Consider the following 55,801-nt stretch of genomic DNA (forward strand, 5'->3'; position numbering starts at 1 on the left):
CCAGGGCCTGGTAGAGAACCACGAGTTCTCCCAGACCTGGGCCCTTTTCTCATACCCGAAACCCGCCACACCCGTGATCCGACACGCAACACGCGTGATTGCAGAGCGAACACACGTGATCCCACGGACGACACCACCACCGGCCGAGTCGTCCGTCTGATCACGCGTGTCGTCCGTCTGATCACGCGAGATCCCTCCCCAAACACGCGAGATCCGCCTGCAATCACGCGAGTCACGGCCCCGATCACGCGAGTCACGGGGGGCAGGCACGTGAGGGGAGGCGGCGGCCCCGCATTTAGAGGACTAAATGCGCGACGGGGCCCGGGGCCGGGCGCATTTAGAGGACTAAATGCGGGAGGGGGCGAGGGCGGGGAGCGAGTCGGCGAGCGGGCCGCGGACGACGGCGGTGGCCATGTGGTCGTAGGGCGTTTCGGAGCCATTGCAGATGACCACCGCGGCGCCGGCGCGGGAAGCGACACTCACCAGTGAGGCGGCCGGCTGCACGCTCAGGGAGGACCCGGCCACCAGCAGGAGATCGCTGTCGGAGACGGCGGCACGCGCGGCGCGGAGCAGGTTCTGGTCCAGGTGCTGGCCGAAGGAGACCGTGGCCGACTTCAGGATGCCGCCACACACCAGGCAGGGCGGATCGGCCTCGCCTGCCCGGACGCGTTCCAGCGTCGCGCGCATGTCCCGGTGATCGTCACAGGACAGGCAGACGGACTCGAACATCGTCCCGTGCAGTTCCAGCACCCGCTCGGGCGGAGAGCCCGCCTTCTGGTGCAGCCGGTCGATGTTCTGAGTGATGATCCACGCCGGCGACAGGCGCTCGAGGGCGTAGTGCGCCGCGTTCGGCGCGGCGTCCCAGCCGGGATGCACCAGCCGCGCCTGCCAGGTCCGCTCCCGGACCTCGCGGCTGCCTTGGTACGCCTTGAGGTTCGACATCTTCTCCGCGCCAGGGTCGCGGGTCCACAGGCCCTGCGGGCCGCGGAAGTCGGGGATCCCCGAGTCCGTGGAGATCCCGGCGCCGGTCAGTGCGACGATCCGGCCGGCGCCGGCCACGAGGGCACGGGCGGTGCTCAGGGTGCTGGTCACCGCCCCATCATCCCTCTACTTGAGCGCGCTGCCCGCCTGCCAGTCCGCCCACGACTTCGACCAGTCGCCGTAGAGGTCCCACACCGGCAGCTGCGGGCCACCGGAGTTGGTCACCTCGACGACGTCGCCGAGCCCCATGTTCTGGTAGAACCACTGCGCGTTGGCGGCGTTGAGGTTGATGCAGCCGTGCGACACGTTCGAGCTGCCCTGCGCGCCGACACTGTTCGGGTTCTCGTGGACGAACTCGCCGTCGTTGGAGATGCGCAGCGACCACTTCTCGTTCGACTTGTAGTACCCCGGCTGGCCTTGGCAGACGCCGTACGTGCACGAGTCCATCGTGTAATTCTCGTGTTTGTCCGAAATGACGTGCGCGCCCAAATGGGTGGGCGTGGCGTCCTTGCCCATGGAAATGGGCATCGATTTCGCGAGCTGGCCGTTGTGGAAGATCTGCATCTGCTCGGTGTTGCCGTCGGCCTTCGCGACCCAGGAATCGTGCACTTTGTACTTTTCGGTGCGATCGGTCGCGCCGTACACGCCATTGCCGAAATCGACACCGTAGATCATCGCCGACACCTTGAGCGTCGTCCCCGGCTGCCAATACACCTTGGGGCGGTAATGGACGTTCTTGTCGTCGATCCAGTACCAGGAGCCCTCCTGCTTCGGCGTCGACTCCACGGACAGCTTCTTCTCCACGTCGGCCTTGTTCTTCACCGGCTGGCCGAAGGTGAACACGATCGGCTGCCCGACGCCGACACCGCCGGAAGCGACCGCCGAGGGAGCCGGGATCAGGTTCGGGTTCGCCTGCTGCTTCGGGCTCAGCGTGGAGAGCCTGCTCTGTTGCTCGACGGGCTTTCCGTCGCTGCCCTGGGCATGCGCCACGATCTTGTAGGTGCTGCCGTAGCCGAGCGGTTCGGTGGTCTTCCAGCTGAGCCCGTCGCTCGCCAGTTCGCCCTTCACCTGGTTGCCCTTGTCGGCGTTGCTGACGGTGACGTCGATCAGCTTGCCGTGCTCGGCCTTGACCACCACCGGGGTCGCCGGATTGACGTTCGTCCCGCCCGCCGGGTCGATGGTCACCGAAACCGCGCTTTCGTCCGATCCGGCGCTCGGGCCGGCTGAATTCGAAGTGCCGGTGCCGCCGGAGGACGAACAGGCCGAGATCAGCAGTGTCGCGGCGAGTATTCCGGCCGTCGAAAGTAATGTCTTCTTGGGAAACATATGGGTCTCTTTTAACGTCGCTCGTTCAGCGGAAAGGTCCTTTTTCAAAACTACGCGACGAAGAAGACGTGATCGCTGCTGGATGGTTGCTTCTCAGTCCACGACGAGACCGGGCGCACCATAAAGACCGGGGCCATCGACACTCAATTCACCCAAATAGGTCTTCGCGGCGTCGTAGGCCTCGGCGGTCAAAGCCGCGGTGTGGCTGAAGTCCAGCGGGCTGACCCGCACGGGCTTCGGCCCGGGCACGTAGACCACGGGCACCTCGGCCGCGGCGATCGGCGCCTCCAGGACCGCCTGGTTCCGCATGCTGATCATCGCGGTGAACATCATCACCTCGGCGAAGGTCTGCGGGGTGCCGGGCATCTTGCCGGGGAAGGCGCAGTCGAGGACGACGAGCGATTTCGCGCCCATGGCGAGCGCTTGGCGCATCGGCACGTTGGCGACCAGGCCGCCGTCGTAGAGCATGCGCTCTCCGAAGGGCACCGGCGGATAGATCCCCGGAATCGCGCAACTGGCCAGCAGCGGCGCCAGAACGGGCCCGGAACGGATCAGCAGCGGCTCGGCGGTGTCGACGTCCGTCGCGACGACACCCAGTGGCAGCGCGAGATCTTCGAAGCGGACGCCCTCGCCGATGTGCTCGTCGACGATCGCGGCGAGCCCGGTGTTGGGGAACAGGTTGGTCTTGCTGTGCCGCAGGGTCCGCACCTGGCTGAGCACACCGCCGGGGAACGCCTCGTGCCGCGTCATCCGCGACCAGATCCGGTCGAGCCTCCCGCTGGATTCACCCCCGAGGGCGAGCACGGCGGCGTTCAGCGAACCCACCGAGGTGCCGACGACGAGGTCTGGCGCGACGCCTGCTTCGGTGAGGGCACGCAGCATCCCGACCTGCATCGCCCCGAGACTGCCGCCGCCACCGAGGACGAAACCGATCGGCTGGGGCAGGTTCAGGGCGGTCATGCCCGGAATCTAGTCGTCCGCGCCGACCTTCGCCGGAGTGGCTTCTTCGGCTGTGACCGCGAGCGCTTTCTTCTTCTTGTAGCGCAGCAGGAAGAACACGGCGACACCCACGAGCACGCCGACGATGACCAGGCCGCCGGTGTTGAGCGCGCCTTCGACCTTCTTGGCGGCTTCGCCGAGGGCGGCACCGATACCGATGTGGATGGCCGACCAGCAGGCCGCACCGGCCGCGGCGGCGGGCAGGAACTTACGGAAGGGCAGGCCCGAGGTTCCGGAAGCGGCCGGGGTCAGCGTGCGGATCACCGGAAGGAACCGCGCGAAGAACACCGCCCAAGCGCCTCGCCGTTCGAGGACCCCCGTCGCCTTGTCCCAGGCGTCGAGGCCGTACTTGCGGATCAGCTTCGTCTCGCGCAGGCGCGGGCCGAAGCGTTTGCCGATCGCGTAGCCGAGCGAGTCGCCGAGTGCGGCGCAGACCGTCACGACCGCCCACAGGGTCAGGAAGCGCGAGACCGACGTCGCCGTCGTGGCCGCGACCAGCAGCCCCGATTCACCGGGAGCGATGAAGCCCAGCCCGATGGTGCATTCGGCGAACACCAGTCCGCCGGTCGCCGCGACCAGTCCCGGTTCCGGGAGTCCCTGCAGCCAGTTCAGAAGATCGGTTACCAACGCCACCAGGTCACTTTACTGATTCGTGACCTGGTGGGTGGCGATGTCGCGAAGAGGGTGACCGGAGTCACCGGGCCAGCAGTGAGCTGGCTTCCTGCGCGGCGGGACCTTCGGCGGCGAGGTGGGCCAGGTTCTCCGACAGCGGCTCGCCGCGGTGGGCCTTCGTCTGGGCGAAAAGGCGACCGGCGCGGTACGAGGAGCGTACGAGCGGCCCGGCCATGACGCCGGCGAAGCCCATGGCCTCGGCGGCGTTCGAGTGCTCGACGAACTCTTCGGGCTTGACCCAGCGGTCCACGGGGTGGTGACGCGGTGACGGGCGCAGGTACTGGGTGATCGTGAGGATCTCGCAGCCCGCGTCGACCAGATCCTTCATCGCGGGCGCGACCTCTTCGGGGGTCTCGCCCATGCCGAGGATCAGGTTCGACTTCGTCACCAGACCGGCCTCACGAGCCTTCGTGATGACCTCCAACGACCGCGCGTACCGGAAACCCGGCCGGATCCGCTTGAAGATCCGCGGCACCGTCTCCACGTTGTGCGCGAGCACCTCGGGACGCGAACCGAACACCTCCGCCAGCTGATCCGGATCCGCGTTGAAATCCGGAATCAACAGCTCCACACCGGTACCCGGGTTCAACGCGTGGATCTGACGGACGGTCTCCGCGTACAGCCACGCACCACCGTCCTCCAGATCGTCACGCGCGACACCGGTGACCGTCGAGTAGCGCAAGCCCATGGCCTGCACCGACTCCGCCACCTTGCGCGGCTCGGTCCGGTCCAGCGCCTCCGGCTTGCCCGTGTCGATCTGGCAGAAGTCACACCGGCGCGTGCACTGGTCGCCACCGATCAGGAACGTCGCTTCACGGTCTTCCCAGCACTCGTAGATGTTGGGACAGCCGGCTTCTTCACAGACGGTGTGGAGGCCTTCGCGGCGCACCAGGCCTTTGAGTTCGGTGAACTCCGGACCCATCCGGGCGCGCGTCTTGATCCACGACGGCTTCTTTTCGATGGGAGTCTGGGAATTCCGGACCTCGAGCCGCAACAGCTTGCGGCCATCTGGGGCAGCACTCACACCGTCACCCTACGCCCGCCGGAGCAGTGGTCGCCGCTCACGCGGGGTCGGGGGTGACGCCCGTCAACTTGGTGGTCAGATCCCACAACGCGGCGCCGAGCGATTCGCTCCTCGCGGCGGCCAGCGGGCGCACCTTGACCGGGGCGCCGCGAAGTCCGCCGAGCCCGCGAGGGCCGATGTAATCGCCGCCTTCGGCCTCCGGGGAGGTCGCCGCGAACAGCTGCGGGAGCGTGCCCTGGCGGGCGCTCTGCGCGATGAAGATCTCGCCGATCCGGTTGCCCCCGGCGACGAGCGCGCGCACCACCGGATTGCGGTAGGAACGGGCCATCCCCGAACCGAGTCCGGTCCAGGTGTAGCCGGGATGCGCCGCCACGCTGATGACGTTTTCTCCCGCGGCGCGCAGCCTGCGGTCGAGTTCGAGCGCGAACACCTGATTGGCGAGTTTCGACTGGCCGTAGGCCGAGCCGGGGTTGTACATCCGGCGTTCGAAGTTCGGGTCGGCGACGTCGATGCGCGCGCCTGTCGCCGCGATACTCGACAAGGTGACGATGCGCGCTCCCGAACCGTTGCGCAGTGACGGCATCAGCAGCCAGGTCAGCACCGCGTGCCCGAGATGGTTCGTGCCGAACTGGGTTTCGAAACCGTCCTTGGTGTGGCCGCGCGGGGTGGCCATCACGCCCGCGTTGTTGACCAGGACGTCGAGCTTGCCGCCCGTCAGCTCCTGGACCTTCTTCGCGGCTTCGCGGACCGAGTCGAGGTCGGCGAGATCCAGCCGGACGAGCTCGGGTGCGTCCCCGGTCGCGGCCGCGCGCACCTGCTCCAGCGCCTTGGCGCCACGCTCCGGCGACCGGCAGCCGAGCAGCACGCGGGCCCCCTTGCCCGCGAGCACCTCGGACATCCGCAACCCCAGCCCCGAATTCGCGCCGGTGACGAACACGGTCCGGCCGGTCTGATCCGGGATGTCGGCCTCGGTCCAGCGCGCGTGAGCAGCCATGTCGGTCACCTAACTACATCGTCGGCGGGGCCGCTACGCCGGATCAGGCGCTCGGCGCGAGCAACCGGAGCAGGTGACCCATGGGGCTGCGGCGGCGGGCGGGCTTCGCGTGCCGTCCGTGCCGGAGCAGGGTGGCGAACGCGCTGCCGACCTGGGTGATCTCGTCGACCGGTTCCTTGCCGTCGGCCAGCCCCGCCGTCAGCGCGAGCGTGCGCAGTTCGGCTTCGTGCGACGGGATCAGCGCGGGGCACCGCTCGAGGGCCGCGTCGAGAACGGCGCGGAGGGTCTCGTGTTCGGCGATGGCGCTGTTCCAGGCGCGGGTGACGGCTTCGACGCGGTCGAGCGCGAGGTCCTGGTCGGCGTAGTCCGGATCGGTCATCTCGGCGCGGAGGTGACCGGCGAACACCTGGTTCCACTTGTACCGGAGCGCGACCAGAAGTTCCTCTTCGGTCGCGAAGTACCTGGTGGCGCCGGGGATTTCTTCGAGTGAGATGGCGTCGGACGGGTGGTGACCCGCCTGGCGCAGTGCGGCTTCGAGGATGTCGCGCCGCTGGTAGAAGTCGTTCCAGCTCATGATGTGGGCTCCCCTCCGTGACCCGGTTCATACCGCAGGTTTGCGGCATACTCCCGGTACGGACCTGACAGCAGCCAACATACCATGAGTATGGAGCGGGACCGGCGGCGTAAAGTTGTGAAGGTGGCGACAATGAGGTCAAGGCGGCTGGACTATTCCGAGTCCACCCGGTCGGCGCTCGTCGAGAGTGCCGTCGAGCTGTTCACCAAACGCGGCTACGCCGGCACGTCTCTCGACGAGATCGCCAAGCGGGCCAGGGTGACGAAAGGCGCGCTGTACCACCATTTCAGTGGGAAGCAGGCGCTGTTCGAGGCCGCCTTCGACACGGTGGAGAGCCAGGTCTTCGACCGGCTCGAAAAGATCATGAACGGCCCGGCCTCGCCGTGGGAACGGGCGCTCGCGGGATTGCGCGGCTTCCTGCAGAGCTGCCTCGACCCGGCGTACCAGCGCATCGCGATCCACGAGGCGCCGGTGGTGATGGGCTGGGAACGCTGGCGCGAGGCGGAGGAGCGGTGCAGCTTCGGCCTGGTCCGCACCGGGATCCAGTCGCTCATCGAGGTCGGCGAGGTCGACGACGTCCCGGTGGACGTCACCGCGCGGCTGCTGTTCGGCGCGTTGTCGAGCGCGGCGATCGAGATCGCTTCGTCGCCCGAGCCGAAGAAGGTCAGTGCCCAGGTCGAGGAGGTACTGGTGCGGCTGCTCGTCGGCTTCCGCCGTGTCCCGCCCGCCGAGCACGGGAAAGCGAGCTGACCGAGCCCTGGCTAGGGTGGCGGCGTGGACCTCAGGATCTTTACCGAGCCCCAGCAGGGGGCCGCCTACGATGACCTGCTCCGGGTGGCGAAGGCCACCGAGGACGCGGGCTACGACGCCTTCTTCCGCAGCGATCACTACCTGAAAATGGGTTCGGCGACCGGGCTGCCGGGGCCGACCGACGCGTGGATCACCCTCGCGGGTCTCGCCCGTGAGACCAGCCGGGTGCGGCTGGGCACCCTCGTCACCGCCGCCACCTTCCGGCATCCGTCGGTGCTCGCGATCTCGGTCGCGCAGGTGGACCAGATGTCCGGCGGCCGCGTCGAACTCGGCCTGGGTTCGGGCTGGTACGACGACGAGCACACCGCCTACGGCCTCGACCTGCCGCCGATCAAGGAGCGCTTCGACCGCTACGCCGAGCAGCTGGCCGTCGTCACCGGGCTGTGGGAGACGCCGGAGGGGGAGACGTTCTCCTTCGACGGCGAGCACTACAAGCTCGTCGACTCGCCCGGCCTGCCCAAGCCGGCGCAGCGGCCCCGGCCGCCGGTGATCATCGGTGGCGGCGGCAAGAAGCGCACCCCGGCGCTCGCCGCCCGCTACGCGGACGAGTTCAACCTGCCGTTCGTCGGCCCGGACTTCGCCGCCGAGCAGTTCGGCCGCGTCGACGACGCCGCGCGCGAGATCGGCCGCGACCCCAAGGAGATCATCCGGTCGGCCGCGCTCGTCGTCGCCGTGGGGCGTGACGACGCCGAAGTCGCGAAGCGTGCTTCGGTGCTCGGGCGCGAGGTGTCCGAGCTGCGGGAGAACGGGCTCGCGGGGACCCCGTCGGAGGTCGTCGAGAAGGTCGGGCAGTGGCGCGAGAAGACCGGGATCACCCGGCTCTACCTGCAGCTGCTGGACCTTTCGGATCTGGACCAGGTCGAGCTGATCGCTTCCGAGGTCGCTCCTCAGCTGGACTGACGCTTTGCGCGTGAAGGCCCCCTTCCCTCGGCTCAGCCGAGGGAAGGGGGCCTTCACGCGCTTCTAGACGTATTCGACGTCCACACTGGCGATGGAGCCGCCGGGGCTGAACGAGACACCCGAAGGGTTGCCGTTCACCGCCGGGTAGCCCTCTTCCCGGGTGCAGTGCACCCGGCAGTACTGGACGACGACCTTGTAGGTCCCGCTCGGACAGAAGCCCGCGGCCCAGGTCGAGCCGTTGGTCTCGGTCCAGCAGCCCGGTGGCACCGCCGAGGCGACGCCGGGGGTGGCCAGCAGTCCGCCGACGGCGGCCACGACCGCCGCGGCATACGCGATTCTGCGCATGATTCCTCCCAGTGGGGCCGCGGCGCTTCCGCGGCCCCACTGGGAGCTTGGCACAGGAATCAGCTCTGCAGAGCGAAAGTGACGCCGGGTGCGGCCGGGGCTTCGGGGCGCGGCAGCCAGCGCTCGTCGCTCACCGCCAGCTCGCCTTCCAGTGCCGCGAGGACGGCTTCCCGCGCCATCGGCAGCACCGACGCGACAGTGACCTCACGGTCGAGCTCGTAGGAAAGCGACGTCACGCCCGCGTCCCGGATGCCGCACGGGACGATCTTGTCGAAGGCGCCGAGGTCGGCGTTGCAGTTCAGCTCGAAACCGTGCATGGTCACGCCGCGCTGGACGCGGATGCCGATCGCGGCGATCTTCCGCTCCGGGCCGCGGTCGTCGGCGGGGATCCAGACACCGCTGCGGCCCTCGACCCGGCCGGTGTGCACGCCGAGCTGGTCGCAAACGGTGATCAGGGCCTCTTCGAGACGGCGCACGTAGTGCACGACGTCGATCGGGTCGGCGAGTTTGACGATCGGGTACCCGACCAGCTGGCCGGGCCCGTGCCAGGTGATCTTGCCGCCGCGGTCGACGTCGATCACCGGGGTGCCGTCGGTCGGCCTGTCCTCGGCTTCGGTGCGCTTGCCCGCCGTGTACACCGACGGGTGTTCCAGCAGCAGCATGGTGTCGGGACCCTCGCCGTCGGCGCGGGCTGTCACGTGGCGGCGCTGGAGTTCCCAGGCTTCGGTGTAGTCGATCGTCCCGATCTCGCGGACGTCGACGGGCTCGGTGGCGGCACGGCATGACGTGGTCGAAGAGCTCACGTCAGCGACACTACGCCGGGTCTTTCGGCAGGGGGAGCAGGCCCAGCCAGGCCGCCGAAATCAGGCCGACGCCACCCACCGCGAGTACGGATCCCGCTGTGTCGGTCAGCCAGTGCACGCCCAGCACGATGCGGCAGAGGGCGCCGAGCACCGTCGCGGCGACGGCGATCGTGATCGCCAAGCGCGCGAGACGCGGCCGGGTCCACGCGCACAGCAGCACTGCGACGAAACCCGTGCACGCGACGGCGACCACGTGCCCGCTCGGGTAACTCAGATCGGGGAATTCGCGTGGCCGTTCCCGGTAGAAGGCCGGTTTCGCGATCAGGCTGGTCATGCGGCACGACAGCAGGACGACGGCCAGTTTGACGCACAGGACGGTCAAGTCCCGGCGGCGCCAGGCGATCACCACCAGCACGGCGCCCAGCGCGAACGGCAGCACCGGCCCGAGGACGTGCGTGACCAGGCCCGCCACCTGCCCGGCGGGCCGGGTGTACTGGTCGCGGAACGCGTCGGCGAGGGCGACGTCCACCGGCGGCGGCCGTTCGTCGACGGACAGCCCGAGTGTGACGAAGCCGACCAGCAGCAGGACTCCGGCGAGGGTGTACAGCCCGCGCTGCAAGGTCATGTCGCGGCGGCCAGCGCGTCCTCGAGGGTCGGATGGCGGAAGGCGTATCCCGCCTCCTCCAGCGCACGCGGCATGGCTCGCTGCCCGAACAGCGCCATCTCCTCCGCCGCCTGCCCGAGGGCGATCTTCATGGCGAACCCGGGAACCTGCCAGATCGCCGGCCGGTGCACGGCGCGGCCCAGTGCCTTCGTGAAGGCGGCGTTCGTGGCGGGCTGTGGCCCCGAGAGATTCACCGCGCCCGACAGCGATTCGTTCTCCAGCGCGAAAACGATCGCGCCGACCTCGTCGTCGAGCGAGATCCAGGGCATGTACTGCTTGCCGTCGCCGAGTTTCCCGCCGAGCCCCAACCGGAACAGCGGCCGCAGGACGTCGAGGAGCCCACCGTCGCGTGCGAGCACCAGCCCGGTGCGGATGCGCACGACGCGGGCTCCGGCGGTGGCCGCGGACTCGGTGGCGCCTTCCCACGCGGTGCAGAGCTCGGCGAGGAAACCGCGGCCCACCGGGCTCGTTTCGTCCACAAGGGACGGACCGGGATCGCCGTAGTAGCCCACGGCGGAAGCGTTGACCAGCACCGGGATCCCGTGTTCGGCGACGGCTTCCGCGAGGACCTCGGTCGGTTCGACCCGGCTGTCGAGGAGCACCTGCTTGCGGGCCGCGCTCCAGCGTCCGGGCAGCAGCGGCGCGCCCGCGAGGTTCACGACCGCGTCGACGCCGTCGAGCGCGCCGTCGGCGATCTCGCCAGCGGGGGGATCCCAGCGGCGCTCGTCGGCGGCCCGCTCCTCCCGGCGGACGAGGCGGACGACCTCGTGCCCGGAACGGCGTAACCGGGTCGTCAGGGCGCTGCCGATCAGTCCGCTCGCGCCCGCGATCAGAACTCGCATGATCCGATCGTGTCCTATCCGCGATCCGGTCGCACGCTCAGGTTCTTCAGCTGCCCGGCGACGTCCGACGCGGCGGTCAGCAGCACCAGCACCGGGATCGTCGCGGTGGGACGAAGCCGGTAACTGCCGCGCTTGTCCTGCTCGACGATCCCGGCGCCGGTCAGCGCCTTGAGATGGTGGTAAAGCTGGCCGGGCGACCCGAGATCGGCGGCCTCCTGCAGGGCGGGCGCGGTCTGCGCGCCCTTCTCGGCCAGCGTCCGCACCAGTGCCACCCGCGCCGTGCTGGACAGGGCCGCGAGCACCTCGACCCGCGGCCCGTCCTCGAATCCCAGCATCGGACCGGGTGTGATGGTGATCGCCCAGCTCAGCTCGAGGGGCTCGGTCAGCTCGCCGTGGTAGCCGACGATCCCGCCGGGACTCACCGCCTGCTCGGCCTCGTGCTCGCCGTGCCGTCCTTCGAGCGCGGCGACCCGGGCTTCGAGGGCGGCGATCCGGTCGGCGAGCTCAGCGTCCATACCGGCTATCTATACCTGCGCCTCAGCGGAGCGCTCGTTCCAGGGCGGCGAAGCGCGCCGGATCGGACAATGCCGCGAGCAAGACGTCGAGGAGCACGGGGGCGTTCGCGATGTCCTGATCGCTGACGCCGGTGAACAGGATGGCCGCGGTACCCGAACGCCCGCCGGGCCAGCGGACGGAAAGTCCCGTGGTCAGCGAGCGCGGCAGGCTTCCGCCCTTGAAGAGCACTTCGCTCGCTCCGGCGGGCACGCGGTCCGCGAGCGGTTTCGCGAGGATCTCGCGCGCGGTCGGGTACAGCCCGTTCGCGATAGCGCGGTGCAGCGCGAACAGATCCGCCGCCGAGCCCTGGCCGTGTCCCTTGATCCACGGCCATTGGGTGTCGGGGGTGCTCGGCATGTCCGGCCAGCGCCTGAGCGCTTCGGCGCGGAACGCCCGATCGCGGACGAAGCGGCGCGCGACCGCGTCACCCATCGCCCGGCGGACCGCGACGGGGCTACCGGGCGGGGGCGCGTACTCCGGCATGATCAGCATCAGGACCTCGCCGCCGAGCGAACGGGTGTCCGGCCGGAACCAGCCGCCCCGCGCCGCGGCGCGCTGGAGGGCCGGGTCGCCGAGGCGGGTGCGGAAATAGTCCGTGGCGGCGTTGTCGCTGAAGAAGATCATCGCTTCGGCGAGCCTGGCCAGGGGGACGCGTTGCTCGGGGTCCTTGGCGATGCCGTAGTCGTCGCAGGGAACACCCAGCCGGTTGAGCGCCAGGAAGTGCGCGCGGCCATCGCCTACGAACGGGTGGTGGGCGTCCCAGTCGCCCATCCGGATCTGTTCCTTCGGATCGAGCCTGCCCTCGGCGACCGCCACGGCGTACGCGCTGAGATGCACGACCTTGATCGACGAGGCCATGACGCGCCGGACGTCGGGGTTGCGCGCGGCCCGGCGGCCGGCGCCGTCGTCGATCAGGACGGAGACGTCGTGCCGGTGCGCGGCGATCCAGTCGAGCCAGCCCTGTCCGGTCGTCGTGTCCGGCTGGGCCGCGCTCGCGGTCCCCGGCAGCAGCAGCGCGGCCGATCCCGCGGCGGCACCCGCCAGCAGATGGCGTCTGGTCAGCATGGTCAACACCCTCCCTCTTGTTTTCCGTAATTCCGGAATACTAGAGTTCGCGGTGGCTGTCAAACTCCCGCATTTCGTCCTCTGGATGCGGTAGTTCGTCATGCCAACGACCGCATTCAGAGGACGAAATGCGGGAGGGGGAGGGGAGGGGAAAGGCGAAGGCCCCCGCCCCGCCGAAGCGGGACGAGGGCCTTCACGGACCACCGGAGGATCAGAGACCGAGCTCGTCCTCGAAGTTGCCCTCTTCCAGACGCTGCTTGATCGTCGTGACGAAGCGGCCCGCGTCGGCCCCGTCCACCAGGCGGTGGTCGTAGGTCAGCGGCAGGAACGCCATCGACCGGACGGCGATCGTGTCGTTGCCGTCGGCGTCCGCGATCACGACCGGGCGCTTCACGACCGCGCCGGTACCGAGCATGCCGGACTGCGGCTGCACGATGATCGGCGTGTCGAACAGGGCGCCGTTGGAGCCGATGTTCGTGATCGTGAAGGTGCCACCCGACAGCTCGTCCGGCTTGATCTGGCCCGAACGCGCGCGGCCCGCCAGGTCGGCGATGCGGTGCGCGAGACCGGCGAGGCTGAGCTCACCCGCGTCGTGGATGACCACCGACAGCAGACCCTTTTCGGTGTCCACCGCGATCCCCAGGTGCACCGCACCGTGGTAGGTGATCTCCTTCGTGTCCTCGTTGTAGGACGCGTTGACGTTCGGGTGCTGCTTGAGCGCCTCGACGGTGGCCTTCGCGAAGAACGGCAGGAACGTCAGGTTGACGCCCTCGCGCTCCTTGAAGGCCGCCTTCGCCCGCTGGCGGAGCTTGGCGATCTTCGTGACGTCCACCTCGTGGACCTGCGTGAGCTGCGCGGAAACCTGCAGCGATTCGCGGGTCTTCGTGGCGGTGATCTGGCGGATCCGGCTGGCCTTCTGCACGGTGCCGCGCAGAGCCGCGAGCTCCGGCGAAACCGCGGCCTTGCGCGGAGCCGACGGGGCGGCGGCGGCAGCGGGCTGCGCGGCCGGAGCCGGGGCGGCCTTCTGCTTGGCCTCGGCGGCCGCGAGCACGTCCTGCTTGCGGATGCGGCCACCGACGCCGCTGCCGGACAGCGACGACAGGTCGATGCCGTGCTCCGAAGCGAGCTTGCGGACCAGCGGCGTCACGTACGGCGCGTTGTCCGAACCGTTGTCGCTGCTCGCCGCCGGCTTCTGCGCCTCGGCCTTGGGGGCCGGAGCGGCCTGCGGAGCCGGGGCGGGCTTCGGCGCGGGAGCCGCTTCGGCCTTGGGCTCGGGCTTCGGCTCCGGCTTGGGCTCCGGCTTCGGCTCGGGCTTGGGTTCCGGCTTCGGCTCGGCCTTCGGGGCCGGGGCGGAACCGGCGGCACCGATCACCGCGAGCACCCCGCCGACCTCGACGGTCTCGTCCTCACCGGCGCGGATCTCCAGCACGGTGCCGGCGACCGGGGACGGGACCTCGGTGTCGACCTTGTCCGTGGAGATCTCGAGCAGCGGCTCGTCGACCTCGACGCTCTCGCCGACCTGCTTGAGCCACCGGGTGACGGTGCCCTCGGTGACGCTCTCGCCCAGCTCGGGCAGCTTCACCTCGGTGCCTTCGCCGCCCGAAGCCGGCGCGGTGTCCGGCTGGGACGGCGCGGAGGCATCTTCCTTCGCGGGCTCGGGTTCCGGCTCCGGCTGCGCCTCTTCGGCGGCCGGCTCGGCCGAACCGGAGGACTCCGGCACGCCGCCGGTCCCGTCGTCGATGACGGCGAGCTCGCCGCCGACCTCGACGGTCTCGTCTTCCTGAGCGCTGATCTTCACGACCTTGCCGGCGACCGGGGACGGGACCTCGGTGTCGACCTTGTCCGTGGAGATCTCGAGCAACGGCTCGTCGACCTCGACGGTGTCGCCCTCCTGCTTCAACCACCGGGTGACGGTGCCCTCGGTGACGCTCTCACCGAGCTCCGGCAACGTGACGGAGTAGGCCATCGTTCGCTGACTCCCTTGATATGTCTTGCTTGGTCTGGTTCTTCGACGGTGAGACGTCAGCTGTGGACGTGCAGCGGCTTGCCCGCCAGGGCGAGGAACGCTTCACCGAGGGCCTCGGTCTGCGTGGGGTGCGCGTGGATGAGCGGGGCGACGTCCTCGGGGAAGGCCTCCCAGCTGTAGATCAGCTGCGCTTCGCCGATCAGCTCGCCGACGCGGTCGCCCACCATGTGCACGCCGACGACCGGGCCGTCCGGAGCCTTGATCAGCTTGACCCCACCGGAGGTCTTGAGGATCTGGCTCTTGCCGTTGCCGCCGAGGTCGTAGGTGAAGGTGGTGACGTCGGAGCCGTACTTCTCCTTCGCCTGCGACTCGGTCAGACCGACCGAAGCGACCTCGGGGTGCGAGTAGGTGACGCGCGGGATGCCGCTCTCGTCGATCACGCGCGGCTCCTGGCCGGCGATCTCTTCCGCGACGAAGATGCCCTGCTGGAACCCGCGGTGCGCGAGCTGCAGACCGGGGACGATGTCACCGACGGCGTAGACGTTCGGCAGGTTGGTGCGCAGGCGGTCGTCGGTGAGGACGAAACCGCGCTCCATCTTCACGCCTGCCTCCTCGTACCCGTGCCCGGCCGAGTTCGGGCCGCGGCCCACGGCGACCAGGAGCAGGTCGGCTTCGAGCGTCTCGCCGGACTCCAGCGACACGCTGACGCCGTTGTCGTCCTGCTTGGCGCCGGTGAACCGCACGCCGGTCTTGAAGGCGATCTTGCGACGACGGAAAGCGCGCTCGAGCTGCTTGGACGCGTACTCGTCCTCGTTCGGGACCAGGCGGGGCAGCGCCTCCACGATGGTGACGTCGACGCCGAAGGACGCCCAGACGGACGCGAATTCGACACCGATGACACCACCGCCGAGGACGATGGCCTTCTTCGGGATGTAGTCCAGCGAAAGCGCCTGCTCGCTGGCGATGATGCGCCCGCCCAGCTCCAGGCCCGGCAGCGTCCTCGAGTACGAACCGGTGGCGAGGATGACGTTCTTGCCGGTGTAGCGGGTGCCGTCGACCTCGACGGTCGTGCCGCCGACGAACGTCCCGGTGCCCTCGACGAGGTTCACCTTGTGCGCCTTGGCCAGGCCCTGGAGGCCCTTGTACAGGCGCGAGATGATCCCGTCCTTGTACTTGTTGACGCCGGCGATGTCGATGCCTTCCAGCACGGCCTTCACACCGAAGGTCTCGGCGTCGCGGGTCTCGTCGGCGACCTCCGCCGCGTGCAGGAGGGCCTTGGTCGGGATGCAGCCTCGGTGGAGGCACGTCCCGCCAAGCTTGTCCTTTTCGATCAGGGTGACGGAAAGGCCCAGCTCGGCCGCGCGGAACGCGGCGGCGTAGCCGCCCGATCCGCCACCCAGGATCACAAGGTCGGCGGAGGTGTCGGTCACTTCAATAACTCCTCGGCAAGCGGTAGGGGTGGTGCTCTGGCGCCGCTCCGCGCGGTATACGCGCGCGCGGACACTTGCCATCTTGTCACTACGTGTGGAGAGGCTGCGACCTAGGCCGCGTGCTGTGACCCACGGGACACGGTCCACGCGGACCGCCACGCTGAGCACACGCCCGCGTCGGGATAATGGACATCGGACGCGAATGGGAAGTGAGGTGGTCGGAGTGGGTCTGTTCGACTCGCTGCGCCGGCGCTCTAAGGGCGGGCAAAAGCCCGGTACGCTGCGGAAAGCCTCTTCAAACGACTTCAAGCATCTTGAGGACTGGGCGTCGTCACGGACCGGTGTCGAGGCGTACGTGGAGCCGAAGACCAACGTCACCGAGACCACCGTCGTCCTGATCGCCCATGACGGTGAGTGGACCCGGCGCCGGATCGAGAGCCTGGACGCGGCGCAGCAGTTCGGTCACAAACGGTCGATCCCCGTGTACGAGGTGGCGCGGGTCGGCTACCCGAAGCGGATGCGGGAGTACACCGAGCGGAAGAAGCGCGGCGAAGCCTGACGCCTCACGCGGATTGCGCCAAAAGGAGCAAGTACCGCTCCAGCAGCGCCCGGAACGTCGGATGCACCGTCGTGCCCAGCGCCGGGTCGATCTCGACCGTCCGCCACTGCTCGCCGGCGGACGTCAGCAGCACGACGGCCGGTTCCGAGATCACCACGACACCGCCTTCGGCGCGCAGTTCCGCCGTCCCGAGCAGCCGGGGGAAGACGACGTCCGCGGGCAGGCCGTCGCAGGTCAGGAGGAATTCGCGGTAGTCGTCGGGCAGCCGGAGCCCGAGCCGCGCCTCGGCCGCGTCGATGGTGCGGAGCGACGCCGCCGGGGGAGCGGTGCCTCCACCGCGCAGCCGGAGGATGCCCCCGATCATTTCGCGCCACGAGCCGGTGTCGGGCGGGTAGCGCTCGTACAGGGCCGCGACCAGCGCCCCGGCGCAGAGTTCCGTCCAGTCGCCGAGCCCGAGCGGGTCCGCTCCTGCGGCGAGCCGCGGCGCGAGACGTCGGGTCGCGGCGAGCACGGCGACGTCGGGGCGGCCCTGTCGCGACGCGATCTCGGCCCAGCCGTCCAGGTCGCCTCGCGCGACGGCCTCACGCAACCGATCCGGCCGCGACGGCCCGAGATGCGACACGGCCTCGCCGATCGGGGAGCCGCCGAGCAGACCGTCGAGATCGGACACGCGCCGGGCGAGGTAGTCGTCGTGGGCGCGTTCCTCGGCGTCGAGATCGAGCGGGATCATCGCCGCGGCCCAGTCGGGGTGGGCACCGCGCGCTTCGAAGAGCATCGCCCAAGCGCGGGCCTGCACGGCACCGGGGATCAGCGTCGTGACGGGTCGTTCGGTGAGCGCGTGCCAGTGCGTGACCAGCCGGTCCGCGTCCGCCATCGCCCCGGACGCGGCGAAGAGCAGCGCCGCGTGCGCGATCCGGTCGTCGAGCGTCGCGTCGTCCCCGCTGAGCACGTCCCTGATCGCGCCTTCGAGATACGCGTCCCTGTCCACGGCACCGACCTTGCCATAAAGCGCGTGAAGGCCTCCTTCCCGCGGCTCAGCCGAGGGAAGGAGGCCTTCACGCGCGAAAAGGATCAGCCGTTGGCGGCGATGTCCGCGAGGACGGCGGCGATGGTACGGACCGGGACGCCGGTGCCGCCCTTGCCGGTGTAGCCCCACGCGCCGCCGGTGTTGAACGACGGGCCAGCGATGTCGATGTGCGCCCAGGGCAGGCCCTCGGTGACGAACTCGCGCAGGAAGATGCCCGCCGCGAGCATGCCGCCCCAGCGGTGCCCGGTGACGTTGGCCAGGTCGGCGAGACGCGAGTCGAGGTCGGCGCGCAGCTCTTCCGGCAGCGGCATGGCCCAGCCGCCCTCACCGGTGGCCTGCGCGATCGAAGCGATCCGGTCGCGGAACTCGTCCGAGCCCATGACGCCCGCGGTGCGGTTGCCGAGCGCGACGACCTGCGCGCCGGTCAGCGTCGAGGTCTCGATCAGGTAGTCGGGGTTCTCCTCGCCCGCGCGCACGATCGCGTCGGCCAGCACGAGACGGCCTTCGGCGTCGGTGTTGAGCACCTCGACGGTCTTGCCGCCGTACATGCTGAGCACGTCGCCCGGCCGGTACGAGGTGGCCGAGGGCAGGTTCTCCGCCAGCGGGATGTGCGCGACGACCTCGAGCGGGTACTTCAGCTTCGCGGCCAGCACCACGGAGGCGAGCACGGCGGCCGCGCCCGACATGTCCGAGGTCATGTGGTCCATGTTCGCGGCGGGCTTGATCGAGATGCCGCCCGAGTCGAAGGTGATGCCCTTGCCGACCAGCGCGACCTTCTTCGACGCCTTCGCGGGCTTGTAGGCGATGCGCAGCAGGCGCGGCTGCCGCGACGAACCGCCGCCGACGCCGAGGATGCCGCCGAAGCCCTTGCGCTTCAACGCCTTCTCGTCGAGGACCTCGAAGTCCAGGTTGTTCGCCTCGGCCAGCGTCTTCGCGCGGTCGGCGAAGGAGGCCGGGAACAGGTCGTTCGGCGGGGTGTTGATCAGGTCGCGGGCGATGATGACCGACTCCGCGATCAGGCCGGCGGCCTTCAGCGTCGCCTTGTGGTCCTTGGCGGTGCCCTCTTCGGGGCTGACGAAGTCGACCTTCGCGACCGGGCCGTCGCCCTTCTCGGAGCGGTACTCGGTGAAGTTGTAGGCGCCGAGCACGGTGCCCTCGACGGCGGCCTGCAGATCGATCGCCGACAGCGTGACGAACGCGCGGTCGGTCCCGCTCAGCGCCCGCGCGGCGGCACCGGCGGCCCGGCGGACCTGCTCGGCGGTGACGCCGTCCGCGCCTGCCTTGCCGAGGCCGACGGCCAGCACGACACCGGCGGACAGCTTGCCCAGCGTCGGTACCTTGACGACCTCGTCGGCCTTGCCGGAGGCGCCGAGGGTGCCGAGGACCTCGGCGAGCTTGCCGTCGAAAGCGGCGTCGGCGACGGAGGAGCCGGCGGCGAGCGCCAGGCCGTCTTCACCCTGCAGGGTGCCGATGACGACGACGTCGGCGCGCGTCTTGGCAAGCGCCGCTTCGGCGTTCTCGGTCAGGGCAAGCTTCGGCACGGTCACTTCTGGCTCCTCGCGCGTTCGCGGTGGTACCGGGCGGCCGCCCGGTTGGATCGTGAGCCATGCTAATGACAGTGGGACCTGGGGGAACAGCGGGGCCGAGCAGGTGACTGGACGAACTGGAAGGGCGACGGCGTGCGACTGGCTGGCGGTCTGCTCATCGCCCTGGCGGTGGGCACCTCTGGAGCGGACTACTGGGTACTCGCCGCGGTCGTCGTCGCGGCTGTCCTCGCCGTCGCGGCGGAGGCGTTGCTGCCGGCATTGGGTGACACCCGGCCCGAACGGATCGCGGCATGCGTTTCACGGTTGGGCCTGGTCCTGGTCTTCGCGACGACGTTCGGGCAGTACCTCTTCCCGTCCGCGCCGGGAGCCGCCGCCGCGGTGTTCGCGGTCGTGGTGACCGTCGCCGACCTGGCCGGGGTCCGTCTCGGCGACTACGCCGCCCGCTGGGTCACCGGGCTGTCGCTGGCCGCCGCCGCGTCGCTGATCGCGATCTGCGTGGGCATCCCGCCGTTGGCGCAGTTCATCGCGCCGGATCCGCCGTCGGTACCCGGTCTCGGCCTCGCCGTGCTGGTCCTGCTGCCGTTCCTGCTGCCCCGCCGCCCCGGCGCGGGCCGGGCCGCCGCCGTGGGTGCCGTGGCCGTCGCGATCACGGCCGTCGCCCTCTACCAGCTGGGGCCGATCCGGCTGGGGCTTTCGGCGACCTCGTTCCGCGAGCTCCTCGCCGCGGCCGATGCGGTCTCACTGCTGCCGGTGCTGACCGTGGTGGCCGCCGTGGCGACCGTGCCCGTCGCGGTCGACGCCTTCACCGAGGGCAGGGAACGGCTTTCCCCGGAACGTCCGAAGGCGACACTCGCTTGTGGACTGATCGTGGCCGTCGCCGCCTTCTTCGCTGGGCCGGTCGTGGCCCTCGCGCTCGCGGGAGTGGGAACGCTCGCCGAACTGGTTCTGCGGGTCCGCGCCCGTCGGTACCGTTCGGAGAGTGACCGTTCAAGGCGTGCATGATCCTCTCTGGACCCCGGGCGACACGGTCGTCGAACGTTTCCTGCGACCGGACGGCTCGATCGGCCAGCACCATCCGCTGCGCGTCATCGCCGACGACGGCACCGTGCTGCTCGGCTGGCTGCCCGCGGACACCCCGATCGTCGGCAGCAGGCTCGCCGACGGACGGCTTTTCCGTGAAGCGCCCTTGGAAGAGCGGTTCCGGGTGCCGAGGGTGCGCGTGGCCGATTTCTGGCGCGACACGTCGACGCTGCGCCGCATCGCCGACGACGAATGGTCGTCGGTCTGGTGGTTCTTCGACGCCGACGGCCACTTCCTGAACTGGTACGTCAACCTCGAGGTCCCGCTGGGGCGCACGCCGTCCGGTCCCGACCGGATCGACGGCATCCTCGACGTCGCCGTGGAGCCCGGCGGACGCTGGCAGTGGAAGGATGAGGACGAGGCCGAGGAGGCCGTCCTCGCGGGCCGCATCACCGCGGGTCAGCTCGAACGCCTGCGCGCCGAGGGCGAGCGGATCGGGGCACTCGCGGACGCCGGGCGGTTCCCCTTCGACGGGACGTGGACCGACTTCCGGCCCGACCCGGACTGGCCCGCGCCCGGCCTCCCCGACGGGTTGCTCTAGCTCACCTGCAGCAGCAGGAGCAGCACCAGCACGACGTTGATCACCGTGAGGACGACCACCGACTTGGTGGACAGCTCGCGCGGGAACACCTTGCCGTGGATGTGCTTCCACCAGAAGATGCCGAAGAAACCGGCGATCAGGCCGAGGAACGCGCCGAAGCCGCTGTCGAGCAGGGCCCAGCCGTCCATCATCAGCACGCCGGTGCCGAAGGTGAGCAGCACGGCCGTCACGAAGGTCTTGACGTCGGCCCCCTTGCCGGGAACGGCGGGAGCGGCCGGGTGAGCGGGCTGCATCTGGTTGTACGTCACGCCGCCATCCTAGGGGCGCGACCCCTCCGGTGTTCGTCGTGACGGACAGATCGAGGGAGGTAAAGATATGCGGACGTCCGACTAACGTGGGTCCGACCAAGCGTTATCGTCTTGGGTATGACGACCTCGACGCAGTTCAGCCACCTCCCGCACCCGAGCCCCGCGAGCCCGGAACGCGTCGCGGACGTATTGGCCGCACCCGGTTTCGGGTTGCACTTCACCGACCACATGGTGACCGTGAAATGGAGCGCCGAGCAGGGCTGGCACGACGCGACCGTCGGGCCGTACGCGCCCTTGTCGCTCGACCCGGCCACCTCCGTGCTGCACTACGGCCAGGCGATCTTCGAAGGCCTCAAAGCGTACCGCCAGCCCGACGGCACGATCGCGGCGTTCCGCCCCGACGCGAACGCGATCCGCTTCCGTAACTCGGCCGAGCGCCTCGCCATGCCGCAGCTGCCGGTGGAGACCTTCCTCGACTCGATCCGCGAGCTGATCGCGGTCGACAGCCGCTGGGTCCCGACGAAGCCGGGCGAGTCGCTGTACCTGCGGCCGTTCATGATCTCCACCGAGGCCGGGCTCGGCGTCAACCGGCCCGCGAACGAGTACCTCTACGCGCTGATCGGCTCGCCCGCCGGCTCGTACTTCTCCGGTGGCGTGAAGCCGGTGAGCGTGTGGCTCTCGACCGAGTACGTGCGCGCCGTCCCCGGCGGCACCGGCGAGGCGAAGTGCGCGGGCAACTACGCGGCGTCGTTCGTCGCGCAGGCCCAGGCCGTGGAGAAGGGTTGCGACCAGGTCGTGTGGCTCGACGCGGTCGAGCGGCGCTGGGTCGAGGAGATGGGCGGGATGAACCTGTTCTTCGTCTTCGGCTCCGGTGACGAGGCCCGCGTCGTGACGCCGGAACTGACCGGTTCGCTGCTCCCGGGCGTGACCCGCAAGTCGCTGCTGGAGCTGGCGAAGTCGTTCGGGCACCAGGTCGAGGAGCGGCGCGTCTCCACCGACGAGTGGGAGAAGGCGGCGGCTTCGGGCGAGCTGACCGAGGTGTTCGCCTGCGGGACCGCGGCGGTCATCACGCCGGTCGGGCACGTGAAGCACGCGGGCGGCGAGTTCTCCGTCGCGGGCGGGCAGCCCGGCGAGCTGACGATGAAGCTGCGCGGCGCGCTGACCGGGATCCAGGAGGGCACCCGCCCGGCTCCGGAAGGCTGGATGTACCCGCTGGGCTGACGCCCCGGCTCCTAGAGCCCCAGTCCGTGAAGGCCTCCTTCCCTACCTTGAGCGTAGGGAAGGAGGCCTTCACGGACTTTCGCATTTAGAGGACTAAATGCGGGCGGGGTCAGGTGGCGGGGGTCTCGATCAGGGGGCCGCTGACGCCGGCCTGCTCGTGCGTGGCCATCTCCGCGAGCACCCGCGTCGCCATGAACACCAGCGGCAGGGCCGCGACGGCGCCCGTTCCCTCGCCGAGGCGGACGTCCAGGTCCAGGATCGGCTCCAGGTCGAGGTGCTCCAGTGCCAGCGCGTGCGCGGGTTCGCCGCCGCGCTGGCCCGCGGTCCACCACTGCCGCGCGCCCGGGACGAGTTCCTCGGCGACCAGGGCGGCCGCGGAGGCGACCAGGCCGTCCAGGATCACCGGCGTCTTCCGCAGCGAGGCCTGCGCGAGGAAACCCGCCATCGCGGCGATGTCCGCGCCGCCGGCGGTGCGCAGCAGCGCGACCGGGTCGGCCAGCACGGTCCTCGCCCGCCGCAGCGCGTCACGGACCGCCGCGGCCTTGCGCATCCAGGCGTTGTCGTCGATACCGGAACCACGGCCGACGACGGCCACCGGTTCGCTGCCGGTCAGCGCCGCGACCAGCACCGAGGCCGGGGTGCTGTTCCCGATCCCGAGGTCGCCCGCGATGAGCAGGTCGGCCCCGCCGTCGACCTCGGCGTCGGCGATCGCCCGGCCCGCGCGGACGGCGGCACGCGCCTCTTCGTCGGTCAGCGCGTCTTCGACGTCGATCGAGCCGGATCCGCGCCGCACCTTGAACTCGCCGATCGACCGCGTCGCGGGGGCGTCGCTGTCGACGGCCATGTCGACGACCCGGACGCTCGCGCCCGCCGAGGCGGCCAGGACGTTGATGGCCGCGCCGCCGGTCAGCATGCTTCCGACGAGTTGCGCGGTGACCTCACCCGGATAAGCCGAGACGCCCTTCGCGGCGACACCGTGGTCACCGGCGAACACCACGACCCGCGGCCGCGTGAACGGCCGCGGCGGCGACTGGCCCTGGCAGGCCGCGACCCAAACGCCCAGCTCTTCGAGCCTGCCCAGCGAACCGGCCGGTTTGATCAGTTTCGTGTGCAGGGCGATCGCCGCCGAACGCGCGTGTTCATCAGGCTGCTCGACTTCGGCGAACTCGAGGTTTTCGTCGTCCAACGCCCTGCCCCTTCGGATCGCTTTGGTGGCCGGGCCCAACCTACCCACCCGGCTGTGCCAGAGTTGCCTGTGGCTCAGACGAAGGCCGCCGGGGTGGTGCTCGCGAGCGGAGCGGGTACCCGGGTCGGCGCCAAGCTCAACAAGGTCTATCTGCCGGTGGCGGGCAAACGGGTCGTCGCGTGGTCGCTCGACGCCTTCGCGCGCGTGCCCGGAATCGACGTGCTCGTGCTGGTCATCCGGCCGCAGGACACCGAACTCGCGCACGAGGTGCTCGCCGCGCATCCGGGCGAGGTCGAGCTTGTCCACGGCGGCGCGACCCGGCAGGGTTCGGAGCTGAACGCCTTGCGCCACATGGCTTCCCGCATCGAGAGCGGTGAGATCGACGCGGTACTGCTGCACGACGCGGCCCGCCCGCTCGTGACTCCGGAACTGATCGCGGACGTCCTCGACGGCACGCGGCGCCACGGGGGAGCGGTGCCCGGTGTCGCGGCGGACGACATCGTGCGCGTCGACGGCGACACCGTTTCCGGCGCGCTGCCCGGAGCGATCAGGGTGCAGACACCACAGGGTTTCCGCGCCGCCCCGTTGCTCGAAGCGTACGAAACGGCCGAGCGTGAGGGTTTCGTCGGCACGGACACGTCTTCGTGCATGGAAAGGTTCTCCGCGCTGCCGGTGCGGTGGGTTCCGGGCAGCGCGGAGAACCTCAAGATCACCTACCCGCACGACCTCGTTGTCGCCGAGCAGGTGATCGGCCGAGGTTAGGGATCTCCCTGGTCGGCCTTGGTCGGTATGGCGGGCAGGACGGTGACCGGCCGTCGTGCCTCCATCGGGATTACGCAGTCCGGATGTGGTTGCAGCAGCTGGATCGGCGCGGCGGTGTCGCCGGGCGGCGGAATGGTGAGCACGGCGCGCAGGGTCCAGTCGGCCGTCGAGTGGTACTGCCAGGACACGAGCGCGGGCCGGAAGACGTCGGTGTCGGCGACCGTGGTGACGCGGAAGGCGCTCGCCCGTTCTTCCCCGCGGAGGATGAGGACGTCGGCGCAGGTGTCCCACTGGAACACCGCGGCGCAGACCTCCGGTTCCTCCCGGGGGCCGAAGATGTAGACGACCCACCGGCGTCTTCGAAGCTCTTCGAGCAGTTCGTCGATGCTCAGATGGTTCATCGAGCCCCCCAACGGGTTTCGGGAACTTCTCGGAGAGTAACAGGTGTACTAGAGCACCGTCCAGAATGTGTACTAGTACGTAATAATGGGGTGTGAGCAGGATCCTTGGTGCTCGCCCATTGGTGTGCTAGAACGCTTGTGCGCACCGCGCGACCTTGTGAGGAGTCACCTTGCCCGCCGTCGATCGACCCGAACCGCCGTATCTCCAGATCGCGGGGAACATTCGCGACGACATCGTTTCGGGCAGGCTCAAGGAAGGCGACGCGGTTCCGTCCGCGCGCGAGATCGCGAGGAACTGGAACGTCGCGATGGCGACGGCGATGAAGGTGCTTTCGACACTTCGCGCCGAAGGTCTGGTCCGCGCGGTACGCGGGATCGGGACAGTGGTGCAGACCAGGGCGCTGCATCGGTCCGCGCACGATCGGACGATCTCGATCGCGCGAACCGGCAAGGTCTATCCACCGGGCCACTACGCGAAAATCCGCGAAGCGGGCCTCCTGCCGGCACCGGACAGGGTGGCCGGCGCGCTCGGAATCGATGAAGGTGCTCCGGTGATCCGGCGGCGAAGGACCACGTACGCGGCCGAAGGCAGGCCGGTGTCGACGTCAGTTTCGTGGTTCGACGGAGCTGTCGCGTCGAAGGCGCCTTTGCTGTTCGAGCCGGTGCGGATCGTCGAAGGCACGGTCAAATACGTGGCGGACCGGACGGGCCGGGTACTGACCGCGACTCATTCTCAGCACGCCGCGGGGCTGGCGGGTGCCGAGGAGGCGGCGGAACTCGGCGTGGCCGAAGGTTCGGCGATTCTGTTGAGTCGCAACAGGTTCTTGTCCGCCGAGGGTGACGTACTCGAGTACGGCGAATCGGCGGCCTTGCCGGACCACTGGATTTTCTACGAATACAACATCGAGGACGGGGCATGAAGCACATTCACGCGGGTAAGGTCCGGGACCTTTACGAAATCGACGGCGACATTCTGCTCGTCGCGTCGGATCGCGTTTCGGTCTACGACGTCTCGCTGCCGACCCCGATCCCGGACAAGGGCGCACTGCTGAACCAGCTTTCCGCCTGGTGGTTCGAAAAGATGGCCGACGTGGTGCCGAACCACGTCGTCTCCACGACCGACGTGCCCGCCGAATTCGCCGGCCGCGCCATGCGCTGCAAGCCGCTGAAGATGATCCAGGTCGAGTGCATCGCGCGCGGCTACCTCACCGGTCTCGGCATGCGCGAATACCAGCGCGACGGCAAGGTTTCCGGGGTCGAGCTGCCCGCCGGTCTGGTCGAGGCGGACAAGCTGCCCGAGCCGATCTTCACGCCCACGACGAAGATCTCCGACACCGGACACGACGAGTTCATGACCTTCGCCGACGTCGTGAACGAGATCGGCCAGGAGACCGCGGACCGCATCCGCGATCTGACGCTCGAGGTCTATACCAAGGGGGCGGAGCACGCGGCGAAGAACGGCATCATCATCGCCGACACCAAGATCGAATTCGGTTTCGACGCCGACGGCGTGCTGACCCTCGGGGACGAGGTCCTCACGTCGGACTCGTCGCGGTTCTGGCCCGCCGACGAGTACGAGCCGGGCCGGACGCAGCACGCGTTCGACAAGCAGTTCGTCCGTGACTGGTCCACCACGACCGGCTGGGACAAGACGCCGCCCGGACCCGCCATCCCGGCCGAGATCGTCGAGGCGACCCGCAAGCGCTACACCGAGGTCTACGAAAGGATCACCGGGAACACCTGGATTCCCGGTGGTGGTCATGCCTGAACAGCAGGTCTACGACCCGTACCGGCTGATCGACGACGTCGAGGGCCTGCTCATCCAGCGGGGCCACGCACCGGTGCGGCTCGACGGCCGGACCGGTGACCGGGTCGCCGGCGCGAGCAGGTTGTTGCGGGGCTTGGGAATCGATCCCTTGCGCGCGCCCGGCGACGCGCTCGACCTCGACGGTCAGATCGCGTACCAGTCCCGCGTGCACGGCGACTGACGTGTGTCGCAGTTAGTCGGCTGAATGCGGGAAAAGCGTCCGCATTTAGCCGACTAACTGCGTTCTTGGGGATCAGGGGGAGCGGGTCAGCGTCGGGTCGGTCTCGGTGACGCCGTCGAGGGCCTCGTCGATCGCGGCGAGCAGATCCGCGTCCAGCTTCACGCCGGCCGCCTTCACGTTCTCGTGCACCTGCTCCGGCCGCGAGGCGCCGATGATCGCCGAAGCGACGTTCGGGTTCTGCAGCACCCACGCCACGGCCAGCTGGGCCATCGTCAGGCCCGCCTTCTCCGCGATGGGCTCGAGCCGCTGCACGCGCTCGAGGACGTCGTCGTTGAGGAAACGGGCGACCATGTTGGCGCCGCCCTTCTCGTCGGTCGCGCGGGAGCCCTCGGGCAGCGGCTGACCGGGCTTGTACTTGCCGGTGAGCACGCCCTGCGCGATCGGCGACCAGACGATCTGGCTGAGGCCCTCACGCTCGGAGGCCGGGACGACCTGCGCCTCGATGACCCGCCACAGCGCGTTGTACTGCGGCTGGTTCGAGATGAGGGGCACGTTGAGCTCGCGCGCGATCGCCGCGCCCTGGGTGATCTGCTCGGCGGTCCACTCGGAGACGCCGACGTAGAGCACCTTGCCCTGGCGGACGAGGTCGGCGAAGGCGAGGAACGTCTCTTCGAGCGGGACGGTCCGGTCGAACCGGTGTGCCTGGTAGAGGTCGACGTAGTCGGTGCCGAGTCGCTTCAGCGAAGCGTTCGCCGACTCCATGATGTGCTTGCGGCCGAGGCCCTGGTCGTTCGGGCCCTTGGGGCCGGTGGGCCAGTAGACCTTGGTGAAGATCTCCAGGCTTTCGCGGCGCAGGCCCTTCAGGCCGCGGCCGAGTACCGATTCGGCGGCCGTGTTCGCGTAGACATCGGCGGTGTCGAAGGTGGTGATGCCGACGTCGAGCGCCGCCTTGATGCAGGCCTGGGCCTGGTCCTCTTCCACCTGGGACCCGTGGGTGAGCCAGTTGCCGTACGAGATCTCACTGACATTGAGGCCGCTGCGGCCCAGTCGTCGAAACTCCATGGGCGCGACTCTACCCCAGGCCGTTAGCGTCGCTAACGACCTGGGTTTCGCCTGTTCTCAGACCTTGTCGCCGGGGCTCACCCGCGGCTTGGGGACCCGCAGCTTGCGGATCTGGCTCGCCCGGATGAAGGAGTACCAGCCGACTGAGGTGCCCTTGATCGTCTCGTTCGGGAACTTCAGGCGGACCATCTTCGCGATCCGGCGCCCGCTGAGGAAACCTTCGACGATCATGCCGAGCAGCATCACGGTGCACAGCAGCGTCGCGTACCGCTGGACCTCGGGGTACGGCAGGATCAGCGCGACGAACACCAGGATCGCCAGCGGCATGAACAGGCCGAGCAGGTTGCGCCGCGAGTCGACCAGGTCGCGGATGTACGCCTTGACGGGGCCGCGGTCGCGGGGGAGCAGGTATTTGTCCTCGCCCGCCATCATCCGCTCGCGGCGTTCCTTGGCGGCGTTGCGCTGCTTCTGCTTGTACTCCGGGTCGGCCTTCGCGGACTTGCGGAGCTCCTTGTTGCGCTTCATCGCCTCCCGCATGGTGGTCGGCGGGGGCGCCACCGGGCCGCGGCGCTTGGCTTCGGCCTCACGACGCTTGGGCGTGGCCTTGCCCTTGCCCGGCGTATACGCCTTGGCCTGGACCTCGACGGCCTGGGTGTCGGGCGTCTCGGTGTCCGTCGTGGCGGAGTCTGTGGTGCTACGGCGCAGGAACCTCACCTCACCAGGGTAGTTGCAGGCGTCACGGTGCCACGCACCAGGCCGAGCGATATGTCACCATGGAGGGGAACAGATCGGGACTCCGACGTGTTGGACCATGTGCAAGACGAGTACCCGCAGCGAGTTCGACCAGAGGGAGAACCATGACGACCGCTGAGCAGGCAGCCGCAGCTCAGGCCGAAACCGCCGAGGAGACGCACGGCGTCACCTTGACCGACGCCGCCGCCAGCAAGGCGAAGGCCCTGCTCGAGCAGGAGGGCCGCGACGACATGCACCTGCGCATCGCCGTCCAGCCCGGTGGGTGCGCCGGCCTGCGCTACCAGCTGTTCTTCGACGAGCGCACGCTCGACGGCGACCTGTTCCGTGACTTCGACGGCCTCCGTGTGGCCGTCGACCGGATGAGCGCGCCGTACGTGTCGAGCGCCGTGATCGACTTCGTCGACTCGATCGAGAAGCAGGGCTTCACGATCGACAACCCCAACGCGACCGGCAGCTGCGCCTGCGGCGACAGCTTCCACTGATCCGCGTCGAGGCATGAAGAAGGGCCGCGAACCTCACCCAGGTCGCGGCCCTTCTTCATGCCCGGAGCGGATCAGACGTAGGCGTCCAGATCGGCGACCTGGGCGAGACAACGCTCGTCCACGGTCCAGGGCGGAGCGCTCTCCCGGGGCAGGGGCATGTTCTCGGCCTGGAGGGACGACGGGATACCGGCACAGTCGGCGATGAGTTCGCCGATCGATTCCGGTTCGAGGTGATACGCGGAAGTGGTCACGAACGACAAGCTAATGACTCATGGTGGAGTCGGACACCACTACCAACCGGTAGTGTTGACGGCCGTGCCTGAAGCAACCCGTATGGGGCATGACCTGCGGGTAACTTAGCCGTCCTCGCTCCCGCGGGGCCGACCGAACAAGGAGAACCGGTGGCAGCCAGCGCCAGGATCGCGGTATCCGGCAGTATCGCAACCGACCATCTCATGCACTTCCCGGGCAGGTTCGCCGAGCAGCTCATCGCCGAGCAGCTGCACCGGGTGTCCCTGAGCTTCCTGGCGGACGATCTCGTCGTGCGGCGGGGCGGGATCGGCGCGAACATCGCCTTCGGTCTCGGGGTGCTGGGCAAGAGCCCGATCCTGGTCGGCGCGGTGGGCTCCGACTTCGCCGACTACCGTTCGTGGCTCGAGCGGCACGGCGTCGACACGGCCGGGGTGCTGGTGTCCGAGGTCGCGCACACCGCCCGGTTCGTCTGCACCACCGACGAGGACCTCTGCCAGATCGCGACCTTCTACGCGGGCGCGATGGCCGAATCCCGCAACATCGAGCTGGCGCCGGTCGCCGCGCACGCGGGTGAACTGTCGCTCGTGCTGATCAGCCCGGACGACCCCGAAGGCATGGTCCGCCACGCCGAGGAATGCCGTCAGCGCGGCTACACCTTCGCCGTCGACCCCTCGCAGCAGCTGGCCCGGATGGACGGCGCGCAGGTGCGCGCCTTCGTCGAGGGCGCGAAGTACCTGTTCAGCAACGACTACGAATGGGAACTGCTGCTGCAGAAGACCGGCTGGACCGAGGCCGAGGTCCTCGACCGCGTCGGCATGCGGATCACGACGCTCGGGGAGAAGGGCGTCGAGATCATCGGCAAGGACGGCCTCGCGCTGCAGATCGGCGCCGTCCCGGAACGCGGCAAGGTCGACCCGACCGGCGTCGGCGACGGCTTCCGCGCCGGGTTCATCGCGGGTATCGACGGCGGGCTCAGCCTGGAGCGTTCGGCGCAGCTGGGTTCGCTGATCGCCGTGCTGGTGCTGGAGACCGTGGGCACGCAAGAGTGGTCCTTCGACCGCGCCGACGTCCTGGGGCGGCTCAAGGAGGCCTTCGGGCCGGAGTCCGCCGAGGAGATCGCGGCGATCCTGCCGGTGTGAGCTGAAGGGGACTTTCCCCTCATGTGATGCAGCGAAGGGGCCCTTCACCGCGTGAGATGCGGGGAAGGGCCCCTTCGGCTTTAAGGGTTCGCCTGGTCTGCCCCGCCTCCAGCAGAATGCGCCGGTGAACACCGATGCCCTCGCGGCGAAACTCGCGCGACTGCGAGAGACGGAGGAAGACCTTCCGGAGTCTCTTCACCACCTGCGCCGGTACGACGACAAGTTCGTGATCTTCGGCGCCCATTCACACCTGTATCGCAGCCAACCGCAGGACGAAGCCGAGGTCGCGGCAGCCGAGGCCGATCTCGGCGTCGAGTTCCCGGCCGATTATCACGACTTTCTGTGCCGGGTCGGCGCCGGTGCCGGGCCCTATCACGGCCTGCTGGACATGGCCGGGCTGCGAGAGTGGGCCGAAGACCTGAAGCCGGCCGAAGAATTCCCGTTCACCGCGGCAGACGCTCGCCGGGTTCACCAGGAGTGGCGTGACTGGATGCGCGATCCCCAAGGTGACTGGTTCAAGGGCATCGAGGTGAGGTCCGACCTGCCCGGTTGTGTCGCCATCAGCGAACAGGGCTGCAGCGGTTTCACGATGCTGGTCACCACCGGCGAACTGGCGGGCTCGCTGTGGGACATGGACGAGTGGGGCTGGATGACCGCCCACGCCGCACGCTCGGGCCCTCCTGTCCCAGGCGAGGTGATCGACCTGGGGCCGACGCCGACCTTCGCGGCCTGGTACGACGCTTGGCTCACCGAGTCCCTGAAGCGGCTATCGCCGTGATCCGGTCAGGATCCCGCAGATCTCGGCGGGCCGGGACAGGTGCGGGCAGTGCCCCGCGTCGATCTCGATCGCGGTGACCCCGAGCCGTTCCCGGGCGGCCCGCCGCAGCCAGTCCGGCCGGAGGGTGCGGTCGCGGGCGGGGACGATCACCGTCGACGGGATCTCCGGCGCCGCCCCGGCGGGATGCGCCGCGAGCACCGCCGGGTTGAACAGCCGCAGGCTCTCGAGCGCCGGCCGTTCGGTTTCGGGATCGCAGTCGTGGAAGAGGAATTCCGACGCCTTCTCGGGATCCGCCGTCGGGTCCACGCCGATCCAGTCCGGTGCGAGCACGTCCCGCGCCTCGTCCCGCAGGCTCCGTCCACCGGCGAAATCGGGGATGTAGGCGGCGACCCACACCAGCGCCCGCGCGTCGAGGGCTTCGGCGATGGCGGGCAGCAGGACTCCCGCGCCGGAATGCGCCACGACCACCGGCCGCTCGCCGTCGTACTGGTCTCGCGCGTGCTGCGCGTAGCCCTCGACCGGCAGTTCCCGCGGGGTCAGCAGATCCACCGCGATCGTGCGGTGCCCGGCGGCGGTGAGCAGCTTCGCCACCCTGTCCCAGCCCGCCGGGCTCTGCGTCGTGCCGTGCACGAGGACGAAGTCCATCGCTCCATGCTGGCCTCCACCGGGTGAACGGTGAAGGCCGGCGTCACGAGTCGTGACTAGAGTTTCACCGGGTAGACGGGTTCCGGCACCTCGGGCTTGATGCGGTTCTCGACGAAGATGCCGTGCCACAGCATGAACACCAGCAGCGCCCACAGCTGACGGCTGCGGTCGAGCTGTCCGGCCTTGTGCTCTTCGAGCAGCGCCAGGACGGCCTTCTTGTCGAGCAGCGCGTCGGTCTGCGAGTCCGAGATGATGCCCTTGGCCCAGTCGTACATCTCGTTGCGCAGCCACAGCCGGATCGGCACCGGGAAGCCCAGCTTGCGCCGGTTCAGCACGTGGCCGGGGATGATCTTCGCCAGTGCCTGGCGCAGCGCGTACTTCGTGGTGCCGTGCGCGAGCTTCTGGTCGAGCGGGATGGTCGAGGCGACCTTGAACACCTCGGCGTCGAGGAACGGCACGCGCAGTTCCAGCGAGTTCGCCATGGTCACCTTGTCGGCCTTGACCAGGATGTCGCCGCGCAGCCAGGTGTAGAGGTCGACGTGCTGCATACGCGCGACCGGGTCCCAGTTCTCGGAGATCTTGTACCAAGGCGCGGTGACGTCCTTGAAGCCGATCCCGTCCTCGTACGTGCGCAGCACCTTGCGGAGCTGGTCGTCGCGGAAGTTGCGCGCGTTGCCGTAGTAGCGGTCCTCCAGCGGCAGCGCTCCGCGCCGCAGCAGGTCCTTGCCGCGGGTGCCCTCCGGGATCTTCGTGGAGACCTTGCCGATGATCTTCCGCATCCCGCCGGGGATCTTCTCGAACGGCGCCAGCGAGATCGGCTCGTTGTAGATCGTGTAGCCGCAGAAGAGCTCGTCGGCGCCTTCGCCGGACAGCACCGCCTTGACGTGCTTGCGGGCTTCGCGCGCGATGAACCAGAGCGGCACGAGCGCCGGGTCCGCCACCGGGTCGTCGAGGTACCAGACGATGAGCGGCAGCGCCTCCATCATCTCGTCCGCCGACACCGTGCGGACCACGTGCTTCACGCCGATCGCGGCGGCCGATTCGGCGGCGACGTCGACCTCGGAGTAGCCCTCGCGCTCGAACCCGGTGGTGAACGCGATCAGGTTCGGGTTGTGCTCCTTGGCCAGCGTCGCGGTCGCCGTGGAGTCGATGCCGCCGGAGAGGAACGCGCCGACCGTGACGTCCGGGTCGGAGATCATGTGCTTGCCGACCGAGTCGCGCATCACATCGGCGATGCGCTCGTACAGCTCGTCGGCCTCGGCCTGGCTGTTCACCGGCTTCGCGTTGAACGTCGGGTGGAAGTACCGCGTGAACTCGACGTCACCGCCGGGGACCACCCGGAACGACGTGCCGGACTCGACGCGGCGGACACCGGTGTGCATCGACTCGGGTTCCGGCACGTACTGCAGCACCAGGTAGTGCTGCAGGGCCGTCCTGTCCAGCTCGTCCTGGACGCCGAGCACGCTCGAAAGCTCCAGCAGGCTCTTCTTCTCGCTGGAGAAGGCGACCTTGCCGGGGCCCGCCGAGTAGAACAGCGGCTTGATGCCGAACGGGTCCCGCGCGCCGAAGACGACCTTCTCCTGCGAGTCCCAGATCAGGAAGGCGAACATGCCGCGCAGCTTCTTGACCGCCTCGTCGCCGAGGTAGTGGTACGCCGCGACGATGGCCTCGCCGTCGCCTTCTGTGGCGAATTTCGCACCGTGTTCGGCGGCCAGCTCGTCACGCAGCTCTTTGTAGTTGTAGATCTCGCCGTTGAAGTTCAGCGTGTAGCGCTCCGGCGCCTCCGGCGGCCCCCACACCAGCGGCTGGTGGGCGTGGTCGACGTCGATGAAGGCCAGCCGGTTGAAGCCGTAGACCACCTCGGCGTCGGCCCAGGTGTCGTGCTCGTCGGGGCCGCGGTGCCGCTGGCAGCGCATGGCCGCGTCGACGGCGTCACGGGCGCTCGCAGCGTCGGCTTCGGTCGAACAGATCAGTCCAAGCAGGCCGCACACGTCTAGTTCACACACCTCTTGTTGGCCGAGCGGGGAGAAGGGCCCAGTATGCCGGTGGGTGTGTACACCCCGATGTGGTGGGGGATACGCGTGTTGGGGTTACCCCTTAGTCAGCGCGGCGCCGCAACTCGGCTAGGCTCCGGCTGTCACGAAGATCGGTCGAGGAGGCTCTGGGTGAAAGGGCAAGGCGCAGTGGGAAATCCAGAGCGCACCCCAGTTAAGCGGGCTGGTCGCGTCGCAGCGCTCGCCGCGCTGGTGATGCTGACCGCGACGGGCTGTTCCGGGGACGAGATCCTCCGCTTCGGCTGGCCGGTCGGGGTGACCCCGCAGGCGCACGACATGCGCACCTTGTGGACGTGGACCGTCATCGCCGCGCTGGCCGTCGGTGTCATCGTGTGGGCGCTGATCTTCTGGACCGCGATCTTCCACCGCAAGAAGAAGACCGCCGACGGCGCGGAAGAGGAACTGCCCCGTCAGTTCCAGTACAACATCCCGCTGGAGATCTTCACGGTCGTCGTCCCGACGATCATGGTCTGCGTGCTGTTCTTCTTCACCGCGACCACCGAGAACCGCGTGCTCGCCGAGACGGAGAACCCGGACGTCACGGTCGACATCGTCGCGTTCCAGTGGAACTGGGAGTTCAAGTACAAGAGCGACTCCAAGAACCACGAGGACCCCGAGATCACCACGGTCGGCAGCTCGACCGAGATCCCGCTGCTGGTCCTGCCGACGAACAAGACGATCCAGTACAACCTGCGGTCGGCCGACGTCATCCACTCGTTCTGGGTGCCGGAGTTCCACTTCAAGCGGGACGTCATGCCGGATCCGGAGAAGAACAACCAGGACTTCACCTTCCAGAACTCGATCGACAAGGAAGGTTCGTTCGTCGGCCGCTGCGCCGAACTGTGCGGCACCTACCACTCGGGGATGAACTTCGAGGTCAGGGCGCTCTCGCCGGACAAGTACGCGCAGTACATCCAGCTCCGCGGCACCGTGAACCCGAAGAGCGGCAAGCCGAACACGGCTTCCGAGGCGCTGACGGCGATGAACTGCGGCGAACTGTGCTCGCCCTACGCCGTCACCACCACCCCGTTCAACACCGACCGCACCGCGCGGGTCGCGTCCAACTGACCCGGCTGTTCGAGCCCGAAACAGGAGTGAGGCAACGTCCATGAAGGTCGAAGGACGGATTTTCTTCCTCGTCGCGGTCTTCTCCGTCATCGTCGCGGGTATCTACGCGTACATGACCGGAACGATGACCCGGGACGGCGTCGAGCCGGTCGGTGTGGTGGCCCTGATCCTCACCGGTGGCCTGGCCTTCCTGGCCGGGAGCTACCTGCAGTTCGTGGCGCGGCGTATCGAGCCGCGGCCGGAGGACCGGGAAGACGCCGAGATCAGCGACGGTGCCGGTGAGCTGGGCTTCTTCAGCCCGGGCAGCTACTGGCCGATCGGTCTCGCGGCGGCCGCCGCGCTGACCGGTGTCGCGCTCGCGTTCTTCCACGTCTGGCTGCTGATCATCGCGCTGGGCCTGGTCATCATCGCCATCGGCGGGCTGGTGTTCGAGTACCACACCGGTCCGAACCACGAGTGACGTTCTGACGCCGGAAGCGGCGCCTCGGTCTCCGGACCGGGGCGCCGCTTTTCGCATTCAGAGGACTAAACGCGGGCGGGCTGGGGTTCGGGGCGAGGGGCTCGCGTGCGCTTCGGGGCCAGCGCGGCCGCCAGGACGGCCAGCATCCCCACCCCTTCCGGCCAGGTCGGCCGGTGGCCGTAGGCGAGGACGTCGACGACCACCGCGACCACCGGATAGACGTAGGACAGCAGCGCCACCGTCGTGGTCGGCAGCTTCCCGATGCTCGCGTACATGAGCACGTACATCAGCGCGGTGTGCACGGTCCCCAGCAGGACCAGCCACAGCAGCCCTGAGGTGTCCGTGGGCAGCGGCGTGACCAGCAGGGCGGGTGCTAGCACGATCGTGCCGGTCACGAGCTGTACGGCCGCGAGGACGTGCGGGCGGACGTGCGTGAGCTGCTTCGCGACGAACGAGGCGCCGGCGTAGAGCGCGGCCGCGCCGAGGGCGAGCGCGATCCCCGTCAGCCGTACGGGTTTGCCGTCGGCGCCGTGCGCGGACAGGGAGATGAGGGTCACCCCGCCGAACGCGATCAGCGCCCGGACCAGCTGGCTCCTCGCCATCTTCTCGCCGAGGAACGCCGCGGCGAGACCGACCAGCATCAGCGGTTGAGTGTGGTAGACGACGGTGCTGACCCCGATCGACGAAAGCGAGTACGAAGCGAACAGCAGCACCCAGTTCCCGACCAGGAACAGGCCGCCGAGGACCGCGAGCAGCAGGTCGCGGCGGCTGAGCGTCCACGGACGGAGCCAACCGCGAGCCGCGCTCCACACCAGGAGCAGCAGGCCGCCGACGAGGCTCCTCGCGAACGCCACGGCGGGGGCGTCGGCGCCGCTTTCGAGGACGACGGCGCCGATCGTGCCGGACAGCGCCATCGCGGCCGTCCACTGCAACACGGGGTTGTTCTTGTTCATGGCGACCACTTTCGCCCTCGTGTGCGCGGTCAACCAGTGTCAGAGATGACATCGACCGCAAAACTTGTGACACACTGCCCGAATGGATGTGAAGAAGGTCGCGGTGGTGCTGGCCGATCAGGTCTCGCCGTTCGAACTCGGCGTCGCGTGCGAGGTCTTCGGCACCGATCGCAGCGCCGACGGCATCGAGGGCTGGGACTTCGCGGTCTGCTCGCCCGGCGGCGCGAACGTCCTGAGCTGGTCCGGCTTCGGGCTCGATGGGTTGCAGGGCCTGGACTTCGCGGCGTCCGCGGATCTGCTGATCGTCCCGACCTGCGCGCCCCGCAGCGCGAGCCCGCCGGAGCTGGTGCTCGAGGTCCTGCGCGACGCGGCGAGCCGGGGTGCCTGGGTCGCGGGCTTCTGCGCGGGCGTCTTCTCGCTCGGCTACGCGGGGCTGCTGGACGGGCGCAACTGCACCGTCCATTGGGTCTACGAGCAGGAGTTCCGGTCGCGCTTCCCGACGGCGAAGGTCGACCCGAAGGCGTTGTACGTCGACGACGGCGGCGTTCTCACCAGCGCGGGAACCGTGGCCGCCGTCGACCTGTGCCTGCATCTGGTGCGGGAGCTGCGCGGTGTCGCCGCGGCCACGACACTGGCCAGGCGGATGGTCGCGGCGCCGCACCGGGTCGGCGGGCAGGCCCAGTTCGTGCAGGCGCCGGTGCCCGAGACCGCCGCGCCGGACGACACCGTGCTCGCCGAAGCGCTCGAATGGATCGAGCGGCGGTTGGACCGGCCGTTCACCGTCGCGGAACTCGCCCGCCGCAGCGGTCTGGGGGAGCGCACGTTCCTGCGCCGGTTCTCGGCGGCCACCGGTACGACACCGCACCGATGGCTCACCGAGCGCCGTCTGGACCGGGCGCAGTCGCTGCTCGAAGAAGGCCGTTTGTCCATTGAGGACATCGCGGTCGCCTGCGGATACGCCTCCGCCGCCGCGCTGAGGCATCAGTTCGGCAAGCTGCGGGGGACCAGCCCGAGCGCGTACCGCAGGACGTTTTCCACCGGCTAGAAGGAGATTTCCTGTCCAACTGTCACTTGGACATGGTCGGGGACCTCGTCGTGCTCGTCGCCGACGGAGAGCGTGCCGGTCGGCTCGAACAGCAACAGCGACGCACCGTCCACTGAGGACGGTTTGTGGAACGTCCCGCGCGGGACGACGAAAACCGAACCGCGCGGCAGGGTGACGACGCGTTCGCCACCCTCTTCCCGCAACGCGATGTCCAAAGTGCCGTCGAGAACGAGGAAGAACTCGTCGGTGTTCTCGTGGACGTGCCAGACGTGCTCGCCCGCGACCTTGGCGAGACGGACGTCGTAGTCGTTGACGTGGGCGACGATCCGGGGGCTCCAGATCTCGTCGAACCCGGCCAGGGCGGTTTCCAGATCGATCGGCTGCTTGCTCATACCCCGATCCTCGTCACTGGACCGCCGGCGCAGTGAGTGCTAGGAATCGCATATGTCGCATGATTCCTCGCACAAGGTCGCCATCCTGGTCGACGAGGGCTCCAACCCCTTCGAAATGGGCGTCGCGACCGAGCTCTTCGGCCTGCGGCGGCCGGAGCTGGACAGGCCTTGGTACGACTTCACGGTGTGCGCGGCCGAGCCGTCCGTGCGGATGCACCTGGGCATGTTCACCCTCACCGGGGTCGCGGGGCTCGAAGCCCTGGAGACCGCCGACACGGTGATCGTGCCCAACCGGCCCGATCCGGAGAGCCCGGCCAGGGAGTCGGTGCTGAGTGCCGTTCGCGCCGCGTCCGAGCGAGGTGCCCGGCTGGTGAGCTTCTGCACGGGCGCCTTCACCCTCGCGCGGGCCGGGGTCCTGGATGGGCGCCGCGCGACGACGCACTGGAAATGGGCCGGACGGTTTCGCGAGCTGTTCCCCGAAGTGCTGCTGGAGCCGGACGTGCTCTTCGTCGACGACGGCGACGTCCTGACCGCGGCGGGCAGCGCGGCCGCCCTCGATCTGGGGCTGCATCTGATCAGTCGTGACCACGGCGCCGAGATCGCGAACGCGGTGAGCAGGCGGCTCGTGTTCGCCGGGCATCGGGACGGCGGGCAGCGGCAGTTCGTCGAACGTCCGCTGCCGCCGGTGCCGGACACGTCGCTGGCGCCGGTGCTCGCCTGGGCGCGTGAACGGCTGGACCGGCCGCTCACCGTCGCCGACCTCGCCGCGCGGGCGGCGGCCAGCCAGGCGACGCTGCACCGGCGGTTCCGCGCCGAACTGGGGACGACGCCGCTGGCGTGGCTCACGACGGAACGGATCGCGCTGGCGTGCCGGCTGATCGAGCGCGGGGAGCAGCGGCTGGACCGGGTGGCGCGGGCTTCGGGGTTCGGGACCGCTGCGAACCTGCGTACGCAGCTTCGGCGGGCTACGGGGTTGACGCCTACGGCTTACCGGGCGCGCTTCAGCACCGCCTCGTGATAGGTGCGTTTCGTCCTCTGAATGCGGTCCTTGCACGCGCAACTACCGCATCCAGAGGACGAAACGCGCGTCAGGCGAAGGCGATCCACCGGTTCAGCAGGTCCGCGGCGGCGCCCGAATCGATGGCCGACGCCGCCCGTTCGAGCCCGGCCGCCAGATCGTCTTCCAGCGATCCGGAGAACCCGGCGAAAGCCGCCAGCGCGGCAGCCGAGTTGAGCAGCACCGCGTCCCGCACCGGCCCGGTCTTCCCGGCCATCACCTGGCGGAACACGTCGGCGTTGTGGGCGGCGTCCCCGCCGCGCAGGTCGTCCGCGGTCGCCCTGGCGATGCCCAGCGAAGCGGGGTCGAAGCTCCGCTCGGTGATCTCGCCGCCGGAGATCACCCACACCGAACTCGTGGTCGTGGTGGTGAGCTCGTCCAGGCCGTCGTCGCCGCGCACGAGCAGCACGGTCATGCCGCGCCGCGCGAACACCTCGGCCAGCACCCGGGTCTTGTCCTGATACGCGCAGCCGATCAGCGAACTGCGCGGCTGCGCCGGGTTGGTCAGCGGACCCAGCAGGTTGAACGTCGTCGGCACGCCGAGCTCGCCGCGGGTCGGGCCCGCGTGGCGCAGGGCCGGGTGGAACTTCGGCGCGAAGCAGAAGCCGATGCCCAGTTCGTTCACGCTGCGCTGGACCGTCTCCGGCGGCAGGTCGATCGTGACGCCCAGCTCCTCCAGCACGTCCGCCGCGCCGGATTTCGACGACGCGCTCCGGTTGCCGTGCTTGGCCACCGGGGCACCCGCCGCGGCCGTCACCACCGTGGCCATGGTGGAGATGTTGACCGAATTCGACCGGTCGCCGCCGGTGCCGACGATGTCCACCGACGGCCGGTCGATGGTCACCCGTTTGGCGTGCGCCAGCATGGCGTCGGCCATACCGGAGATCTCCGCCGGTGTCTCACCCTTCGCGCGCAGCGCGACGGCGAATCCGGCGATCTGGGACGGCGTCGCCGCCCCGCTCATGATCTGGTCCATCGCCCACGCGGTGTCCTGCTCGGACAGATCCGCGCGCGCGATGAGCTGGTTGAGCAGGGACGGCCAGGTCTTGGCGGTCACGGCTCAGCCGTGCACGGCCGGCACCCGCCGGGCGCGCAGCACGTCGGCGACGGTCTCGGCGGCGGTCAGCGGGTCGAGCGGGTGGACCAGCACCGCGTCGGCCTGCGACCAGGTCGCGAGCCAGCGGTCGTCCTTGCGCCGCACCGACACCACGATCGGCGGGCAATCCTCGATCTCGTTCTTCAGCTGACGGGTCAGCCCGATGCCCCCGGTCGGCTGGGCCTCGCCGTCGAGGATGGCCAGGTCCACGTTGCCCGCGTCCATCTCGACGAGGACCTCGGAGATGCCGGACGCCTCGGTGTAGTCCACCCGGCCGAGGTCGGCGGCGGGCCTGCGGCCGACGGCGTTGATGATCGCCTCGCGCACCTCCGCCTTGTGGCTGAACACCAGGATCCGCATCGCCTGCTCGCCCATGAGCGCGCCTCCGCCTCGTCTAGTCATGTCGACCCCGCGATGTTATCCGCCATGACCGACATCACGTGGACGCACCCGACGGCTGGAGCGCGTCCCAGCCCAGGGAGTCGCCGCCGAGCCGTTGCGCGAGCCCCGCCATCCGTGACCGTTCCTGCGCGCAGTGCAGTGCGTCGAGGGTCTGGACGCGCAGTGCGTGCGCGAGGGCGAACTCCCCGTCGGATTCCTGTTCTCGCAGCTCCCAGCCGTCCTGGGCGAGGATCGAGGCCGCCTCCGCCACCTTTTCGGGCGGCAGCTTCAAGTGATGCCGCAGGATCGCGGGCGCTTCGGCGACCCAAGCGGGTGATCTCGCCAACGCCGAAGAATCCGCCTCGGCCGGATCGAACGCCTCCACGACGATCTCCACGCCGGGCGTGTCGATCGTCAGGCTGGGCGCGGAAGGCTTCCTGACCAGGTCACGAAGCCGATCTAGTAAACCCATGAGTAGCCCGGTTCCCACTTTCGTTCAGATGTGACCCGACACGCACGCGACCCGCCGTGGACCCACCCGGCGGGCGCCATGCGTGAGAGGACATAATGCGACGCGTGACAACGGCAGCTCCCACCATCAGCCAGCGGGTCCACTCGCTGAACCGGCCGAACATGGTCAGTGTCGGCACCATCGTGTGGCTGTCCAGCGAACTGATGTTCTTCGCCGGACTGTTCGCCATGTTCTTCACCGTGAAGGCGCAGAACGCGACCGGCCAGTGGCCGCCGCCGCTGCACGGTGAGCCCTTCGAGTTGAACGTCGCCTTGGCGATCCCGTTCACGGTGATCCTCGTGGCGTCCTCGTTCACCTGCCAGTTCGGCGTGTTCGCCGCCGAAAAGGGCGACGTCTTCGGCCTTCGACGCTGGTACATCATCACGTTGATCATGGGCGCGATCTTCGTCGGCGGCCAGGGTTACGAGTACCTCCACCTGATCGAAGAGGGGATGACGATCCCGTCCGGCCCGTTCGGCACGGTCTTCTTCCTCGCGACCGGGTTCCACGGCCTGCACGTCATCGGCGGGCTCATCGCGTTCGTGTACCTGCTCATCCGCACCAAGCTGAGCAAGTTCACCCCGGCCCAGGCCACCTCGGCGATCGTCGTGTCGTACTACTGGCACTTCGTCGACATCGTGTGGGTGGGTCTGTTCGCGGTGATCTACATCCTTCCGTGAACGAAGCCGCCACCACGACCTATCGGCCTGAACTGACAGCAAGGGTTGCCGCAAGATGACCTCCAGCAAGAACAACACGGAGCGCCGCTTCCGCAAGCGGTCGAAGGCACGCAGGCGGTTCGCCGGCGCGCTGGCGCTCGGGATCGCGCTGCTCAGCGTGGGCGGGTTGTACGCCGTTTTCGCCCCGGAGCCGCAGACCGCGCAGGCGCAGGGCGAATCCGCCCTCCTGCGCGAGGGCGAGAAGCTCTACAACAACACGTGTATCGAATGTCACGGGCCGAAGCTCGAAGGTGTCACCGACCGTGGCCCGAGCCTCATCGGCATCGGCGACGCGGCCGTGTACTTCCAGACCTCCACCGGCCGCATGCCCGCGGTGCGTCAGGAAGCCCAGGCGCAGCGGAAGCCGCCGAAGCTGTCCGAGGCCGAGATCAACGCCCTCGGCGCCTACATCCAGGCCAACGGTGGCGGCGCGCAGCGTCCCGCCGAGAAGGGTGACGCGCTGCGCGGCGACGACGTCGCGCGCGGCAGCGAGCTCTTCCGCCTCAACTGCGCCTCCTGCCACGGCTTCACCGGCCGCGGCGGCGCGCTCTCCTCGGGCAAGTTCGCCCCGAACCTGGACCCGGCCACGGAAGAGCAGATCTACACCGCGATGCTCACCGGGCCGCAGAACATGCCCAAGTTCTCCGACCGGCAGCTGTCGCCGGAGGAGAAGAAGGACATCATCGCGTTCGTGAAGTCCGTGAGCCACGGGAACAACGCTCCCGGCGGTAGCTCGCTCGGCGGACTCGGCCCGGCTTCGGAGGGCGCGATCGCGTGGATCGTCGGGATCGCCGCGCTGATCGGCGTGACGTTGTGGATTGGATCGAAGGCATGAGCGCCGAAGGGCCGAAGCCGCCGACAGAGGCGGAATTGGCGGACATGGATCGCGACCAGCTCGTCAAGCTGGGTACCGCGCTCGACGGGGTCGAGATCGTGGAGTACCCGACGCCGTGGCCGGTCGAGGGGACCCGGGCGGAGAAGCGCGCCGAGCGCGCTGTCGCCCTCTGGTTCGTGCTGGCCGCGCTGTCCGGCCTCGCGTTCGTGGTCCTCATCGCGTGGCCGCACTGGTTCGAGTACAAGGAGCCGGGTACGACCGGCTACACCAAGTACACGCTGTACACGCCGCTGCTCGGGGTCACCCTCGGGCTGGCCGTGCTCAGCCTCGGTATCGGTGTGATCCTCTACACCAAGAAGTTCATCCCGGCCGAGGTCTCGGTCCAGGAGCGCGGGGACGGCGGTTCCAAGGAGGTCGACAAGGCCACCATCGTCGCCCAGCTCGCCGACTCGGGTAGCCGCAGCACCATCGCGCGCCGCTCGATGATCAAGCGGTCCGCGGGTGCCGGTGCCGGTGTGCTCGGCCTCGCCGTCGCGGCGCTGCCGGTCGCGTCCTTCATCAAGGACCCGTGGAAGGACACCGAGAACCGCGACTCGCTGTGGCACTCGGGCTGGAAGAAGAACTTCCCGGACGAGGTCGTCTACCTGCGCCGCAACACCGGCCGTCCGCACGAGATCTCCCTGGTCAAGGCCGAGGACCTCGACGCAGGCGCGATGGAGACGGTGTTCCCGTACCGCAAGTCCGAGGAGCACGACGAGCACGCGCTGTCGGCCGCCTTCAAGCGGGTCGACAACCCGGTCATGCTGATCCGTCTCCGCCCGACCGACGCCGCCAAGGTCGTCAAGCGTCAGGGCCAGGAGGACTACAACTTCGGCGACTACTACGCGTACACGAAGATCTGCAGCCACGTGGGCTGCCCGACCTCCCTGTACGAGCAGCGGACCAACCGCATCCTCTGCCCCTGCCACCAGTCGCAGTTCGACGCGCTCCACTACGCCAAGCCGATTTTCGGGCCGGCTACGCGGCCGTTGGCCCAGCTTCCGATTACAGTGGACAAAGAGGGCTACCTGATCGCGCGCGGAGACTTCAACGAGGCCGTCGGACCGGCCTTTTGGGAGCGTAAGTCATGAGTTCACTCACCACCCCGACCAAGGGGACGAACCCGGTCGAGAAGGCCGCGGGCGCTGGTGCGAAGTGGGCCGACGACCGGTATCACCTGGCCAAGGGCATGCGGCACCAGCTCAACAAGGTGTTCCCGACGCACTGGTCGTTCCTGCTCGGCGAGATCGCGCTCTACAGCTTCATCATCCTGTTGCTGTCGGGTGTGTATCTCACGCTGTTCTTCGACCCCTCCATGGAGGAGGTCGTCTACAACGGCAGCTACACCGGTCTGCAGGGCGTCGAGATGTCGCGGGCCTTCGCGACCACGCTCGACATCTCGTTCGACGTCCGGGGCGGTCTCTTCGTCCGCCAGCTGCACCACTGGGCCGCGCTGATCTTCGTGGCTTCGATGATGGTGCACATGTTCCGGATCTTCTTCACCGGAGCGTTCCGCCGCCCGCGTGAGGCGAACTGGGTCATCGGCGCGCTGCTGCTGGTCCTGGGCATGTTCGAAGGCTTCTTCGGCTACTCGCTCCCGGACGACCTGCTCTCCGGTACCGGTATCCGCGCGACCCTGTCGGGCATCGTGCTGTCGGTGCCGGTCATGGGCACCTGGATCCACTGGGCGCTGTTCGGTGGGGAGTTCCCCGGCAACGAGATCATCCCGCGCCTGTACACGATCCACATCCTGCTGCTGCCGGGCATCATGCTCGGCCTGGTGGCCGCGCACCTGGCGCTGGTCTGGTACCAGAAGCACACGCAGTTCCCCGGCGTGCGCCGCAAGGAGACCAACGTCGTCGGCGTCCGCATCATGCCGGTCTTCGCGCTCAAGGGCGGTGCGTTCTTCGCGCTGGTCACCGGCGTCATCGCGCTGATGTCGGGTCTCTTCCAGATCAACCCGATCTGGAACATCGGCCCGTACAACGCGGCGCAGGTCTCGGCGGGTTCGCAGCCTGACTGGTACATGGCCTGGGCCGACGGCATGCTGCGGATCTGGCCCGCGTGGGAGCTCTATCTCGGGAACTACACGGTCCCGGCGGTGTTCTTCCCCGGCGCGGTCGGGATGCCGCTGCTGATCGGGTTGCTGGTGATGTATCCCTGGATCGAGCGCAAGCTGTCCAAGGACACCGCGCACCACAACCTGCTGCAGCGTCCGCGCGACGTCCCGGTCCGGACCTCGCTGGGCATCATGGCCCTGACCTTCTTCGCGGTCATCATGCTGTCGGGCTTCAACGACATCATCGCGTTCGCCTTCGACATCTCGCTGAACGCGACGACGTGGGCGGGCCGGATCGGTGTCCTGCTGCTGCCGCCGATCGCCTACTACATCACCTACCGGATCTGCCTCGGCCTCCAGCGGGCCGACCGCGAGGTGCTGGAGCACGGTGTCGAGACCGGCATCATCAAGCGCCTGCCGCACGGTGAGTTCATCGAGATCCACCAGCCGCTCGGCCCGGTGGACGACCACGGCCACGCGATCCCGCTCGAGTACCAGGGCGCGTCGGTGCCGAAGAAGATGAACAAGCTCGGCTCGGCCGGACACGCCGTCGCCGGTTCGACCTGGTCCCCGGACCCGGTCGAGGAGACGATCGCGCTGGAGCGTGCCCGGGCCAACGGGCACGGCAACGGCAAGGTCGACGACATCGGTGGCGAGCCTTCGGAGGAGCGCAAGGAGATCACCTCCGGGCACTAGTTCGTCAGACACGTGTGAAGGCCCCCTTCCCTCGGCTGAGCCGAGGGAAGGGGGCCTTCACACGTTGAAGGGTCAGCCGGTGACCTTGAGCTCCAGGGGACGCATGTCGTCGTCGCTCGGGACGACGGTCAGGCCCGCGGCGGTGAGGACGGCGGTGAGCGCCGTCCGCATCGCCGCGTGGACGGCGATCTGCCGTCGCACCTGGGGATTCTCCTTGTCGCCCGCCACCAGGAGCCGGAAGGCCTCGTCACGCCAAGGCCTCGCCACCACCCAGTCGACCCAGACCCCGCAGGAGCCCTCGAAGACGTCCACCTCGATCACGGCACCTCCGGCGTCCCGGTGATCGTCCGGATCGGGCTCGACGATCACCGGGACTCCCGCCATCCGCAACGCGGCTTCGGTCCGGTCGCCCAGAGCGAACAGCCGTTCCTGCTCGGCGGGGTGGACGCGGCGGAGCGAGGTCATCCACCTGCTCCGCTGCCCACCAAGACGCGCTGTTCCGCTTCGGCGGCCGTCGCCGCACCGGGGAAGAGGCCGCGTCTCTTGTAGGACTTCTTGATCATGTCGATCAGGCTCCCCTTGTAGATCTTGTCGATCTCGGGATCACCGGTCCACGGTACCGAGAACGACGTCTTGAGATCGGGCGCCATCTTGCTGACCCAGTCCCGTTTGCAGTCGGGGCACGGTTCGCGTTCGCTGTAGAGGCCCTTGATGTTCTTGGGGTCGAAACCCTGCTCGATGACCTGCTCGACGATGTGCTGCTCGGAGTGGCGGCCGGCGTCGTTGCTGTTGCCCGCCACGTAGCCGTCGGGGAGCTTCCCGTTCGGGTCCTTGTAGCCGGGGAGATAGGCGACGGCAACGTTCCGGCTGGTTCCGTAGCCGTTTCCGATCCGGTAGTCGAGCGCGATACTCGGCAACGTTCCCCCGTTGTCACCGTGATCCACGAGCCCGCAGGTGAAATCGGGGATGTCCGCGGTTTTCGCGGTGGCCGGTACCTGGCTGATCCGGTTGCACCATTTGCGGATGGCGTTGAAGAGCGGTTTGACCTTGTCCGCGACCTTGCGGAAGATCGCGGACTTGTTCAGGAACTTGGAAATGTTCTGGATGATCTTCACGACCGCCGAAGCCACCTTGGGCAGCTTCAGGAAGACGACGACGATCGACGCGACGTTGACCACGGTCCAAATGCAGGCCTCGATGTTGCCTTCGCCGAAGCACCGCTCCGCGTCACGCCAGCCGATCACCTCCAGCAGGACTTCGGCCCCGATCTCCAGCAGGAACGACGTCACACTGCCGCCGTTCTTGGACTGCTCTGCGGCCTGGCGGTACTCGTCCAGCAGCATCCGCCCGAATTCGGTCGCCGAGAGCATGGCGATTTCTTCCTGGGTCAGATCGGGCAGCCCGGCGCCCGTCTCCTCCGCCGCGCGGCGTCTCGCCTCCTCTTCTTCCTTGCGTTGCTGGTCTTCCGCGCGGTCGGCGGCTTGCTGGGCTTCGGTCGCGCTCTGCCGTGCCCGTTCCGCGGCGGCGGCCGCGTTGCGCGCGTGTTCTTCGGCCCGGTCGGCCGCGGCCCTGGCTTCCGCCGCCGAGGCTTCCGCGGCGGTCGCCGCGTCCCTGGCGATTTGAGCGTCCCGCTCGGCACGCGACGCCGAGTCCCTCGCCGCCTGTGCCTCGCGTTCCGCCGCGGCGGCGTTCCGGCCGGCGATGGCGGCGTCGGCGTTGGCCTCGTTGGCCGCCCCACGCGCGGTTTGCGCGTCCGCACGAGCGGCCGCGTCCGACGCGTTCGCCCGCTCGCCCGCGGCACGGGCCAGCGCGCCTTCGGCCGCGGCCGCGGCCGCCGCTTCCTGCGCTTCGGCCGCCGAGTTCGCCGCGGCGGCGGCTGATGCCGCTGCCCGCGCCGCCGCTTCGAACGCGGGTTTGACCTCTTTCTGCGCCCGAGCAGCGGCTTCGGCGGCCCGATCCGCTGCCAGCCTCGCTTCGGTGGCACGGTCGCGGGCCGCTTGCGCCTGCTCGGCTCCGACCGCCCTGGCCTGGTTGGCGACCAGGATGACGAAATCGGCGTCGAGGTCCGAACCCGCGTACGGCGCGACGACGGTGATCGCCCGGTTGGCCGGATCGGTGATCGCGCTCGACGACGCCCGCGCGGCGGTGGACGCCCGCAGGGCGATATCCGCTTGAGTGGCCGCGGAGACCGACTCGGTGAAGGCCGCGTCGGCCTCGGCGCGGGTACGCTCCGCCGCCATCAGCGAACGCATCGCCTCGCCCGCCGCCTGTTCCGCGAGCTGAACCGCGTTCCGTGCCGCCTCGGCCGCCTTGGTCTCCTCGGCGGTCGCCTCGGTCGCCTTGACGTTGGCCTGGGTGGCGTGGTGATGGGTCTCCGCCGCCGAGGCCTCGGCCCGGTTGGCCGCGTGGTTGGCCGCGGAGGCGGCGGCACGGGCTTCCTGAGCCGCGGCGCGGGCCCGTGCCGCCGCTCGGGTAGCTTCGCCCGCCGCTTGCCTCGCGACCACGGCGGCGCCGGTCGCCCGGTCGGCGGCGTCGCGGGCCGCGGTGGCCGCGGCGGTCGCGTTGTTGGCCTCGTTCCGTGCCGCGGCGGCGGCGTTCTTCGCGTCGGTCTCCGCCGCGGTGCCCCGTGCGGCGGCTTCGGCCGCGTTCAGCGCTTCCGCCTTCGCCTGCGCGGTCTGCTTCAGCCGTTCCGCGGTGAAGGCGGCGTCGCGAGCGGCTCTCGCCTTCCCTTCTTCGCCCACCGCCCGCTGTTCGGCTTCCCCGGCAAGCCGTTCCTGCTCCTGCGCGCGGAGGTTGGAGTCGTTGGCGATACCGGCTTGGCGCTGGGCTTCGCCGCGGTGACGACGCGCTTCCGCGGCCGCTTGGTCGGCACGCTGACGGGCGGCGGCCGCGTTGGCGCGTTCGGCCTCGGCGACCCTGCGGGCGTTCTTCGCCCTGTCCCGCTGCCGTTCCGCTTCTTCGCGATGCGCGCGGGTGCGTTCGGCCGAGGCCCTGGCGGCGTTGGCCGCGGCTTCGGCCGCTTCGCGAGCCTGTTTGGCCCGGACGGCCGCGTCCTTGGCCGCCACCGCCTGCACTCGCGCGGCCTCGGCCACCTGGGCGGCAGCGGTCGCGTGTTCTTCGGCGTGCAGACCCCATTGGCGAGCCTGCTCGGCGTGTTTCTCGGCGCGTTCCTGGGCGTTGCGCGCCTGGTCGGTGGCTTCGGTGGCGTCGATCGCGTGCTGTGCGGTCTCCGAGGCGTGGACCGCCGCCTGCCCGGCCGCGCTCATACCTCTCGCCATGTCGGCCCACTGAGTGCCGTAGGGGAGTCCGACGGCGACCAGTTCGGCGGCCTGGACGCCCGCCTGCTCGGCCGCGCGTACGGCATCGGCCGCGGCGTTGCGGGCGTTGCCGACCTGACGGGCGGCCTCGGCCTTGACCAAGGCGAAGGAGTCGGGCGGGTGGTTGCCCGCCGCGTCGTTCGCGTCCAGGATCTGCTTGGCCTTACGGGCTTCGTTCCCCGCGAGCACCATCGCGTTCGCGATCCGCTGGAGCGCGCGCAGCGCGTCCCCGTGCGCCACCATCAGGTTCCGCCGCGCGTTCATCGCCCGGACGGCCCGCTTGGCGAGGTCGCTCAGCTGCTCGGCGGCCCGTGCCGCTGCTTCCTGGTCACGGATCTGCTTCTCCCGCTCTTCGGCGTCACGTTTCGCCGCGGCGAGGTACCCGGTGTTCAGGAACTCGGCGATGGCCGCGTCACCCGCGTCGAGCGCGGCCTGCGCCGCCGTCTTCACGTGGTGCCCGGCGACGCCGATCAGTGCCGTGACCCTGGCGCGCAGCTCCTCCGCGCGTGCCTGGCCGCCCGCCGCGACCTGTGCGTCGCGTTCCCTCGCGATCTCCTTGCCGTAGGCGAGGAACTGCTCGCGGTCGGTATCGCTTCCCGCGAGCACCCGCTGGACCTCGGCGTTGAAGATCGGCCCGCCGGTGCCCGCCATCGCCTGGATGGCGGCCCGGTTCTGGCGCGCGGTCTCGGCTTCCCGCGCCGCGGCCCTCGCCTTGGCGGCGTCGAGGCCGGTTTCGAGGAATTCGTGCAATGCGGCTTCGGTGCCCGCGTCGAGCGCCGCGCGCGCGGCCTCACGTACTTCGGGCTCCTCGGCCAGCTCGGCGTGATCGGCGATGATCTGCCGGACGACGGGACTGCCCACCAGGGCGGGTACGCCCGATCGGCCGTCCCAGTTGCGGTACGGGTCTTCCGGTAGGGGACGGGCCGGGGACGTCGGTGGCGGCGTGGTCGGTGGTGGATCGTCGGCCGCGACCGCGGGCGCCGGTTGAATCAGCCCGGCGAGTACGGCGGTGGCCAAGAAGACAAGGAACGTTCTCAGCAGATATCTCGTTCTCGACATCAGAACCCCCAGAAATCGGTGCCTGCCGGTCGAACCGGCAGGCACCTCGGGCTTGTCAGTTGTAGTACTCTTTCGCGCCTTCGGCGGCGGTGTGTTCGATCCTTCCGTGCTGGAAGTAGCTCACGCGTTTACCGGGCACACCGGGGAAATCCATTTCGTCGGAAGTGGGATAACCGAGCCTGCTTCGTTCGTATTGCAGTGCCGCCCACCGATCGAAAATGGCTCCATAGATCAGCTTCGGGCCGATGTCCGGGTGGTACCAGATGCCTCTGGGGCCGGCGAACAGGTTGCGCATGCCCTTCCCGTCGGGCAGATATCCCGTGTCCCCGCTGGGGATGAATCCCGGAATGTTCCGGCCACCGGATTCGAGGTACTTGTTGAGCAGCGGGTCCAATATCCGGACCACGCCGTGTTGTGCCGACCAGAAGGCGCCACCCTTCTGGAAGCGTTTGTACCGGATGCCGTTCAAGATGTTTTCCGGCTGGGTCTGCGGGCCGAGGCCGTTCCAGCCCCACCAGTCCTCGTTGAGCCAGCGCTCGTCGATCTTCGTGGTGATCGAAGGGTTGGGGCCGACGGGAATCCAGCTGATGTCGGCGGCGAAGTTGCCGTCGGTGTCGAAGTTGTTCTCCTTGCTCTGGCCGTTGGCCGCCCAGAGCTCGCCCCAGTACTGCCGCAGGTAGCGGCCCGGATACGCCTTCGCCTCCAGCGTCACGTTGGTCGGATTGCCGTCCCTGCCCGCCTTGGCGCACCAGGTGGCGTTGAGTTTGTAGCCGTCGGTGCCGTCGTTGCCGGCCAGCTGGACCCGCAGGTTGGGCGCGATGCGCAGGTAGCTGCCGACCCGGGTGGCCGATTCCAGCGAGAAGCAGTTCGGGTCGGCGAGCCCGGGGACGATCTTCCAGGTGGCGTCGCCCAGTGGTGCGGTGACGACATTCGACGGCTGGGTTCCCGGGGTGGCCCAGGCATCGCCGCCGGCACTGCGGACGTGCCAGCCCCGCCGTCCGGCGGTGACGCCGGCGAACGCCTGTTCCAGCACGGTGTACTGCCCCTTGGCGAGGAAGTCCTTGACCTGGTCCCAGGTCCCGTTCGCGGCGACGTCGGCCGCGGCCGCGGCGAGCCGGGGACGGAGCCTGCTGGCGTCGGCCTTGGCCTTGATGTCGCGGACCTTCTGGCGGTCGGCCTCCTCCCGTTCGCGCAGGATCCTGGCGTCGTCCCTCGCACGGGCCTCGGCGACCCCGGTCCTGATGTAGGCGTTCCAGTCGGCGGGCAGGCCGGTGAGGGCGACGGTGGCCGCGTTCTTGATCTCGCGGTGCGCGGGGTCGGCGAGTTCCGGGGTCTTGAGCAGCTCGCGGATGAAGTCGTCGTCGGCGAGGTCGAGCCAGGCCGCGACGGCGATGACGGGAACCTTGTCGCAGGCGTCCTTCTTCGCCATCCTGGCGGCTTCCCTGCGGGCGGCCTCCTGGTTCTCCTGGTTCAACCGGTCGAGGTAGTCGAGCTGATCCTGGTGATTCAGAGCCCGGATCTTGTTCTCGATGAAGTCCTTCCAGACCGCCGCGTCACCGCCGAACGCGTCGAACGCGCCCTGCTTGAGTTTCGGCTGTTCCGGCCTCGCCTTCTGGTACACCTTGTAGATGAACATCTGATCGTTGTCGTTGAGCATGACGTCGTCGAAACCGACGATGTCGGCGTCGATCAGGATCTCCCGGCGCAGCTGGACGGTGCGGTCCCAGGCCTCCTGGCGACGCTGTCGTTCGACGCGGTCGCGGGCGGCGAAATCGAAGACGCCGGTGCGGATGAACGCCGTGGCGTCGGGGGCGGCGTTGTTGTCGAGCATGACCTTGTAGACGCGGTAGGCCTCGGCCTTGGTGACCGGGAAGTTCGTCGCGTCGATCTTGTCGTAGACCTTGAAGACGAAATTCATGTCGGTGGCCTCGCGCCATTCCTTGGTGGCTTCACCGACTTCGATCTCGAAAACCGCGCGTACCTTTTCGGTTTCGGTCGCGCTCGGCAGTTCGGCCGCCGCGGCGTCCGGGCTTTCACGGGGAACCGATGCCTCGGGGACGGACGGGGCGGGCGCCTCGACGGTCGGGCTCGGCGGCGCCGGGGGAGCGGCGTACCCGATGGCCGGGGTGATCAGGCCGCACAGCACGGTCGCGGCGGTCAGCACGGCGACACGTCCGGCCGGTCGTCTGCCGACGATCAGTGATCTTCGCATTTCACATACCTCTGTTCGGGCGAAAAAGGCCGGCCGGGGGCCCTGGAGCGTTTCCCGGGCCCCCGGCCGGAGCAGGACGAACTCGGTCAGTTGACGGTCATGAACACGAGGATTTCGTAAGTGCTGGAGTTCCAGGTCATGTAGCCGTGCTCGAAATTGCTTTGCCGTCCGATGGGGATGGTGAACTCGTCGCTGGTCGGGAAACCGAGCCTGCCGTTTTCCGCGCCGAGCGAATTCCACCTGTCGCGAATGGAACCCATCACGAATTTGGCCCCGGTCGACGGCGTCCAGTAGATCGCCATGTTGTGGCCGTGGAAATTGATCATCGACCGGTTGGTCCCGTTCACCTGGTCGGTACTCGGCAGCAACCACTTGTGCCCGCCGAGGCTCAGGTACCGGGTGAGGATCTCGCCGGTGATGAACTTCGCGCCGGTCTCCGGGCCCCAGTACAGGCGGCCGTTGGTGAATTCGCGGAACCGGACACCCGCGTCGTAGATCTCCGCGGCCTTCGGATTACCGGCGAGCCCGCGCAGGCCGTCGTTGTTGAACCAGTCCAGCATCAGCGGCGTCGACACCTCGGGATTCGGTGCGACCACCCGCCAGTTCGAGTCCTCGGTGAAGAGCCGGTCCGTGTCGAACCAGTTCCCGCCACCCTGCTGGGCGATCCAGAGCTGCGCGTCGATATGCCGCAGGATCCGGCCCGGGTGCGCCTTCGACTCCAGCTGGACCTCGCCGCCGTTGCGCCGCGGGCACCAGGTGGCGTCCTTCTTGAACTGGTCGGTGCCGTCGTTGCCGTGCAGTTTGACCCGCAGATCCTGCTGCCGCAGGTAGTTCCCGGCGCGGTCGGTGGACTCCAGCGAGTAACACAGCGGATCGGCCAGCCCGCTCGCCACCTTCCAGGTCGCGTACGGCAACGGCTTGGTTCCGTCGGTGCCGGGGTTCCCGGTGGTGATCCACGCGTCGCCCCCGCCGGTGTGGACGTGCCAGCCCCGGACGCCGGGGGTGTAGGTCCCGAACGACTGGGTCAGTACCTCGTACTGGCCCGTGCGCAGGAACGTGACCACCGCGTCGCGGTTGCCCGCCAGCGCCGCGTTGGCGGCCGCGACGAGCCGCGGCCGGAGCCCGCTGTTCTCCGCGCGGACCTTGAGCTGCCGCACGGCGTCCCGGTTGGCCTGGTCTTCCTGCGCTTCACGCCGGGCCTTGTCGCGGCCGGCCGCCGCCTTGAGCCCGGTGTCGATGAACGCCTTCCACGCCGCCGGATCCGTGCTGCGGGAGGCGCGCTCCGCCGCGTCCTTGACCTCGATGTTCGCCGGGTTGGCCAGTTCGGGCAGCCGCAGCAGCTCACGGACGAAGACGTCGTCCTCGGCGTCCAGCCAGACGTTCTGGAAGGTGGCCGGAATCTCGGCGACGGCGGTGCGCCGCTTGATGTCACGCTCTTCCCGGGCCGCCTTCTCGGCGTTCTCCTGCCGGAGGCGTTCCAGGTGTTCGATGATGTCCTGCTCGGCGAGGTCGAGGATGGTGACCTCGATGAAGGTCTTCCAAGCGGCGGCGTCGCCCTTGTACGCGGTCATCGCGCCGCTCTGGACCTTGGAGCCGCTCTTGGCCCGGCTGGCGACCTGGAAGACGAAGTTCCGGTCGGTGAGGTCGAGCAGCACGGGGTCCAACGGGATGATGCGGGCGTTCTCCAGCGCCTTCATCCGCGCGCCGATCCGGTCCCGCCGTTCGATGTCGCGGAGGATCTTCTCGTCATGATCGCGCTGGACGAATTCGTGGATACCGGTCCGGATGAACGCCGAGGCGTCGGCGACGGTGAGACCGTAGATCCGTGACGCTTCCGCCTTGGTGCGGGGGAAGGCGTCGATGCTGATCTTCTCGTAGACCTTGAAGACGAAGTTCTTGTCGGACAACCGCAGCCAATCGTCGGTCGCCTCGCCGACCTCGATCGCCTCGACCGCCAGCACCTTGTCCCGCTGTGACGCCGGGGGAACCGTGGTCGACCCGATATCGGGTTCCGCGGTCGGGACGGCGGGCGGCACCCCCTGTCCGGGTGGTGTTTCGGCCGCACCCGCCGGTGCGCCGACCAGCCCCGCGAACACGGCGGCGACGGCGGCCGCCGCTATGCCACGGCTGAGCCATGGCCTTGACATGGACGTTCTTCGCATACCCCAGTCACCTATTCTCGAGAGGAAGCCGCCGCGGGAAACCGGACGGCGGAATGATCAGCTCGGGTTCTTGATCCGCTGCTCGCCTTCGAGGGCCTTCCGCAGCAACGACTCCCAGTACTCGACGTTTTCGCCGGAGAGGGACCGGTTGTCCGTCCAGTCGCCTTCCACCGTCTTCGCGGGGTCGATGATCGCCTTCCAGTTGGGGTTCTGGGCGGCCTGCTGCGCGGCGAGCAGGATGGCGTGCCAGGTTTCCGCCTGCCGCTGGGCGAAGTCCCTCGCCTCTTCCCATTTCGACCGCACCGGCGAAACCTCGGTCCCGACCTTGCGCCAGGCGGCCGCGGCCCGGTCACGGGCCTCCTTGCCGGCTTCGCCTTCGATTTCCCGCGCGGCCTTTTCGGCGGCTTCGGCGTCGACGATCAGCTGGGTGATCGTCAGTTGCCACTGGCGGTTCTCACGCAGCATCTCTTCGCGGAACGACTCGATGTCCAGCCGCGCGCCCTGTGCCCAGCCCCAGGCGAAGAAATCCGTCAGATCGTCGTCGGTCGATCCCTCGCGGACCGCGTAGGCGGCGGCGAATCTCACCTGGGTACCCGGATCCCGCTCGGCGAGCATCCGCACGTATCGGCGGTCCTCCTCGACGAGGGCGCGCTTCTGCTCGCCAAGGTCGGCGCGGAACTTCTGATCCCGCGCCTTCGCGGCTTCGTAACCGCCACCGTGGCAGAACTGTTCCCGTTTGGACGCGGTCGCCGTCAAATGGTGGTTCGCCGCGTCGTAGACCTCCGGTGAGTAGGCCCGGAGGTGGGTCTCCAGCAGTCGCCGGAGGAAGCGCTTGTTGCCTTCGTCGCGGTTGAGCGCCCGCTGTGTGGCGTATTCGAGCCCGCCGCCCGGATAGCGGAGGAACTCGATGGACGCCGCCTCCGGGTCTTCGCTGAGCAGAGCGGTCCACGCGTCCGTCTTCACCGTGCTGTGGACGCTGTACCTGGCGTGGGTCAGGACCTCCCAGCGGGCGATCTCGCCGGGTGTCATCGCCACGGCCGTGGCGTGTACTCCGGTTTCGGCGGCGAACCCCGCCGGAACGGCGACCGTCCCGGAGAACAACGCCGCGGCGCAAAGCGCGCAGGACAAAATACGCTTGTACACTCCAAGCCCCCAGTCAGCTTCGGTGCAGGTTGAATTAACGGGTACCCTTCCCGGACGATGCCGGGAAAGGTGTCGGTGGCAACGGCATCCGGAATCAAGACCGGAGCCGGCGATGAATTCGAAGTTCTTCGAATCCTTGTCGGGAAAACGCCAGCGCTTTCCCGGCGACTGTTTCAGTCACCGGGAAAGGGTTCGGGCTTCGTCAGTGGCCGCGTATCCGGCGGCTTCGGAGATGGATCGGCGAGCAGCTTCCGCCGACGGGCGATGCGGTGGCTCGTGTGGAGTGAATGTGGCGGCGATCGCCGCGATCCCATGACGGATCGATCATCGGTACATACCCCGGAATCCCCAGTACCGGAATTCCCCCAGTGAAATTCCGATTCTGAACCCAGCTAACCGCGAATGGGCGGTTTGCGCAAGATGCACCCCGAAGGTTAAAAAGTCACCGACGGGGCGGGGTTCTTGTTTGTCCTCAAGCTCCTTCGACGCCGATGTCGAACGCGGACTCCTTGTCGGCCTTCGAGTACGAGCGGAACGCGATATGCGTGACGGTGTTCAGCACGCCGGGCACCTTGCCGATCTTCGCCGGGATCAGATCCGCGAGGTCTTCGTGGGCCGTGACCCGGACCGAAGCGACCAGGTCGACGTCACCCGCGCAGGAGTAGACCTCGCGGACACCCTCGATGTCCGCGATCGCCTGCGCCGCCTCGGGGATGGCATCGGCCTCGACCTGGATCAACACGATCGCGGTGATCACTACAGCGCCTCCTACGTCAATGAATCCGGTGTGCGAATCCTAGCCCGCCACCCGTTCCAGCGCCGTCGCGCTCGCCGCCAGGTCGAGCCACTCCTGCCAGCCACC

General features: G+C 68.9%; 58 protein-coding genes (1 of these 58 cut by a window edge). 21 read left to right on the plus strand and 37 right to left on the minus strand.

Annotated elements, in window-relative coordinates:
• Window positions 1-345: 345 nt before the first annotated feature.
• The 7 genes from ED92_RS31190 to ED92_RS31220 all read right to left on the minus strand — a co-directional run bounded on the left by ED92_RS31190 (window position 346) and on the right by ED92_RS31220 (window position 6,570).
• The gene (locus ED92_RS31190) at window positions 346-1,092 is read right to left on the minus strand and encodes a Sir2 family NAD-dependent protein deacetylase (RefSeq protein ID WP_052120968.1); all 747 of its coding nucleotides are present in this window, start codon (window positions 1,090-1,092) and stop codon (window positions 346-348) included.
• 15 nt (window positions 1,093-1,107) lie between these two features.
• Window positions 1,108-2,307, minus strand: coding sequence for an Ig-like domain-containing protein (locus ED92_RS31195; RefSeq protein WP_037344667.1), 1,200 nt, complete (start codon window positions 2,305-2,307; stop codon window positions 1,108-1,110).
• Between the two features lie 93 nt (window positions 2,308-2,400).
• Window positions 2,401-3,267, minus strand: coding sequence for a patatin-like phospholipase family protein (locus ED92_RS31200; RefSeq protein WP_037344668.1), 867 nt, complete (start codon window positions 3,265-3,267; stop codon window positions 2,401-2,403).
• A gap of 9 nt (window positions 3,268-3,276) precedes the next feature.
• Window positions 3,277-3,939: a DedA family protein gene (locus ED92_RS31205; protein ID WP_037344669.1), complete on the minus strand. Its 663-nt coding sequence runs from the start codon at window positions 3,937-3,939 to the stop codon at window positions 3,277-3,279.
• Between the two features lie 61 nt (window positions 3,940-4,000).
• Window positions 4,001-5,002 carry a lipoyl synthase gene (gene lipA, locus ED92_RS31210; protein ID WP_037344671.1) on the minus strand — a complete coding sequence of 334 codons (1,002 nt, stop codon included), beginning with the start codon at window positions 5,000-5,002 and terminating at the stop codon, window positions 4,001-4,003.
• Between the two features lie 37 nt (window positions 5,003-5,039).
• Window positions 5,040-5,996: an oxidoreductase gene (locus ED92_RS31215; protein ID WP_037345664.1), complete on the minus strand. Its 957-nt coding sequence runs from the start codon at window positions 5,994-5,996 to the stop codon at window positions 5,040-5,042.
• A gap of 43 nt (window positions 5,997-6,039) precedes the next feature.
• A complete protein-coding gene (locus ED92_RS31220; RefSeq protein WP_037344673.1) occupies window positions 6,040-6,570 on the minus strand; it encodes a hypothetical protein in 531 nt (176 codons plus the stop codon).
• A gap of 132 nt (window positions 6,571-6,702) precedes the next feature.
• Here ED92_RS31220 and ED92_RS31225 point away from each other — a divergent pair, with 132 nt between their 5' ends.
• Entirely contained in the window at window positions 6,703-7,320 is a 618-nt protein-coding gene (locus ED92_RS31225) for a TetR/AcrR family transcriptional regulator (protein ID WP_016336085.1), read from the plus strand.
• Between the two features lie 24 nt (window positions 7,321-7,344).
• Window positions 7,345-8,280, plus strand: coding sequence for an LLM class F420-dependent oxidoreductase (locus tag ED92_RS31230; RefSeq protein ID WP_037344674.1), 936 nt, complete (start codon window positions 7,345-7,347; stop codon window positions 8,278-8,280).
• A 63-nt stretch (window positions 8,281-8,343) separates the two neighbouring features.
• On the opposite strand, the gene ED92_RS31235 is transcribed toward ED92_RS31230, so the two are convergent.
• From ED92_RS31235 to lpdA, 8 genes are all read right to left on the minus strand, one after another.
• Window positions 8,344-8,625, minus strand: coding sequence for a hypothetical protein (locus tag ED92_RS31235; RefSeq protein ID WP_037344677.1), 282 nt, complete (start codon window positions 8,623-8,625; stop codon window positions 8,344-8,346).
• Window positions 8,626-8,684: 59 nt separating this feature from the next.
• A complete protein-coding gene (lipB, locus tag ED92_RS31240) occupies window positions 8,685-9,428 on the minus strand; it encodes a lipoyl(octanoyl) transferase LipB (RefSeq protein ID WP_037344680.1) in 744 nt (247 codons plus the stop codon).
• Between the two features lie 10 nt (window positions 9,429-9,438).
• Window positions 9,439-10,053, minus strand: a complete 615-nt coding sequence (locus ED92_RS31245) for a phosphatase PAP2 family protein (RefSeq protein WP_037344682.1) — start codon at window positions 10,051-10,053, stop codon at window positions 9,439-9,441.
• A complete protein-coding gene (locus tag ED92_RS31250; RefSeq protein ID WP_037344685.1) occupies window positions 10,050-10,934 on the minus strand; it encodes a TIGR01777 family oxidoreductase in 885 nt (294 codons plus the stop codon). Before ED92_RS31250 ends, ED92_RS31245 begins: the two co-directional genes overlap by 4 nt.
• A gap of 14 nt (window positions 10,935-10,948) precedes the next feature.
• Entirely contained in the window at window positions 10,949-11,449 is a 501-nt protein-coding gene (locus ED92_RS31255; protein ID WP_037344687.1) for a helix-turn-helix transcriptional regulator, read from the minus strand.
• A 22-nt stretch (window positions 11,450-11,471) separates the two neighbouring features.
• Window positions 11,472-12,554, minus strand: coding sequence for a serine hydrolase (locus tag ED92_RS31260; protein ID WP_037344689.1), 1,083 nt, complete (start codon window positions 12,552-12,554; stop codon window positions 11,472-11,474).
• A gap of 211 nt (window positions 12,555-12,765) precedes the next feature.
• Complete coding sequence (gene sucB, locus ED92_RS31265; protein ID WP_037344692.1) at window positions 12,766-14,520, minus strand: 2-oxoglutarate dehydrogenase, E2 component, dihydrolipoamide succinyltransferase; 1,755 nt, start codon at window positions 14,518-14,520, stop codon at window positions 12,766-12,768.
• A gap of 56 nt (window positions 14,521-14,576) precedes the next feature.
• A complete protein-coding gene (gene lpdA / locus ED92_RS31270; RefSeq protein WP_037344695.1) occupies window positions 14,577-15,950 on the minus strand; it encodes a dihydrolipoyl dehydrogenase in 1,374 nt (457 codons plus the stop codon).
• Between the two features lie 214 nt (window positions 15,951-16,164).
• Here lpdA and ED92_RS31275 point away from each other — a divergent pair, with 214 nt between their 5' ends.
• A complete protein-coding gene (locus ED92_RS31275; protein WP_037345665.1) occupies window positions 16,165-16,509 on the plus strand; it encodes a hypothetical protein in 345 nt (114 codons plus the stop codon).
• A 4-nt stretch (window positions 16,510-16,513) separates the two neighbouring features.
• Here ED92_RS31275 and ED92_RS31280 read toward each other — a convergent pair whose 3' ends face one another.
• Entirely contained in the window at window positions 16,514-17,497 is a 984-nt protein-coding gene (locus ED92_RS31280; protein WP_037344697.1) for an SMI1/KNR4 family protein, read from the minus strand.
• An 83-nt stretch (window positions 17,498-17,580) separates the two neighbouring features.
• Window positions 17,581-19,083, minus strand: a complete 1,503-nt coding sequence (locus ED92_RS31285) for a leucyl aminopeptidase (RefSeq protein ID WP_037344699.1) — start codon at window positions 19,081-19,083, stop codon at window positions 17,581-17,583.
• Window positions 19,084-19,215: 132 nt separating this feature from the next.
• Here ED92_RS31285 and ED92_RS31290 point away from each other — a divergent pair, with 132 nt between their 5' ends.
• Both ED92_RS31290 and ED92_RS31295 read left to right on the plus strand, forming a co-directional pair.
• Window positions 19,216-20,085: a hypothetical protein gene (locus ED92_RS31290; protein WP_037344700.1), complete on the plus strand. Its 870-nt coding sequence runs from the start codon at window positions 19,216-19,218 to the stop codon at window positions 20,083-20,085.
• A complete protein-coding gene (locus ED92_RS31295) occupies window positions 20,078-20,704 on the plus strand; it encodes a DUF402 domain-containing protein (RefSeq protein WP_037344701.1) in 627 nt (208 codons plus the stop codon). Before ED92_RS31290 ends, ED92_RS31295 begins: the two co-directional genes overlap by 8 nt.
• On the opposite strand, the gene ED92_RS31300 is transcribed toward ED92_RS31295, so the two are convergent.
• Window positions 20,701-21,012 (minus strand): hypothetical protein, encoded by a 312-nt coding sequence (locus ED92_RS31300; protein WP_037344702.1) that lies wholly within the window; start codon window positions 21,010-21,012, stop codon window positions 20,701-20,703. The genes ED92_RS31295 and ED92_RS31300 overlap by 4 nt on opposite strands.
• Window positions 21,013-21,129: 117 nt before the next feature.
• On the opposite strand from ED92_RS31300, the gene ED92_RS31305 reads away from it, so the two are divergent.
• Window positions 21,130-22,233, plus strand: a complete 1,104-nt coding sequence (locus tag ED92_RS31305; protein ID WP_037344703.1) for a branched-chain amino acid aminotransferase — start codon at window positions 21,130-21,132, stop codon at window positions 22,231-22,233.
• 109 nt (window positions 22,234-22,342) lie between these two features.
• On the opposite strand, the gene cobT is transcribed toward ED92_RS31305, so the two are convergent.
• Entirely contained in the window at window positions 22,343-23,419 is a 1,077-nt protein-coding gene (cobT, locus tag ED92_RS31310) for a nicotinate-nucleotide--dimethylbenzimidazole phosphoribosyltransferase (protein WP_037344704.1), read from the minus strand.
• A 93-nt stretch (window positions 23,420-23,512) separates the two neighbouring features.
• On the opposite strand from cobT, the gene ED92_RS31315 reads away from it, so the two are divergent.
• Window positions 23,513-24,181, plus strand: coding sequence for a 2-C-methyl-D-erythritol 4-phosphate cytidylyltransferase (locus tag ED92_RS31315; protein WP_037344706.1), 669 nt, complete (start codon window positions 23,513-23,515; stop codon window positions 24,179-24,181).
• Here ED92_RS31315 and ED92_RS31320 read toward each other — a convergent pair.
• Complete coding sequence (locus tag ED92_RS31320) at window positions 24,178-24,582, minus strand: hypothetical protein (RefSeq protein ID WP_037344708.1); 405 nt, start codon at window positions 24,580-24,582, stop codon at window positions 24,178-24,180. The genes ED92_RS31315 and ED92_RS31320 overlap by 4 nt on opposite strands.
• 170 nt (window positions 24,583-24,752) lie before the next feature.
• Here ED92_RS31320 and ED92_RS31325 point away from each other — a divergent pair, with 170 nt between their 5' ends.
• The 3 genes from ED92_RS31325 to ED92_RS31335 are packed head-to-tail and all read left to right on the plus strand — an operon-like array spanning window position 24,753 to window position 26,570.
• Window positions 24,753-25,502, plus strand: a complete 750-nt coding sequence (locus ED92_RS31325; protein ID WP_037344711.1) for a GntR family transcriptional regulator — start codon at window positions 24,753-24,755, stop codon at window positions 25,500-25,502.
• Complete coding sequence (locus ED92_RS31330; protein ID WP_037344713.1) at window positions 25,499-26,350, plus strand: phosphoribosylaminoimidazolesuccinocarboxamide synthase; 852 nt, start codon at window positions 25,499-25,501, stop codon at window positions 26,348-26,350. The genes ED92_RS31325 and ED92_RS31330 overlap by 4 nt, the downstream gene beginning before the upstream one ends.
• Window positions 26,343-26,570: a hypothetical protein gene (locus tag ED92_RS31335; RefSeq protein WP_016336063.1), complete on the plus strand. Its 228-nt coding sequence runs from the start codon at window positions 26,343-26,345 to the stop codon at window positions 26,568-26,570. The genes ED92_RS31330 and ED92_RS31335 overlap by 8 nt, the downstream gene beginning before the upstream one ends.
• A 72-nt stretch (window positions 26,571-26,642) precedes the next feature.
• On the opposite strand, the gene ED92_RS31340 is transcribed toward ED92_RS31335, so the two are convergent.
• Both ED92_RS31340 and ED92_RS31345 read right to left on the minus strand, forming a co-directional pair.
• Entirely contained in the window at window positions 26,643-27,632 is a 990-nt protein-coding gene (locus ED92_RS31340; RefSeq protein ID WP_037344716.1) for an aldo/keto reductase family protein, read from the minus strand.
• A gap of 57 nt (window positions 27,633-27,689) precedes the next feature.
• On the minus strand, window positions 27,690-28,346 hold the full coding sequence (locus tag ED92_RS31345) for a DUF3043 domain-containing protein (RefSeq protein ID WP_016336061.1): 657 nt from the start codon (window positions 28,344-28,346) through the stop codon (window positions 27,690-27,692).
• A 143-nt stretch (window positions 28,347-28,489) separates the two neighbouring features.
• Between ED92_RS31345 and ED92_RS31350 the strand changes: the two genes are divergently transcribed.
• Entirely contained in the window at window positions 28,490-28,867 is a 378-nt protein-coding gene (locus ED92_RS31350) for an iron-sulfur cluster assembly accessory protein (protein ID WP_016336060.1), read from the plus strand.
• A 71-nt stretch (window positions 28,868-28,938) separates the two neighbouring features.
• On the opposite strand, the gene ED92_RS31355 is transcribed toward ED92_RS31350, so the two are convergent.
• Window positions 28,939-29,127 carry a hypothetical protein gene (locus tag ED92_RS31355; RefSeq protein ID WP_016336059.1) on the minus strand — a complete coding sequence of 63 codons (189 nt, stop codon included), beginning with the start codon at window positions 29,125-29,127 and terminating at the stop codon, window positions 28,939-28,941.
• A gap of 141 nt (window positions 29,128-29,268) precedes the next feature.
• Here ED92_RS31355 and ED92_RS31360 point away from each other — a divergent pair, with 141 nt between their 5' ends.
• Both ED92_RS31360 and ED92_RS31365 read left to right on the plus strand, forming a co-directional pair.
• Window positions 29,269-30,258 carry a carbohydrate kinase family protein gene (locus tag ED92_RS31360; RefSeq protein ID WP_152611062.1) on the plus strand — a complete coding sequence of 330 codons (990 nt, stop codon included), beginning with the start codon at window positions 29,269-29,271 and terminating at the stop codon, window positions 30,256-30,258.
• Between the two features lie 124 nt (window positions 30,259-30,382).
• The gene (locus tag ED92_RS31365; protein WP_037344720.1) at window positions 30,383-31,036 is read left to right on the plus strand and encodes an SMI1/KNR4 family protein; all 654 of its coding nucleotides are present in this window, start codon (window positions 30,383-30,385) and stop codon (window positions 31,034-31,036) included.
• Here ED92_RS31365 and ED92_RS31370 read toward each other — a convergent pair.
• Window positions 31,025-31,681, minus strand: a complete 657-nt coding sequence (locus tag ED92_RS31370; protein WP_037344722.1) for an alpha/beta fold hydrolase — start codon at window positions 31,679-31,681, stop codon at window positions 31,025-31,027. The genes ED92_RS31365 and ED92_RS31370 overlap by 12 nt on opposite strands.
• A gap of 56 nt (window positions 31,682-31,737) precedes the next feature.
• Window positions 31,738-33,672, minus strand: coding sequence for an asparagine synthase (glutamine-hydrolyzing) (gene asnB / locus ED92_RS31375; RefSeq protein WP_037344724.1), 1,935 nt, complete (start codon window positions 33,670-33,672; stop codon window positions 31,738-31,740).
• Window positions 33,673-33,864: 192 nt separating this feature from the next.
• Here asnB and ED92_RS31380 point away from each other — a divergent pair, with 192 nt between their 5' ends.
• Window positions 33,865-34,803, plus strand: a complete 939-nt coding sequence (locus ED92_RS31380) for a cytochrome c oxidase subunit II (RefSeq protein ID WP_034321399.1) — start codon at window positions 33,865-33,867, stop codon at window positions 34,801-34,803.
• A gap of 40 nt (window positions 34,804-34,843) precedes the next feature.
• Window positions 34,844-35,263 carry a cytochrome c oxidase subunit 4 gene (locus ED92_RS31385; RefSeq protein ID WP_037344731.1) on the plus strand — a complete coding sequence of 140 codons (420 nt, stop codon included), beginning with the start codon at window positions 34,844-34,846 and terminating at the stop codon, window positions 35,261-35,263.
• Window positions 35,264-35,328: 65 nt separating this feature from the next.
• Here ED92_RS31385 and ED92_RS31390 read toward each other — a convergent pair whose 3' ends face one another.
• On the minus strand, window positions 35,329-36,216 hold the full coding sequence (locus ED92_RS31390; RefSeq protein ID WP_037345666.1) for a DMT family transporter: 888 nt from the start codon (window positions 36,214-36,216) through the stop codon (window positions 35,329-35,331).
• 82 nt (window positions 36,217-36,298) lie between these two features.
• Here ED92_RS31390 and ED92_RS31395 point away from each other — a divergent pair, with 82 nt between their 5' ends.
• On the plus strand, window positions 36,299-37,261 hold the full coding sequence (locus ED92_RS31395) for a GlxA family transcriptional regulator (RefSeq protein ID WP_037344732.1): 963 nt from the start codon (window positions 36,299-36,301) through the stop codon (window positions 37,259-37,261).
• Here the strand turns inward: ED92_RS31395 and ED92_RS31400 are convergent.
• Window positions 37,258-37,653 carry a cupin domain-containing protein gene (locus ED92_RS31400; protein WP_037344733.1) on the minus strand — a complete coding sequence of 132 codons (396 nt, stop codon included), beginning with the start codon at window positions 37,651-37,653 and terminating at the stop codon, window positions 37,258-37,260. The genes ED92_RS31395 and ED92_RS31400 overlap by 4 nt on opposite strands.
• Before the next feature lie 52 nt (window positions 37,654-37,705).
• Between ED92_RS31400 and ED92_RS31405 the strand changes: the two genes are divergently transcribed.
• Window positions 37,706-38,671 carry a helix-turn-helix domain-containing protein gene (locus ED92_RS31405; RefSeq protein ID WP_037344735.1) on the plus strand — a complete coding sequence of 322 codons (966 nt, stop codon included), beginning with the start codon at window positions 37,706-37,708 and terminating at the stop codon, window positions 38,669-38,671.
• Between the two features lie 70 nt (window positions 38,672-38,741).
• Here ED92_RS31405 and trpD read toward each other — a convergent pair whose 3' ends face one another.
• The 3 genes from trpD to ED92_RS31420 all read right to left on the minus strand — a co-directional run bounded on the left by trpD (window position 38,742) and on the right by ED92_RS31420 (window position 40,659).
• Window positions 38,742-39,767 (minus strand): anthranilate phosphoribosyltransferase, encoded by a 1,026-nt coding sequence (trpD, locus tag ED92_RS31410; RefSeq protein ID WP_037344737.1) that lies wholly within the window; start codon window positions 39,765-39,767, stop codon window positions 38,742-38,744.
• 3 nt (window positions 39,768-39,770) lie between these two features.
• Window positions 39,771-40,181 (minus strand): hypothetical protein, encoded by a 411-nt coding sequence (locus ED92_RS31415; protein WP_016336048.1) that lies wholly within the window; start codon window positions 40,179-40,181, stop codon window positions 39,771-39,773.
• A gap of 61 nt (window positions 40,182-40,242) precedes the next feature.
• Window positions 40,243-40,659 (minus strand): hypothetical protein, encoded by a 417-nt coding sequence (locus tag ED92_RS31420; protein WP_037344739.1) that lies wholly within the window; start codon window positions 40,657-40,659, stop codon window positions 40,243-40,245.
• A gap of 95 nt (window positions 40,660-40,754) precedes the next feature.
• Here ED92_RS31420 and ED92_RS31425 point away from each other — a divergent pair, with 95 nt between their 5' ends.
• From ED92_RS31425 to ED92_RS31440, 4 genes are read left to right on the plus strand one after another with little or no spacing between them, the layout of a single operon-like run.
• A complete protein-coding gene (locus ED92_RS31425) occupies window positions 40,755-41,378 on the plus strand; it encodes a heme-copper oxidase subunit III (protein ID WP_081975967.1) in 624 nt (207 codons plus the stop codon).
• A 55-nt stretch (window positions 41,379-41,433) separates the two neighbouring features.
• Entirely contained in the window at window positions 41,434-42,252 is an 819-nt protein-coding gene (locus tag ED92_RS31430) for a c-type cytochrome (protein ID WP_037344744.1), read from the plus strand.
• Window positions 42,249-43,382, plus strand: a complete 1,134-nt coding sequence (locus tag ED92_RS31435; RefSeq protein WP_037344746.1) for a ubiquinol-cytochrome c reductase iron-sulfur subunit — start codon at window positions 42,249-42,251, stop codon at window positions 43,380-43,382. Before ED92_RS31430 ends, ED92_RS31435 begins: the two co-directional genes overlap by 4 nt.
• Entirely contained in the window at window positions 43,379-45,046 is a 1,668-nt protein-coding gene (locus ED92_RS31440) for a cytochrome bc complex cytochrome b subunit (RefSeq protein WP_037344747.1), read from the plus strand. The genes ED92_RS31435 and ED92_RS31440 overlap by 4 nt, the downstream gene beginning before the upstream one ends.
• A gap of 72 nt (window positions 45,047-45,118) precedes the next feature.
• Here the strand turns inward: ED92_RS31440 and ED92_RS31445 are convergent, their stop codons facing one another.
• The 7 genes from ED92_RS31445 to ED92_RS31475 form a co-directional block, all read right to left on the minus strand.
• Complete coding sequence (locus ED92_RS31445; protein WP_052120970.1) at window positions 45,119-45,511, minus strand: hypothetical protein; 393 nt, start codon at window positions 45,509-45,511, stop codon at window positions 45,119-45,121.
• Window positions 45,508-49,422, minus strand: coding sequence for a nucleic acid/nucleotide deaminase domain-containing protein (locus ED92_RS31450; protein ID WP_235213405.1), 3,915 nt, complete (start codon window positions 49,420-49,422; stop codon window positions 45,508-45,510). Before ED92_RS31450 ends, ED92_RS31445 begins: the two co-directional genes overlap by 4 nt.
• 55 nt (window positions 49,423-49,477) lie before the next feature.
• Entirely contained in the window at window positions 49,478-51,634 is a 2,157-nt protein-coding gene (locus tag ED92_RS41470; protein WP_052120971.1) for an AbfB domain-containing protein, read from the minus strand.
• 86 nt (window positions 51,635-51,720) lie between these two features.
• Window positions 51,721-53,781, minus strand: coding sequence for an AbfB domain-containing protein (locus tag ED92_RS31460; RefSeq protein ID WP_161791126.1), 2,061 nt, complete (start codon window positions 53,779-53,781; stop codon window positions 51,721-51,723).
• 72 nt (window positions 53,782-53,853) lie between these two features.
• Window positions 53,854-54,939, minus strand: coding sequence for a hypothetical protein (locus ED92_RS31465; RefSeq protein ID WP_052120973.1), 1,086 nt, complete (start codon window positions 54,937-54,939; stop codon window positions 53,854-53,856).
• Window positions 54,940-55,411: 472 nt separating this feature from the next.
• Complete coding sequence (locus ED92_RS31470) at window positions 55,412-55,696, minus strand: Lrp/AsnC family transcriptional regulator (RefSeq protein WP_037344753.1); 285 nt, start codon at window positions 55,694-55,696, stop codon at window positions 55,412-55,414.
• Window positions 55,697-55,735: 39 nt separating this feature from the next.
• Window positions 55,736-55,801 carry the 3' portion of a DEDD exonuclease domain-containing protein gene (locus tag ED92_RS31475; protein WP_037344754.1) on the minus strand. The gene runs 1,656 nt beyond the window's last position, so the window shows 66 of its 1,722 coding nt (coding positions 1,657-1,722); its start codon lies beyond the right edge, outside the window — the gene reads right to left on this strand; its stop codon occupies window positions 55,736-55,738.

The sequence above is a fragment of the Amycolatopsis sp. MJM2582 genome (genome assembly GCF_000754115.1).
GTDB classification, from domain to species: domain Bacteria; phylum Actinomycetota; class Actinomycetes; order Mycobacteriales; family Pseudonocardiaceae; genus Amycolatopsis; species Amycolatopsis japonica.

Bases quoted from the DNA above. Each gene is read 5' to 3' on its own strand.
- ED92_RS31195 (WP_037344667.1), bottom strand. From the start codon at position 2,307: ATGTTTCCCAAGAAGACATTACTTTCGACGGCCGGAATACTCGCCGCG.
- ED92_RS31200 (WP_037344668.1), bottom strand. From the start codon at position 3,267: ATGACCGCCCTGAACCTGCCCCAGCCGATCGGTTTCGTCCTCGGTGGC.
- ED92_RS31215 (WP_037345664.1), bottom strand. From the start codon at position 5,996: ATGGCTGCTCACGCGCGCTGGACCGAGGCCGACATCCCGGATCAGACC.
- ED92_RS31220 (WP_037344673.1), bottom strand. From the start codon at position 6,570: ATGAGCTGGAACGACTTCTACCAGCGGCGCGACATCCTCGAAGCCGCA.
- ED92_RS31225 (WP_016336085.1), top strand. From the start codon at position 6,703: ATGAGGTCAAGGCGGCTGGACTATTCCGAGTCCACCCGGTCGGCGCTC.
- ED92_RS31235 (WP_037344677.1), bottom strand. From the start codon at position 8,625: ATGCGCAGAATCGCGTATGCCGCGGCGGTCGTGGCCGCCGTCGGCGGA.
- ED92_RS31245 (WP_037344682.1), bottom strand. From the start codon at position 10,053: ATGACCTTGCAGCGCGGGCTGTACACCCTCGCCGGAGTCCTGCTGCTG.
- ED92_RS31250 (WP_037344685.1), bottom strand. From the start codon at position 10,934: ATGCGAGTTCTGATCGCGGGCGCGAGCGGACTGATCGGCAGCGCCCTG.
- ED92_RS31255 (WP_037344687.1), bottom strand. From the start codon at position 11,449: ATGGACGCTGAGCTCGCCGACCGGATCGCCGCCCTCGAAGCCCGGGTC.
- ED92_RS31260 (WP_037344689.1), bottom strand. From the start codon at position 12,554: ATGCTGACCAGACGCCATCTGCTGGCGGGTGCCGCCGCGGGATCGGCC.
- sucB (WP_037344692.1), bottom strand. From the start codon at position 14,520: ATGGCCTACTCCGTCACGTTGCCGGAGCTCGGTGAGAGCGTCACCGAG.
- ED92_RS31305 (WP_037344703.1), top strand. From the start codon at position 21,130: ATGACGACCTCGACGCAGTTCAGCCACCTCCCGCACCCGAGCCCCGCG.
- ED92_RS31320 (WP_037344708.1), bottom strand. From the start codon at position 24,582: ATGAACCATCTGAGCATCGACGAACTGCTCGAAGAGCTTCGAAGACGC.
- ED92_RS31330 (WP_037344713.1), top strand. From the start codon at position 25,499: ATGAAGCACATTCACGCGGGTAAGGTCCGGGACCTTTACGAAATCGAC.
- ED92_RS31335 (WP_016336063.1), top strand. From the start codon at position 26,343: ATGCCTGAACAGCAGGTCTACGACCCGTACCGGCTGATCGACGACGTC.
- ED92_RS31340 (WP_037344716.1), bottom strand. From the start codon at position 27,632: ATGGAGTTTCGACGACTGGGCCGCAGCGGCCTCAATGTCAGTGAGATC.
- ED92_RS31350 (WP_016336060.1), top strand. From the start codon at position 28,490: ATGACGACCGCTGAGCAGGCAGCCGCAGCTCAGGCCGAAACCGCCGAG.
- ED92_RS31370 (WP_037344722.1), bottom strand. From the start codon at position 31,681: ATGGACTTCGTCCTCGTGCACGGCACGACGCAGAGCCCGGCGGGCTGG.
- ED92_RS31385 (WP_037344731.1), top strand. From the start codon at position 34,844: ATGAAGGTCGAAGGACGGATTTTCTTCCTCGTCGCGGTCTTCTCCGTC.
- ED92_RS31390 (WP_037345666.1), bottom strand. From the start codon at position 36,216: ATGAACAAGAACAACCCCGTGTTGCAGTGGACGGCCGCGATGGCGCTG.
- ED92_RS31395 (WP_037344732.1), top strand. From the start codon at position 36,299: ATGGATGTGAAGAAGGTCGCGGTGGTGCTGGCCGATCAGGTCTCGCCG.
- ED92_RS31400 (WP_037344733.1), bottom strand. From the start codon at position 37,653: ATGAGCAAGCAGCCGATCGATCTGGAAACCGCCCTGGCCGGGTTCGAC.
- ED92_RS31405 (WP_037344735.1), top strand. From the start codon at position 37,706: ATGTCGCATGATTCCTCGCACAAGGTCGCCATCCTGGTCGACGAGGGC.
- ED92_RS31415 (WP_016336048.1), bottom strand. From the start codon at position 40,181: ATGGGCGAGCAGGCGATGCGGATCCTGGTGTTCAGCCACAAGGCGGAG.
- ED92_RS31420 (WP_037344739.1), bottom strand. From the start codon at position 40,659: ATGGGTTTACTAGATCGGCTTCGTGACCTGGTCAGGAAGCCTTCCGCG.
- ED92_RS31425 (WP_081975967.1), top strand. From the start codon at position 40,755: ATGCGACGCGTGACAACGGCAGCTCCCACCATCAGCCAGCGGGTCCAC.
- ED92_RS31430 (WP_037344744.1), top strand. From the start codon at position 41,434: ATGACCTCCAGCAAGAACAACACGGAGCGCCGCTTCCGCAAGCGGTCG.
- ED92_RS31435 (WP_037344746.1), top strand. From the start codon at position 42,249: ATGAGCGCCGAAGGGCCGAAGCCGCCGACAGAGGCGGAATTGGCGGAC.
- ED92_RS31440 (WP_037344747.1), top strand. From the start codon at position 43,379: ATGAGTTCACTCACCACCCCGACCAAGGGGACGAACCCGGTCGAGAAG.
- ED92_RS31445 (WP_052120970.1), bottom strand. From the start codon at position 45,511: ATGACCTCGCTCCGCCGCGTCCACCCCGCCGAGCAGGAACGGCTGTTC.
- ED92_RS31450 (WP_235213405.1), bottom strand. From the start codon at position 49,422: ATGTCGAGAACGAGATATCTGCTGAGAACGTTCCTTGTCTTCTTGGCC.
- ED92_RS41470 (WP_052120971.1), bottom strand. From the start codon at position 51,634: ATGCGAAGATCACTGATCGTCGGCAGACGACCGGCCGGACGTGTCGCC.
- ED92_RS31460 (WP_161791126.1), bottom strand. From the start codon at position 53,781: ATGTCAAGGCCATGGCTCAGCCGTGGCATAGCGGCGGCCGCCGTCGCC.